This window comes from Syntrophus sp. (in: bacteria), assembly GCF_040768185.1.
GTDB classification, from domain to species: domain Bacteria; phylum Desulfobacterota; class Syntrophia; order Syntrophales; family Syntrophaceae; genus Syntrophus; species Syntrophus buswellii.
The window spans coordinates 115,344-172,772 of sequence record NZ_JAXGNC010000006.1; the positions used below are offsets into that span (position 1 = coordinate 115,344).

General features: G+C 56.1%; 51 protein-coding genes and 3 tRNA genes (2 of these 54 running past the window's edge). 11 read left to right on the forward strand and 43 right to left on the reverse strand.

Going from position 1 to position 57,429, the window contains the following annotated elements:
* From dapB to miaB, 14 genes are all read right to left on the reverse strand, one after another.
* Positions 1–372, reverse strand: the beginning of a protein-coding gene (gene dapB, locus AB3175_RS07985) for a 4-hydroxy-tetrahydrodipicolinate reductase (protein WP_367360414.1). The gene continues 435 nt to the left of window position 1, outside the view; 372 of the gene's 807 nt are visible here — the first part of the coding sequence; the start codon lies at positions 370–372; its stop codon lies off the left edge, out of view.
* Between the two features lie 81 nt (positions 373–453).
* A complete protein-coding gene (gene dapA / locus AB3175_RS07990; RefSeq protein ID WP_367360415.1) occupies positions 454–1,329 on the reverse strand; it encodes a 4-hydroxy-tetrahydrodipicolinate synthase in 876 nt (291 codons plus the stop codon).
* Between the two features lie 33 nt (positions 1,330–1,362).
* Positions 1,363–2,631: a diaminopimelate decarboxylase gene (gene lysA, locus AB3175_RS07995; RefSeq protein WP_367360416.1), complete on the reverse strand. Its 1,269-nt coding sequence runs from the start codon at positions 2,629–2,631 to the stop codon at positions 1,363–1,365.
* Positions 2,624–3,085, reverse strand: a complete 462-nt coding sequence (locus AB3175_RS08000; RefSeq protein ID WP_367360417.1) for a hypothetical protein — start codon at positions 3,083–3,085, stop codon at positions 2,624–2,626. Before AB3175_RS08000 ends, lysA begins: the two co-directional genes overlap by 8 nt.
* Before the next feature lie 38 nt (positions 3,086–3,123).
* Positions 3,124–4,542 carry an argininosuccinate lyase gene (gene argH / locus AB3175_RS08005; RefSeq protein ID WP_367360418.1) on the reverse strand — a complete coding sequence of 473 codons (1,419 nt, stop codon included), beginning with the start codon at positions 4,540–4,542 and terminating at the stop codon, positions 3,124–3,126.
* Positions 4,543–4,585: 43 nt separating this feature from the next.
* Positions 4,586–5,791: an argininosuccinate synthase gene (locus tag AB3175_RS08010; RefSeq protein WP_367360419.1), complete on the reverse strand. Its 1,206-nt coding sequence runs from the start codon at positions 5,789–5,791 to the stop codon at positions 4,586–4,588.
* Positions 5,792–5,806: 15 nt separating this feature from the next.
* Entirely contained in the window at positions 5,807–6,715 is a 909-nt protein-coding gene (gene argF, locus AB3175_RS08015; RefSeq protein ID WP_367360420.1) for an ornithine carbamoyltransferase, read from the reverse strand.
* Positions 6,712–7,905 (reverse strand): acetylornithine transaminase, encoded by a 1,194-nt coding sequence (locus AB3175_RS08020; protein ID WP_367360421.1) that lies wholly within the window; start codon positions 7,903–7,905, stop codon positions 6,712–6,714. The genes argF and AB3175_RS08020 overlap by 4 nt, the downstream gene beginning before the upstream one ends.
* Positions 7,906–7,973: 68 nt before the next feature.
* Positions 7,974–8,864 carry an acetylglutamate kinase gene (argB, locus tag AB3175_RS08025; protein ID WP_367360422.1) on the reverse strand — a complete coding sequence of 297 codons (891 nt, stop codon included), beginning with the start codon at positions 8,862–8,864 and terminating at the stop codon, positions 7,974–7,976.
* Between the two features lie 86 nt (positions 8,865–8,950).
* Positions 8,951–10,333: an ATP-dependent protease ATPase subunit HslU gene (gene hslU, locus AB3175_RS08030; RefSeq protein ID WP_367360423.1), complete on the reverse strand. Its 1,383-nt coding sequence runs from the start codon at positions 10,331–10,333 to the stop codon at positions 8,951–8,953.
* 24 nt (positions 10,334–10,357) lie between these two features.
* Positions 10,358–10,942, reverse strand: coding sequence for an ATP-dependent protease subunit HslV (hslV, locus tag AB3175_RS08035; RefSeq protein WP_367360468.1), 585 nt, complete (start codon positions 10,940–10,942; stop codon positions 10,358–10,360).
* A gap of 19 nt (positions 10,943–10,961) precedes the next feature.
* Entirely contained in the window at positions 10,962–11,891 is a 930-nt protein-coding gene (xerC, locus tag AB3175_RS08040) for a tyrosine recombinase XerC (RefSeq protein WP_367360424.1), read from the reverse strand.
* 51 nt (positions 11,892–11,942) lie between these two features.
* Entirely contained in the window at positions 11,943–12,443 is a 501-nt protein-coding gene (locus tag AB3175_RS08045; protein ID WP_367360425.1) for a bifunctional nuclease family protein, read from the reverse strand.
* Between the two features lie 14 nt (positions 12,444–12,457).
* Positions 12,458–13,777 carry a tRNA (N6-isopentenyl adenosine(37)-C2)-methylthiotransferase MiaB gene (gene miaB / locus AB3175_RS08050; protein WP_367360426.1) on the reverse strand — a complete coding sequence of 440 codons (1,320 nt, stop codon included), beginning with the start codon at positions 13,775–13,777 and terminating at the stop codon, positions 12,458–12,460.
* Positions 13,778–14,424: 647 nt separating this feature from the next.
* On the opposite strand from miaB, the gene AB3175_RS08055 reads away from it, so the two are divergent.
* Positions 14,425–15,858, forward strand: coding sequence for a tetrathionate reductase family octaheme c-type cytochrome (locus AB3175_RS08055; protein ID WP_367360427.1), 1,434 nt, complete (start codon positions 14,425–14,427; stop codon positions 15,856–15,858).
* 201 nt (positions 15,859–16,059) lie between these two features.
* On the opposite strand, the gene AB3175_RS08060 is transcribed toward AB3175_RS08055, so the two are convergent.
* Positions 16,060–16,136, reverse strand: a tRNA-Arg gene (locus tag AB3175_RS08060).
* A gap of 439 nt (positions 16,137–16,575) precedes the next feature.
* Between AB3175_RS08060 and AB3175_RS08065 the strand changes: the two genes are divergently transcribed.
* The 4 genes from AB3175_RS08065 (at position 16,576) to AB3175_RS08080 (ending at position 19,594) form a co-directional block, all read left to right on the forward strand.
* Entirely contained in the window at positions 16,576–18,138 is a 1,563-nt protein-coding gene (locus AB3175_RS08065) for a flavocytochrome c (RefSeq protein ID WP_367360428.1), read from the forward strand.
* Positions 18,139–18,204: 66 nt separating this feature from the next.
* A complete protein-coding gene (locus AB3175_RS08070) occupies positions 18,205–18,924 on the forward strand; it encodes a cytochrome c3 family protein (protein WP_367360429.1) in 720 nt (239 codons plus the stop codon).
* Positions 18,925–18,966: 42 nt separating this feature from the next.
* Positions 18,967–19,122, forward strand: a complete 156-nt coding sequence (locus tag AB3175_RS08075; protein WP_367360430.1) for a hypothetical protein — start codon at positions 18,967–18,969, stop codon at positions 19,120–19,122.
* A gap of 169 nt (positions 19,123–19,291) precedes the next feature.
* Positions 19,292–19,594, forward strand: a complete 303-nt coding sequence (locus AB3175_RS08080; protein ID WP_367360431.1) for a hypothetical protein — start codon at positions 19,292–19,294, stop codon at positions 19,592–19,594.
* Between the two features lie 269 nt (positions 19,595–19,863).
* Here AB3175_RS08080 and AB3175_RS08085 read toward each other — a convergent pair whose 3' ends face one another.
* From AB3175_RS08085 to AB3175_RS08100, 4 genes are all read right to left on the reverse strand, one after another.
* Positions 19,864–22,641, reverse strand: a complete 2,778-nt coding sequence (locus AB3175_RS08085; RefSeq protein WP_367360432.1) for a cytochrome c3 family protein — start codon at positions 22,639–22,641, stop codon at positions 19,864–19,866.
* A gap of 767 nt (positions 22,642–23,408) precedes the next feature.
* A tRNA-His gene (locus tag AB3175_RS08090) sits at positions 23,409–23,485 on the reverse strand.
* A 9-nt stretch (positions 23,486–23,494) separates the two neighbouring features.
* A tRNA-Arg gene (locus tag AB3175_RS08095) sits at positions 23,495–23,571 on the reverse strand.
* Between the two features lie 247 nt (positions 23,572–23,818).
* Positions 23,819–23,986, reverse strand: a complete 168-nt coding sequence (locus AB3175_RS08100) for a hypothetical protein (RefSeq protein ID WP_367360433.1) — start codon at positions 23,984–23,986, stop codon at positions 23,819–23,821.
* Here AB3175_RS08100 and dprA point away from each other — a divergent pair.
* Genes dprA through trmFO form a run of 3 tightly spaced genes read left to right on the forward strand, consistent with a single transcriptional unit; the run spans position 23,985 to position 28,794 of the window.
* Complete coding sequence (gene dprA, locus AB3175_RS08105; protein WP_367360434.1) at positions 23,985–25,169, forward strand: DNA-processing protein DprA; 1,185 nt, start codon at positions 23,985–23,987, stop codon at positions 25,167–25,169. The genes AB3175_RS08100 and dprA overlap by 2 nt on opposite strands.
* Positions 25,154–27,439 (forward strand): type I DNA topoisomerase, encoded by a 2,286-nt coding sequence (gene topA / locus AB3175_RS08110; protein ID WP_367360435.1) that lies wholly within the window; start codon positions 25,154–25,156, stop codon positions 27,437–27,439. The genes dprA and topA overlap by 16 nt, the downstream gene beginning before the upstream one ends.
* Positions 27,440–27,468: 29 nt before the next feature.
* Positions 27,469–28,794 (forward strand): methylenetetrahydrofolate--tRNA-(uracil(54)-C(5))-methyltransferase (FADH(2)-oxidizing) TrmFO, encoded by a 1,326-nt coding sequence (gene trmFO / locus AB3175_RS08115; RefSeq protein ID WP_367360436.1) that lies wholly within the window; start codon positions 27,469–27,471, stop codon positions 28,792–28,794.
* A gap of 21 nt (positions 28,795–28,815) precedes the next feature.
* Here trmFO and AB3175_RS08120 read toward each other — a convergent pair whose 3' ends face one another.
* The 3 genes from AB3175_RS08120 to AB3175_RS08130 form a co-directional block, all read right to left on the reverse strand.
* On the reverse strand, positions 28,816–29,643 hold the full coding sequence (locus AB3175_RS08120; protein WP_367360437.1) for a lytic transglycosylase domain-containing protein: 828 nt from the start codon (positions 29,641–29,643) through the stop codon (positions 28,816–28,818).
* A 22-nt stretch (positions 29,644–29,665) separates the two neighbouring features.
* Positions 29,666–31,114 carry an HD domain-containing phosphohydrolase gene (locus tag AB3175_RS08125; RefSeq protein WP_367360438.1) on the reverse strand — a complete coding sequence of 483 codons (1,449 nt, stop codon included), beginning with the start codon at positions 31,112–31,114 and terminating at the stop codon, positions 29,666–29,668.
* A gap of 122 nt (positions 31,115–31,236) precedes the next feature.
* Positions 31,237–31,446 carry a hypothetical protein gene (locus tag AB3175_RS08130; RefSeq protein ID WP_367360439.1) on the reverse strand — a complete coding sequence of 70 codons (210 nt, stop codon included), beginning with the start codon at positions 31,444–31,446 and terminating at the stop codon, positions 31,237–31,239.
* Positions 31,447–31,660: 214 nt separating this feature from the next.
* Between AB3175_RS08130 and AB3175_RS08135 the strand changes: the two genes are divergently transcribed.
* A complete protein-coding gene (locus tag AB3175_RS08135; RefSeq protein WP_367360440.1) occupies positions 31,661–32,419 on the forward strand; it encodes a tetratricopeptide repeat protein in 759 nt (252 codons plus the stop codon).
* Positions 32,420–32,463: 44 nt separating this feature from the next.
* On the opposite strand, the gene AB3175_RS08140 is transcribed toward AB3175_RS08135, so the two are convergent.
* From AB3175_RS08140 to trpE, 15 genes are all read right to left on the reverse strand, one after another.
* Entirely contained in the window at positions 32,464–33,258 is a 795-nt protein-coding gene (locus AB3175_RS08140; protein ID WP_367360441.1) for a prephenate dehydrogenase/arogenate dehydrogenase family protein, read from the reverse strand.
* 34 nt (positions 33,259–33,292) lie between these two features.
* Positions 33,293–34,360: a chorismate synthase gene (gene aroC / locus AB3175_RS08145; RefSeq protein ID WP_367360442.1), complete on the reverse strand. Its 1,068-nt coding sequence runs from the start codon at positions 34,358–34,360 to the stop codon at positions 33,293–33,295.
* Between the two features lie 92 nt (positions 34,361–34,452).
* The gene (locus tag AB3175_RS08150; RefSeq protein ID WP_367360443.1) at positions 34,453–35,013 is read right to left on the reverse strand and encodes a shikimate kinase; all 561 of its coding nucleotides are present in this window, start codon (positions 35,011–35,013) and stop codon (positions 34,453–34,455) included.
* Positions 35,003–36,286, reverse strand: coding sequence for a 3-phosphoshikimate 1-carboxyvinyltransferase (gene aroA, locus AB3175_RS08155; RefSeq protein ID WP_367360444.1), 1,284 nt, complete (start codon positions 36,284–36,286; stop codon positions 35,003–35,005). The genes AB3175_RS08150 and aroA overlap by 11 nt, the downstream gene beginning before the upstream one ends.
* A gap of 5 nt (positions 36,287–36,291) precedes the next feature.
* The gene (locus tag AB3175_RS08160; RefSeq protein ID WP_367360445.1) at positions 36,292–37,128 is read right to left on the reverse strand and encodes a shikimate dehydrogenase; all 837 of its coding nucleotides are present in this window, start codon (positions 37,126–37,128) and stop codon (positions 36,292–36,294) included.
* Positions 37,121–38,269: a type I 3-dehydroquinate dehydratase gene (locus AB3175_RS08165; RefSeq protein ID WP_367360446.1), complete on the reverse strand. Its 1,149-nt coding sequence runs from the start codon at positions 38,267–38,269 to the stop codon at positions 37,121–37,123. The genes AB3175_RS08160 and AB3175_RS08165 overlap by 8 nt, the downstream gene beginning before the upstream one ends.
* The gene (aroB, locus tag AB3175_RS08170; RefSeq protein ID WP_367360447.1) at positions 38,266–39,360 is read right to left on the reverse strand and encodes a 3-dehydroquinate synthase; all 1,095 of its coding nucleotides are present in this window, start codon (positions 39,358–39,360) and stop codon (positions 38,266–38,268) included. The genes AB3175_RS08165 and aroB overlap by 4 nt, the downstream gene beginning before the upstream one ends.
* The gene (aroF, locus tag AB3175_RS08175) at positions 39,357–40,385 is read right to left on the reverse strand and encodes a 3-deoxy-7-phosphoheptulonate synthase (protein ID WP_367360448.1); all 1,029 of its coding nucleotides are present in this window, start codon (positions 40,383–40,385) and stop codon (positions 39,357–39,359) included. The genes aroB and aroF overlap by 4 nt, the downstream gene beginning before the upstream one ends.
* Before the next feature lie 376 nt (positions 40,386–40,761).
* On the reverse strand, positions 40,762–41,577 hold the full coding sequence (gene trpA / locus AB3175_RS08180; RefSeq protein WP_367360449.1) for a tryptophan synthase subunit alpha: 816 nt from the start codon (positions 41,575–41,577) through the stop codon (positions 40,762–40,764).
* Entirely contained in the window at positions 41,574–42,782 is a 1,209-nt protein-coding gene (gene trpB, locus AB3175_RS08185; protein ID WP_367360450.1) for a tryptophan synthase subunit beta, read from the reverse strand. Before trpB ends, trpA begins: the two co-directional genes overlap by 4 nt.
* A 29-nt stretch (positions 42,783–42,811) precedes the next feature.
* On the reverse strand, positions 42,812–43,498 hold the full coding sequence (locus AB3175_RS08190; RefSeq protein ID WP_367360469.1) for a phosphoribosylanthranilate isomerase: 687 nt from the start codon (positions 43,496–43,498) through the stop codon (positions 42,812–42,814).
* Positions 43,498–44,292, reverse strand: coding sequence for an indole-3-glycerol phosphate synthase TrpC (gene trpC, locus AB3175_RS08195; RefSeq protein WP_367360451.1), 795 nt, complete (start codon positions 44,290–44,292; stop codon positions 43,498–43,500). The genes AB3175_RS08190 and trpC overlap by 1 nt, the downstream gene beginning before the upstream one ends.
* A gap of 33 nt (positions 44,293–44,325) precedes the next feature.
* Positions 44,326–45,336 carry an anthranilate phosphoribosyltransferase gene (trpD, locus tag AB3175_RS08200; protein ID WP_367360452.1) on the reverse strand — a complete coding sequence of 337 codons (1,011 nt, stop codon included), beginning with the start codon at positions 45,334–45,336 and terminating at the stop codon, positions 44,326–44,328.
* 71 nt (positions 45,337–45,407) lie between these two features.
* Positions 45,408–46,034, reverse strand: a complete 627-nt coding sequence (locus AB3175_RS08205) for an aminodeoxychorismate/anthranilate synthase component II (protein ID WP_367360453.1) — start codon at positions 46,032–46,034, stop codon at positions 45,408–45,410.
* A 35-nt stretch (positions 46,035–46,069) separates the two neighbouring features.
* Positions 46,070–47,581, reverse strand: a complete 1,512-nt coding sequence (gene trpE, locus AB3175_RS08210; protein WP_367360470.1) for an anthranilate synthase component I — start codon at positions 47,579–47,581, stop codon at positions 46,070–46,072.
* Positions 47,582–48,040: 459 nt separating this feature from the next.
* On the opposite strand from trpE, the gene AB3175_RS08215 reads away from it, so the two are divergent.
* Together AB3175_RS08215 and corA are read left to right on the forward strand one after the other, a co-directional pair.
* Positions 48,041–49,546 (forward strand): diadenylate cyclase, encoded by a 1,506-nt coding sequence (locus AB3175_RS08215; protein WP_367360454.1) that lies wholly within the window; start codon positions 48,041–48,043, stop codon positions 49,544–49,546.
* Positions 49,533–50,600 (forward strand): magnesium/cobalt transporter CorA, encoded by a 1,068-nt coding sequence (gene corA, locus AB3175_RS08220; protein WP_367360455.1) that lies wholly within the window; start codon positions 49,533–49,535, stop codon positions 50,598–50,600. The genes AB3175_RS08215 and corA overlap by 14 nt, the downstream gene beginning before the upstream one ends.
* A gap of 84 nt (positions 50,601–50,684) precedes the next feature.
* Here the strand turns inward: corA and AB3175_RS08225 are convergent, their stop codons facing one another.
* The 6 genes from AB3175_RS08225 to AB3175_RS08250 all read right to left on the reverse strand — a co-directional run.
* Positions 50,685–50,942 carry a hypothetical protein gene (locus AB3175_RS08225; protein ID WP_367360456.1) on the reverse strand — a complete coding sequence of 86 codons (258 nt, stop codon included), beginning with the start codon at positions 50,940–50,942 and terminating at the stop codon, positions 50,685–50,687.
* A gap of 22 nt (positions 50,943–50,964) precedes the next feature.
* Entirely contained in the window at positions 50,965–52,422 is a 1,458-nt protein-coding gene (locus tag AB3175_RS08230) for an aldehyde dehydrogenase family protein (protein ID WP_367360457.1), read from the reverse strand.
* 66 nt (positions 52,423–52,488) lie between these two features.
* On the reverse strand, positions 52,489–53,925 hold the full coding sequence (gatB, locus tag AB3175_RS08235; RefSeq protein ID WP_367360458.1) for an Asp-tRNA(Asn)/Glu-tRNA(Gln) amidotransferase subunit GatB: 1,437 nt from the start codon (positions 53,923–53,925) through the stop codon (positions 52,489–52,491).
* A 2-nt stretch (positions 53,926–53,927) separates the two neighbouring features.
* On the reverse strand, positions 53,928–55,127 hold the full coding sequence (locus AB3175_RS08240) for an amidase family protein (RefSeq protein WP_367360459.1): 1,200 nt from the start codon (positions 55,125–55,127) through the stop codon (positions 53,928–53,930).
* A 14-nt stretch (positions 55,128–55,141) separates the two neighbouring features.
* On the reverse strand, positions 55,142–57,259 hold the full coding sequence (aspS, locus tag AB3175_RS08245; protein ID WP_367360460.1) for an aspartate--tRNA ligase: 2,118 nt from the start codon (positions 57,257–57,259) through the stop codon (positions 55,142–55,144).
* Positions 57,260–57,402: 143 nt separating this feature from the next.
* Positions 57,403–57,429, reverse strand: partial view of an ATP-binding cassette domain-containing protein gene (locus AB3175_RS08250; RefSeq protein ID WP_367360461.1) — the 3' end only. Its footprint extends 1,416 nt past the window's final position; only the last 27 of its 1,443 coding nucleotides appear in the window; the start codon falls outside the window, past its right edge — the gene reads right to left on this strand; the stop codon is at positions 57,403–57,405.

Here is a 57,429-nt window from a genome sequence, read left to right on the forward strand (position 1 = left end):
GTTGGGGGCAAGGACACAGGGGACGTTCCCGGTTAAATCCCGGATTTCCTCCATCTCCTCCGGGGAAAAACCCGTGCTGCCTATGACCATGGGCTTCCCATGCTGTACGGCGAATCGGAGATTCTGCAGCGAGGCCGCGTGGCTCGTAAAGTCGATGGCGACATCCCCCCGGGATACGCAGTCGGAAAAATCGCTCTCGATAGCAACCCCCCGCTTTCCCAGTCCCAGGATTTCACTCACATCCCGCCCGATTGCAGGATGATCCCCTCTTTCAACGGCGGCCGCCAGATCGATCCCCTCCTCGGCCTCCATTAAACTGATTATCCGGCCTCCCATTCGTCCACCGGCACCGGTCACAACGGCTTTCACCATGGATTCCACTCCCTGCCATGCCGATTCCCGTCACGGGACAGAAATCGCGAATTTCATTAACGTATCCAACGGCTTGTGCTGCTAGGCAATGAGGCGGTAATGGCGCATGGCCTGCCTCAGCCTTTCCAGATTCCCCTCCGACATCCGGCACAGAGGAAGACGGACGTCAGCCGACATTTTTCCCATCATTGCCAATGCCGCTTTGACCGGGACCGGATTGGTCTCAAGGAACAGGGCATCAATCAGGGAAACCATCCGGTCGTGCAGCTCCCGGGCTTTTTTCAGGTCTCCGGCTTCAAAGGCGTCCACGAGCCCTGCCATATCCGCCGGGGCGACATTGGAAATCACGGAGATGACGCCCTTTCCTCCCAGCGTCAACAGGGGAAGCGTAAAGAAATCGTCTCCCGATAGAACGGAAAAGGTGCTGTCGCAGAGCTGAATCACTTCATTCATCTGCTTCAGAGAGCCCGAGGCTTCCTTGACCCCCACGATGTTGTCGATTTTCGCCAGCCGGGCCACGGTTTCCGGAAGAATGTTCACTCCTGTGCGGCTGGGAATGTTATAGGGGACGATGGGCATGGGGACGCTCTCAGCCAGGGTCTTATAATGCTGATACAACCCTTCCTGGCTCGGCCGGTTATAGTATGGTGCCACCACCAGTGCGCCGTCGGCGCCGGCCTCGTGGGCGTGCCGGGTCAATCTCATGGCCTCCGCCGTGCTGTTGGAGCCCGTTCCCGCAATGACAGGAACCCGCTTTTTCACGGCGTCAATGGTGATCTCGATAACCCGGTCATGCTCGGCATGAGAAAGTGTCGCCGATTCCCCGGTAGTTCCGCAGGGGACGATACCATCCGTTCCCGATTCGATCTGGAACTCGATCAGCTCCCTCAACGCTTGCTCATCAACTTCGCCATTCTTGAACGGCGTCACAATCGCAACAATCGCTCCTTTGAACATATTCCTCCTGTCCGCCTCCCTTTTTTTTCAGGATTACCCTGGCTGTTTGATCAGAAACGGCGGGATTTCCTCATGGGATATCAAATCGGCATAAGTCTCCCGCTTACGAATGATATGATACCGATCCTCCCGCACCATGATCTCCGGAATTCTCGGCCGCGAATTGTAATTGGAAGCCATGGTGAAACCGTAGGCTCCGGCGCTGAAAACAGCCAGCAGGTCGCCTCTCTCGAAAGAGGCTATTTTTCTCGCCTTGGCAAGATAATCTCCGGATTCGCAGATGGGACCGACCACATCGGCCACAATTTCCTTCCTGTTGTCCAAGGCAACCGGCCGGATTGCATGAAACGAGTTGTAGAGGCTCGGTCGGACGAGATCGTTCATCCCTGCGTCCACGATGATGAAGTTTTTATTGTCCGTACTTTTCGTGTAGAGGACTTTCGTGACGAGAATTCCCGCATTGCCGACAATGACTCTTCCCGGTTCGAAGATGAAGGTGCAATCCAGGTCCCGGGCGGCCGACAAAACCGCTTCCGCGTATTCCGAAGGGTGAGGAGGCGTCTCCGAATCGTAGGTAATGCCAAGCCCTCCCCCCAGGTCAATATAGCGGATGTCGAAACCCTCCTCTTTGAGTTGGCGCACCAGACCGGAAAGACGATCCAGGGCTTCGACAAACGGGGACAGGCGGGTCACCTGGGAACCGATATGGCAGCTCACTCCCTTGATATCGACATGCTTCAGAGAGTTCGCCAGGCGGTACGTCTCCAGAGAGCGTTCGATGTCGATCCCGAACTTGTTTTCCTTGAGTCCCGTTGAGATATGGGGATGGGTCTTTGGATCCACATCCGGATTGACCCTCAAAGCAATGCCCGCTCTGAGCCCGAGGCCCTGCGCGCATTGGTTGATCACCTCCAGTTCCTGCCAGGATTCCACGTTGAACATCAGGATGTTCGAGCGCAGGGCGTATTCAATCTCATCCACGCGCTTCCCTACCCCCGAATACACGACTTTCCCCGGATCTACTCCAGCCGAGAGAGCACGGAACAATTCCCCCCCTGAAACAATGTCCACTCCGCCCCCCTCATCGATGAACACCTTGAGGACGGCCAGGTTTGAATTGGCCTTCACGGCGAAACAGATCATGTGGGGCACGTCGGCAAACGCCTCTTTAAAGACGCGGAAATGATTCCTTAACGTCGCGTAGCTGTAGAGATAGAAGGGGGTGCCCACCTCTTCCGCAATCCGGGAAACCGGGACCTTCTCGCACATCAACTGCTGATTGTCATATAGAAAGTCATTCATGTTCTTTTAAATCACCCTGCTGCATCGTTTGCAATGCCACGCTCCCGGAAGGCTCGCTGCAGTATCCCAGGGCGTTGCATACCACAATCCGGTAAAAATAGCTGTTGTCAACCTTCACGTCGGTATCGGTCCATAAGTAGCGGCGTCCGGCTCCCTCGTATTTCAGCCCCGGGTCCCCGGGATTCAACTCCTGAATCACCACATAATTCCGCGGACAGCCCTCGCAGAGGTCTTCATCTGGGAACTGCTCGCTGCGCAGAATTTTGAAGCGTCCTTCGGGGATGTCCGCACTCCAGCGCAGCTCAATTCCCTGCCCACTCCTTTCCGCCCGCAGATCGGAAACGGCGGAAGGTACGACCATCCTCAGCGGAACAGGGTCGGCCTTTTTCCCGCAGCCCGGAATCCATCCGAGAATGGCCCCGGCCAGCAGAAGAACGGCAAGGAAACGCCCCATGGACGGCCTCCTTCCCGGCGAATGCATCGGAACAGGCGTCATGGCGCCTTCCTTCTTCCGGGACGAGAACGGCCCTGGGCCTCAATGCGCCGGATCTGCTCCCGAACCTGCATCCCTGCCGTCCCCCCATAACTTGTCCTGCTCTGCACCGAACTCCGGATGGATAGGCGATCGTACACATCCTCGCCGATCAGGGGGCAGAATCGTCCAAATTCCTCCATGGACAACGAGGCCAGATCCTTCTGAGAATCGACGCAGAAACGGACCAGCCTTCCGACGATTCCATGGGCCTCTCGAAAAGGGACGCCTTTCATGACGAGATACTCGGCCAGATCCGTCGCCGTCGAAAAGCCGCCCTGGGCTTCCTGAACCATCTTTTCCCGGTTGAAGTTCAGATGCCGTACCATTTCCGCCAGGATGTTCAGGCAGGCTTTGACCGTATCAACGGTATCGAAAAGGGGCTCCTTATCCTCCTGGAGATCCCGGTTGTAGGTCATCGGAAGCCCCTTCAACAGGGTCAGCAGAGCCACAAGATTGCCGTATATCCGGCCCGTCTTTCCCCTGATGAGCTCTGCCACGTCCGGGTTCTTTTTCTGGGGCATAATGCTGCTGCCCGTCGTGAAAGCATCGGAAATTTCCACAAAATGAAATTCCCCGGTGGACCAGAGAATGAGATCTTCGCAGAAACGGCTCAGATGCATCATGATCAACGAGGCGTCAAAAAGGAACTCCGCGATAAAATCCCTGTCGGAAACCGCATCCATGCTGTTGTGGGCTATTTCGGGAAACCTCAGCAGGCGGGCGACGTAGGCCCGGTCAATGGGAAGAGAGGTGCCTGCCAGGGCGGCAGCCCCAAGAGGCATCACATTGACCCGGCGATGGCAGTCCCGCAGACGCGACTCGTCACGGTCGAGCATTTCCCGGTAAGCCAGGAGATAATGGGAAAGAAGGACCGGCTGAGCCTTCTGCAGATGCGTATAACCGGGGAGGATCGTTTCCGCCTCCTCCCCGGCGAGATCAAGAATGACCGCCTTGAGGGATGCCACACCATCGAGGATCGCCATGATTTCGGCCCTGAGATAGAGCCTGACATCCAGTGCGACCTGATCGTTGCGGCTTCGGCCAGTATGAAGCTTTGCCCCTGCCTCTCCCGTTCGCCCAATCAGGGCTTTTTCAATCGCCATGTGAATGTCTTCGTCTTCAGGTGAAAATTCGAAAACACCCCCTTCGATCTCCCGCAGAATGTCCTTCAGGCCGGTCTCAATGGAACGGGCCTCGCCGCGGCTGACGATCCCCTGGCGGGCCAGCATCTTGGCATGTGCGATGCTGCCTTCGATATCATAGCGAAAAAGCCTGCGATCATAGGAGATCGAAGCCGTAAACGCCTCGACAAGCTCATGGGTCGGCTCCTGGAAACGCCCTCCCCAGGGCTTGCTCCGCTCCTTTTTATCCTTCATGGCCCCTACCCGATATTCCCATTTGCAGCGGAAGCCGGCCGCCTTATTTCTTCATTGCCGCAATGCGCAGCCTCAGGGCATTGAGGCGAATAAATCCCGTTGCGTCCATCTGATTGTAGACTTCATCCTTCTCGAAGGTGGCAAAGTCCTCACTGTACAGGGAATAGGGAGACTTTCGACCCACGACGATGCAGTTACCCTTATACAGCTTTATCCGGGCTGTTCCCGTTGCCTTTTTCTGTGTTTCATCGATCAGGGCCTGCAGGGCTTCCATCTCCGGGGCGAACCAGAATCCGTTGTAGGCCAGCTGGGCATACTTCGGGATCAGGGAATCCCTCAGGAGCATCACCTCCCTGTCCATGGTAATCGATTCCAGTGCCCGGTGGGCCGCCCAGAGCACCGTTCCCCCGGGTGTCTCGTAAACCCCCCGAGACTTCATGCCGACGAACCGGTTCTCTACCATATCGACGCGGCCGATCCCGTTCGCACCGGCAATTTCATTGAGCTTTTCCATCAGAGTCGCCGGACTCAGGCGCGTGCCGTCAAGCGCCACGGGATTGCCCTGCTCAAAATCAATCTCCACGTAGGTCGGCTTGTCCGGTGCGGCTTCGGGAGACACGGAGATGGTAAAGATGTCTTCCGGAGGCTCCGCCCATGGATCTTCCAGAATGGCCCCCTCATGGGAAATGTGGAGAAGATTCCGGTCGCTGCTGTACGGCTTTTCCCGGGTAAGCGGCAGGGGAATGCTGTGCTTCTCCGCATAATCGAACATATCCTCGCGGGATTTGAAGTGCCAGTTGGGATCCTTCCAGGCGGAGATGATCCGGATGTTGGGCTCCAGGGCCATGTAGGTCAACTCGAAGCGGACCTGATCGTTTCCTTTTCCTGTCGCCCCGTGACACACGGCATCGGCCCCCTCGGCCCGTGCGATCTCCACCTGGCGCTTGGCAATCAGAGGCCTGGCCAGAGATGTCCCCAGAAGATAGGTTCCCTCATAGATGGCATTGGCTCTCAGAGCGGGAAAAACAAAATCCCGGGCAAATTCTTCGCGAAGATCATCGATGTAGATCTTGCTCGCCCCGGTTTTAACCGCCTTCTCCCGGAGGCCTTCCAGCTCTTCCTTTTGACCCACATCCGCCGCGAAGGCAATGACTTCGCATCCATATGTTTCAATCAGCCATTGAACGATAACGGATGTATCCAACCCGCCGGAATAGGCGAGGACAACTTTTCTGATCCCGGTGTTCACTGTTTTTCTCCTTTCCTACATCAATAGTTCCATGATCGCTTTCTGAACATGCAGCCGGTTTTCGGCCTGATCGATAACAATCGACTGGGGACCGTCAATGACTTCCTCTGCTATTTCTTCTCCCCGATGGGCGGGAAGGCAATGCATCACGACGGCATCCTTCCCTGCCAGGGACAGCAGATCGCTGCTGATCTGATAGGACTGAAAGGCTTTGACGCGCTCCTCCTGCTCCTCCTCCTGTCCCATGCTGGCCCACACGTCCGTATAGAGTACGTCCGCGTTTCTGGCCGCTTCAGCCGGATCCCGGTGGAGAACGATCCCCTCCTGTGCCTCCCTGATCCCCCTGGCGAGAATGGATTCGTCCGGATCATAGCCTTCCGGGCAGGCCAGCGCCAGGTGAAAAGGGAGCCGCGCGGCGGCATTGATCCAGGAATTGGCGATGTTGTTCCCATCGCCGATGTAAGCGATTTTTTTCCCCTGGAAAGTTCCCTGCTTCTCCATGAGGGTAAAAAGGTCGCTCAGGATCTGACAGGGATGGAGAAGATCCGTCAGCCCGTTGATCACCGGAATGTCGGCGAAGGCGGCAAAGTCTTCCACCATCTGCTGGGAATAGGTCCGGATCATGATTCCGTCCAGATAACGGGACATGACCTGGGCCGTATCGCTCACCGGTTCGCCCCGGCCGAGCTGCGTATCGCGCGAGCTGAGAAACAGCGCCAGACCGCCGAGCTGGTAGATGCCGACTTCAAAGGACACCCTGGTCCGCGTCGACGATTTATCAAAGATCATCCCCAGCGTCTTACCCTTCAGGGGAGCGTAGGCGACCTTCTCTTTGTACAGCGACTTGAGATGGCGGGCTTTTTCAAAAATCTCTTTGAAGTCCTCAAGACCGAGATCATAAACGCTTAACAGATCCTTCTTCATGGCATCTCTCCCATCGCCCTGTCCAGAATGTCGACCGCCCGGTCGATGTCGGATTCCGATAGAATCAAAGGGGGAACGAAGCGCAGCACGTTTTCGTTCGTGCAGTTGATCAGCAACCCCTTTTCCATACAGGAACGGACAATGTCGCCCCCCTGTATCGTCAACTCCATTCCAAGGATCAATCCCCGTCCACGAATTTCCTTGACGAAGGAATATTTCCCCTTTAATTTTTTCAGGCCCTCACGAAAACAGGCTCCCTGCCGGCGGCAGTTCTCCAGAACACCCTGCCGCAGCATGGTATCCAGTACCGCAAGCCCCGCAGCCATGGCCAGGGGGTTTCCGCCGAACGTGGAGGCGTGAGTGCCCGGGACGAAGGCGGAAGCAACCTTTTCTGTCGCCAGAACCGCCCCGAGAGGAAAACCGTTGCCCATGGCCTTGGCCAGCGTCATGATATCGGGCTTCACCGAATCATGCTCATGGGCAAAGAGATAGCCGGTGCGCCCCATCCCGACCTGCACTTCGTCGAGGATCATCAAAATACCCTTCTCATCGCACAGCTCCCGGACCTGCCGCAGGTAGTCCTTATCGGGAACCCGGACTCCCCCTTCCCCCTGGATGGGCTCCAGGAGCACGCCGCAGGTCCGCTCCGTCAGGGCGTCCTCGAGGGCCGCCAGATCGTTGAAGGGAACGTACTTGAACCCCTCCGGCAGCGGCCCGAAACCGACCTGAAATTTATTCTGGCCCGTGGCGGCTATCGTGGCCAGGGTTCGACCATGGAAGGAATCCTTCATGGTGACCAGCTCACGACGTTCCGGCGCCATATGCTCAAAGGCATACCTGCGCGCCAGTTTGATTGCACCCTCATTGGCTTCGGCGCCGCTGTTGCAGAAAAACACCTTGTCCGCAAAGGAGTTTTCCACCAGCCGGCTGGCAAAGTGGATCTGGGGCTCAATATGGTAAAGGTTCGACACATGCATGAGGGTTTCTGCCTGCCGCTTGATGGCCGCGACGACCGCAGGGTGCGAATGTCCCAGGCTGCAGACGGCAATGCCGGCCACGAAATCAAGATATTCTTTTCCGTTGCTGTCCCAGACCCGGACTCCCTCCCCTCTGGTCAAAACCACGGGGAACCGCCGATAGGTCCCCATAAGCGTCTTTTCTGAAAGGGCAATCAGTTCTTCTGTCGTCATCTCTTTTCCATTTCTGCTGGCGCCCGTTTTTTTCCCTCGGGCGAAACACTCTCGGGACTTTTTCCGAATTAAACCACCAGCTCCGTTCCGATTCCCTTATCGGTAAACATTTCCAGGAGAATGGCATGCTTCTGCCTTCCATCAACGATGTGAGCCTTGCGTACGCCCTCCCGGAGGGCCTTCAGGCAACACTTGACCTTTGGAAACATCCCCCCGTCAATGGTGCCGTCTTCGATCATTCCAAGGGTTTCCTGGTTGGTCATCGTGTTGATCAGTTCTCCCTGCCTGTTCAGAACTCCCGGCACATCGGTCAGCAGAATGAGTTTTTCCGCCTTCAGGGCGGAAGCGACGGCGCCCGCCACGAGGTCCGCGTTGATGTTGAACGTCTCTCCGTTGTCACCGGCGCCCGTAGGGGCGATCACGGGGATGAACCCGTCACGGACCAGTACGTTGATCAAATCGACATTAATCTCCCTGACCTTTCCGACCAGGCCGATGTCGATGATCTCCGGCGGCGTGTCCTTGGCCTTCTCGTCGCTGAGGTAATACTTGACCGCCGAAATGAGATTGCCGTCCTTGCCGCTCAATCCCACGGCCTTTCCGCCCTCGCGGTTGATGAGGCCAACAATCTCCTTGTTGACCATGCCCACCAGAACCATTTCCACGATGTTCATCGTTTCCTCGTCGGTTACCCGCATCCCCTGAACGAACCTGGCGTCCTTCCCCAGTTTTTTCAGAAAGGCGCCGATCTGCGGACCGCCTCCATGGACGACGACCGGGTTGATCCCGATATATTTCATCATGAGGACATCCCTGGCGAAGGATTGCTTCAGCTCTTCATCCACCATGGCATGGCCGCCGTATTTGATCACGACGGTCCGGTTATAGAAACGTCGAATGTAGGGAAGGGCTTCAAGCAGAATCTCCGCCTTCTCCATGGGCTTTTCAATGCTGTTCATACCAACCTCATGACCTCGTAAAATCCGTCAACCGATTTCTGTTTCAGCCGCAGGAACCAGGGGTGCCCGTTCCTCCCGAAGGTTCGTTAAAGAATGTAACGGCTGAGATCTTCATCTTCAATGATGTCGCAAAGCTTGTCCTCTACGTATTGCGCATCAATGACCACTTCCTGTCCCGAGAGCTCCGGGGCGTCGAAGGAGATGTCCTCCAGCAGAATTTCCATGATGGTATAGAGTCTCCGTGCGCCGATATTTTCCGTTCGTTCATTGACCACTGCCGCGACATCGGCGATTTCGGCGATGGAATCCTCCTTGAAAACGAGCCGGACGCCTTCCGTGGCCAACATTTCCGTGTACTGCCTGAGAAGCGCGTTGTTGGGCTCCTGGAGGATGCGGATAAATTCCTCCTTCCCGAGGGAATCAAGCTCCACACGGATGGGGAAGCGCCCCTGAAGTTCAGGGATCAGATCCGAGGGCTTTGACGAGCTGAAGGCCCCCGCGGCAATGAAGAGGATATGGTCGGTTTTGACCATGCCGTAACGGCTGTTCACATTCGACCCCTCCACAATGGGCAGGAGATCGCGCTGCACCCCTTCCCGGGAAACATCCGGCCCGGAGGGCGTGTCGCTTCCCACGACTTTGTCGATTTCATCGAGAAAAATAATCCCCGACTGCTCCACTCGCTCAATCGCATTGCGGGTCACCTTGTCCATGTCGACCAGGCGCTGCGCCTCTTCCTCCTTCAGTATTTCCATGGCCTCGGAGACGTTTACCCGGCTGATCTTTTTCTTCTGCGGCAGGAAATTCCCAAACATTTCCTTCAAGTTGAGGCCAAGGTCCTCGATGCCCGACGCGGAGAAGACCTCAATCATCGGGCCGCTGCGCGATTCGGTCAATTCGAGATCCACGTGGCGGTTGTCGAGTTTGCCTTCATGGAGAAGACGCCTCAATTTTTCTCGCGTCGAATCATAGGTCTGGGGCTTATCGTTCTCCTCCGTCAACCGGGTGTGGTTCCCCATCATCTCTTCAACGTTCCGCTCGACCGGTTTTGGAGGGAGCAGGAGATCCAGGAGCCGTTCCTCGGCAATCTCAGCCGCCCTCGCGCCGACCTTTTCCTGCTCTTCCGCTTTGACCATGTTCACAGCCAGATCCACGAGATCCCGGATCATGGATTCAACGTCCCGGCCGACATATCCCACTTCCGTAAACTTCGATGCCTCCACCTTGAGGAAGGGGGAATTATCGATTTTGGCCAGCCTGCGGGCAATCTCCGTTTTTCCCACCCCCGTGGGTCCGATCATGATGATATTCTTGGGGGCGATTTCATCACGGAGCTCGTCGGGCACATTCTGCCGCCGCCAGCGGTTTCTCAAGGCAATGGCTACCGCGCGCTTGGCATCATCCTGACCAATGATGTGCTGATCCAGCTTTTCAACGATTTCCGCAGGTGTTAATGAATTTGATGACATGCAGCGTCTCCTTCCAGCAGCTTCTCAGCTCCGAGCCCTGGTCTTGCGAGCCTTCTTTCCTTCTCCTTCGTTATCCTCTTCGATCTCCAGCTCTTCCACCGTGATGCGGTCGTTTGTATAGATGCAGATTTCGGAAGCGATCTTAACCGCTTCCCGGGCAATATCCGTTGCCGGCAAGTCGGTATAACGGACCATGGCGCGGGCTGCAGCCAGGGCGTAGGGTCCCCCTGAACCGATCGCCATGACGTCATCGTCGGACTCGATAACGTCTCCATTTCCGGAGATGATGAGAAAATGCTCTTTGCTCACGGCGATCATCAGGGCTTCAAGATGGCGAAGCACCCGGTCCGTCCTCCAGTCCTTTGTGAGTTCCACCGCTGCCCGCAGCAGATTTCCGCTATACTGCTCCAGCTTGGAATCGAAACGGTCGAAAAGGGTGAAGGCGTCGGCCGTTGTTCCGGCAAATCCGACGATCACTTCATCATGATACAGCCTCCTCACCTTCCTGGCTCCGTGCTTCATGACCGTTATGTCCAGAGTGACCTGCCCGTCACCGGCCACAGTCACCTTGCCCTTGTGCCGAACCGCCAGTATGGTCGTTCCTCTCATTTTTCCCATCCTGTCTTCATCAACCTCCCCGGGCTTTTGGATGTGCCCTGTCATACACGGCCATCAGCTGATTTACACTGACCGCCGTGTATTTCTGCGTCGTCGAAAGACTTTCATGGCCCAGGAGCTCCTGGATCGACCGCAGATCCGCCCCCGCATCCATGAGGTGCGTGGCGAAACTGTGACGGAGCATGTGAGGGCTCACCCTTTTTTGAATGCCGCTCCGGGAGACATGCTTGCTCAAAATTCTGGCGACGCTTCGTGTCGACAATCGTCCGTTCCGGCGGTTGACAAATACGGGGACAGGCAATGGCCCCCCCCGGTCCTCCGCCGGCCTCTGCCCCTGCTTTTCCCCGAGGTAACTCTCAAGCGCCGCCTTGGCCGTCCCTCCCACGGGCACAATCCGCTCTTTCCTCCCCTTCCCGCGGATCTTGACAAGCCCTTGGGACAAATCAAGATCCTCCTCATTGATCCCCGCCAGCTCACTGAGGCGGATACCGCTGGAGTAGAAGAGCTCCAGGATGGCCTTATCCCGCAAGCCGAAGAGATCCCTGCTGAAGGGAAGATCCAGCAAGGCAAAGACTTCATCGACAGAAAGAACGGAGGGGATGTATTTCTCCCTCCGTGGGGATTGAATGGCCTCCAAGGGATTTTGACGGATCTCTCCGCAAGACACCAGAAATCTGAAAAATGCCCTCACGGACGCCAGTTTTCGAGCGATCGTCACCTTTTTGAGTTTGTTCCGGAAGAGACTCCCCAGAAAGGATCTCACCGTTAAATAATCCACCTGATCCCAGGAAGCGGCCGATGAGACCTGCGCCTCAGGGCAATTCTCCTGAAAATATCTTTTAAATTGCCTCACATCATCCAGGTAATTTCTCCGTGTGTGGGCCGAGAGGTTTCTCTCCAGGTCCATATAGCGATCAAACCCCTCGATCCGCTTATCCATTCTCAGCGCCTCACGGAGCGTTCCCGGATTTTCTCCCTGGAAAGAAAAACATTACATTTTATATTTGCCGAAATCGTCATTGGACAGATTTTCAAGAAACTCCTTCATCTTTTCCTGCTTGAGCTCATCCACATCACTGGCGTTCGGATCAAAGTCGATACTCCTCGCTTTTTCAATAACCTTGTCATGGACAAAAATAGGCGCGTTCACCCGCAGAGCCAGGGCAATGGCGTCACTGGGCCGCGAATCCACGGTATAGTCCTGGTTGTCCCTGGTGAGGATAATGCTCGCGTAAAAGGTATTGTTTCTGACATCATGTATTTCAACCCGGGTGACCACGGCTTCCAGGGTCGTCAGCACATCCCGCAGCAGGTCGTGAGTCATGGGGCGGGAAAATTTGATCTTCTCCAGTTCCGTCGCAATGGCGCTGGCTTCGAATATACCGATCCAGATGGGGATGGCCTTTTTTTCCTGAAAATCCTTCAGGATGACGATCGGGGTGTTTGTAATCGGATCAATCGTTAATCCGGATACTTTCATTTCAATTTGCACGAAGGTATCTCCTTTCAGAGCATTTCTCCCCGGAGGGAATGCAGATAAGCTTCTTTGATGCGCACAGGAACAATCGTTCCAACCAGATCCCCGTGACCAGTGAAATTTACGATTTTATTCGTACTTGTCCGTCCCATGACATCCGACCGGCAATTCTTGCTGAAGCCCTCCACCAGGACTTGTTCTATGTGCCCCTCCATCGCCTTGTTTTTCTCCAGTGTATGCAACTCCTGAAGGGACTGCAAGATCCGAAGCCGCTCCTTTTTAAGAGGCTCGCTGACTTTTCCTTCCATTTTCAAGGCTGCCGTTCCCTGCCGTTCCGAGTATTTGAACGAAAAAAGAGTATCAAATCTGATTTCTTCCATCATGTCAATTGTTTCTTGAAAATCCCCGTCCGTTTCACCGGGAAATCCTACGATCACATCCGAAGAAATGCTGATTTCCGGGCAGGATCTTCTCAACTTTTCCACTTTTTCGAGATAGTCGTTTTTCGTATACCGCCTGTTCATCAGGGAAAGGATGCGATCCGAGCCCGACTGGACAGGCAGATGAATGTGCTTGCACAGCTTGCCCAATTGAGAAAAGGCTTCAATAAGGGAATCCGAAATATCCTTGGGATGTGAGGTGGTAAAACGGATCCGTTTTATCCCTTCAATCTTTTCAATTTCGCTGAGCAGTTCGACAAAACCCGTCGCCCCTTTCGTCGACCTGCCGTAAGAGTTGACATTCTGCCCCAGGAGAGTGACTTCTTTCACGCCGGACCGGGCAAGACCGGCAATCTCCTCCAGGATATCTTCCAAGGGTCGGCTCTCCTCCCGCCCCCGCAGGTAAGGAACCACACAATAGGCGCAAAAGTTGTTGCACCCCTGCATAATCGTCACAAAGGCCGTCACCTTGCTCTTCCGAGGCGGGGTCAGGATTCCCAGGGACGGTGTTTTTTCGGAAAGCGACGTTTCCACGATCTTTTTTCCGGTTTTTTCTATTTCGGAGATGAATTCCGGAAGCCTGTGAATATTGTGTGTGCCAAAAACAAGATCGAGATCCGGTACTTTCAGCAAGAGCCGCTCGCCGAGCTGTTGAGCGACGCAGCCGCCCACCCCGATGATCAGGCTCGCCTTTTTTGTTTTCAGCCTCCGGTATCTTCCCAGTGTGCTCATGACCTTCTGGGCCGCTTTTTCCCGGATGCTGCAGGTGTTGAGAAGGATCAGATCCGCCTGGCCGACGTCATCCGTACAGACGTATCCTTCCTTTTCCATCAGCGCCGCCATCTGCTCAGAGTCGTGAACGTTCATCTGGCAGCCGATCGTGGAAATATAGAGATTCTTCTTATCCAATCGAACTTGTGATCCCGAATATTTATGAATATTTTTAATTACTAATATGCACCTTATGGTTAGTCAACACATTTTTATCTGCAAGGTGTTTCAGCCTCAGACCGTCTTCGAATCCGGACAGACGGGGATATGAAATTCCGCCGCTGGGGAACTTCAGGCTCGATTGACGGGATTCAGATCCGTCACAACGGCCTCTTTTTATACCCGATTGCAGGATGAACGATGTCCGGCTGATAACCCCATCGCCTTTACGCTCAGGAAAATCAGGCTTTCCAAACGCTCTCCAGAACACTCTTTTTGTGTTGACCCCCGAAAACAGAGGGGGCAAAATATAGGAACATCGTAAAATAAGCAAGAGGGAAAAGCGGCTCGAGTAAAACAAGAATTGGAAATTTTTTCACCGCATTTCCGGCCGTCGCGTCTCCAGGGTATACGTCCCGGCGGCCGATCTTCCAACCGAAATTCATCTTTATTTTCTAATACATAAACAGCATGAAGGCTGCTTCGCCCCCCTCTGCGATCCTGGAAGGGCGGTCCTGATTGTTACAGAGCTCACCGGGCAGACGTTATTTATCATTTGCATACACAGATATTTCCCTTATAATCTCTTCTATTACTACTATATATGGAAAGGAGGATGGCTTCGCATGAAGATTTTCGGAATCATTTCCACGGCCGTCGTGACGTTGCTGCTTGCCTTGTCGCCGGTCGCCGAGGCGGACCACAGCGCCCTCGTCGGTAAAGGGCCTTTCAAGAACGGCCCTGAGGTCACCAAGCGGTGCATAGAATGCCACGAGAAGGAAACCAGGGACTTTATGAAGACCGTTCATTGGACATGGTCCAAAGTTCAGTTCGACAAAAAAGGCAGAAAGGTCGACATCGGCAAGGTCAATGCCCTGAATAACTTCTGCGTGGGACTTCCCGGAAACTGGCCCCGCTGTACGAGCTGTCACGCCGGGTACGGCTTCAAGGATGCCGGTTTCGACTTTTCCAAGGCGGAAAATGTCGATTGCCTGGTCTGCCACGATACAACGGGCACGTACAAGAAATTCCCCACCAGTGCGGGCCATCCTGTTTATGAAGGGGAAAAGAAAGAATTTCCCAAGGGAAAGCTGTGGCTGCCCGTCGACCTCGTCAAGGTGGCCCATTCCGTCGGCCCCACCTCACGGGCCACGTGCGGCTCCTGCCATTTCTATGGAGGCGGGGGCGACCATGTAAAGCATGGTGATCTGGACACATCCCTGATCAATCCGACCCCGGAGATCGATATCCACATGGGTGGTGCGAAGAAAATGGAGTGCCAGGAATGCCACCAGGCCAAGGACCACCTCCTGAAGGGCGAAGCCGCCTCCGTTACCATCTCCCATGCCGCCCCCACCCACATCGACTGCAGTGATTGCCACACGGGCAGCGTTCATAAAAACGCCCTGGTCAACAAGCACACCGAGAGGGTGGCCTGCCAGAGCTGCCACATTCCGACGTTTGCCAAGTCCATGCCCACCAAGGTCTGGTGGGACTGGTCCACGGCGGGCCGCGAGGTTAAGCCTGAAGACGCCCCGAAGGACCAGTACGGCCAGAAGACCTATGACCGGATGAAGGGAGACTTCAAATGGGAAAAGGACGTCGTTCCCACCTACATGTGGTTTAACGGGACCTTTGATCGCTACCTGGCGGGAGAAAAGATCAACCCGGCCGAACCGGTCCGGCTCGCCACCCCGATAGGCAGCCGAAACGATCCCAAGGCAAGGATATACCCCTTCAAGATCATGAAAGGAAAGCAGCCCTACGACAGCGGGAACAACACGATCGCCTTTGTACAGGTCTTCGGTGCGCCGGACAGCAACGCCTACTGGGTGAAGTACGACTGGAACGCCGCCATCGCCTCCGGCATGAAGGCAGCCGGCCTGCCCTACAGCGGCAAGTACGGTTTCGTGGAAACCGACATGGCCTGGCCGGTCCATCACATGGTGGTACCCAAGGCGAAATCGCTCAAGTGCCTTGACTGCCATAGCGAGAAAGGCCGCCTTGACTGGAAGGCCCTGGGCTACAAGGGGGATCCGATGAATGCGAAAAACCGTTAGTCAGGAAGAATTGCCGGCATGGCGCATATCCATGAACGGAACAGTCCGCTTGCTCTTTAAAAATCAGCTTTTAGGGAGAAGATTTCAGCAGAGGGGAAAGGGCTGAAGTTTCGATGCTGAAGACACGATGACCTCTGAAAAGCATCGATTTTTCAGAGGTCACTTTTTGTTGGGTACGTGCTTTGCCGCAATGCGGAATTATGGCGCGCCCGGTAGGATTCGAACCTACGACCAACAGATTCGAAGTCTGCGACTCTATCCAGCTGAGCTACGGGCGCAAGCTTGTTGGTTACACATGTCTCTGTTCCGGGATGGGCGAGTCAGGACTTTTCCCATTCAGAGCCCATGTTTTGAGATCCTGTTGAACGTCAGGGGGTCCTGGCTTTGAACGGGCACCCGGAAACACAAGGGAACCGTATATATGAGGTTCTTGATGTTGTCAAGGATCAAAACGGGAAAGGATCTTCCTGAAAGGATGTATCCTTGACTTTTCATGGAATGAGGGGCCGAAGTAAGAGCCATGAGGTTGTCGGTGGCTTGTCAACCCGCTTGAACCCTGGTTAAAAGGTGAAGCCTTGAAAAGCTTATGAAAGCCCTGTTTCTGGTGGGAATAGAAATGGGGCTTTCTTGTAGCAGGGGATTCGTTGTACAGGGAAAATGGGGTTCTTTTTTGACATTGTGTAAATTCAATATCGTTTAACGAAAGGAGGTTACACTATGAAACCAGAAAAGGAAAGTATGGAAGGCAACGGCGTAAGCAGGCGATCGGTCCTCAAGGGGGCTGTCGCCATGGGCGCTGTGGCGGTGGGCGGCGGCCTGGCGCTCAACATGTCCGCACCCGATAGGGCAGAAGCGGCCGTCAAAAAGCTTCCCTCCAAATGGGATGAAACGTGGGATGTTGTCGTGATCGGTTCCGGCTTCGCTGGACTCGCAGCGGCGGCGGAAGCGGCCGGCGGAGGCGCCAAGGTCATCATCCTCGAAAAGATGCCGACTTACGGGGGGAATTCCATCATCAACGGCGGTGAGTACAATTCCTGGGACGACCAATTGCATTTAAGGGAAAAACTGCAGTTGGGAGAGGACAGCGTTGAACTGCACAAAAACGATACGTTGAAGGGTGGAGACTTCTACAGTTTTCCTGAACTGGTCGAGGTCTTCGTCAACGGGGCGACACCCGCCCTGAACTGGATGATTGAGGAGGGGGGATGCAAGCTCAGGAATATCCTGAACCGCACGGGCGGTCATTCCGCCTATCGAACCCACACCAACGTCGAGGGTGTCGGTCGGGGCTACACGGAACCCCTGAAAAAAATCGCTGAGAGCCGCGGCGCTAAAATCCGCCTCAACACAAAATTAACCTGGATTTGGAGAAGGGATGCCGATTCCCAGAGCCCCATCGAAGGCGTGGAGGTCGTAACGGGAAGAAAAACGGTTAACATCCGGATCGGCAAGGCGCTGATCATGGCTTCCGGCGGCTTTGGCAGAGACAAGAAGATGTTGAGAGAATACAATCCCGGCATTCTGGACGAGTACAACTGCACGAATCACCCCGGCGCAACAGGGGAAACCATCCGGATGGCCCAGGCCATCGGCGCTGATTCCCTTCAGCTTGCGTTCATTCAATTGTACCCCTATGCGGCACCCGACACGGGAATCCTCGATGTCCCCGCCATCTATCCCTTCCGGGGCCCTGGTTACGGCATTGTTTACGTGAACAAGCTCGGTAAGCGTTTCGTCAATGAAATGGAGCGCCGCGACGTTGTTTCCATGGCCCAGATCAAAACCAAGATGAAACCGACCTATTCTCTGTTCTGCGAGGCGATGATTCCAAAAATGGGAACAAAGGAAGAAGTGGAAAAGGGAATCGCCAAAGGCCGCTTCGTCAAAGCCGATACAATGACGGAGCTGGCTCAAAAGCTGGGAATTCCGGCAGACAGCCTGGGGGAAACCATCAGGAACCACAATCGGTACATGGCCGAAGGTAAAGACCCCGAATTCGGCCGCCAGTTCACGAAGGTGATGATTCCCCTGACGGAAGGCCCCTTCTATGCCGTAGCCCAATGGCCCGCTGTGCATCACACCATGGGGGGGCTCCGCATCAACAAGGATGCCCAGGTCATTGATATCTGGGGAAAGGTCATCCCCTGTTTTTATGCGGCAGGAGAAGTCACCGGCGGAGTGCACGGCGCGAACCGCCTGGGTGGAAATGCGATTCCCGATGCCATTGCCTTTGGACGGATGGCCGGTACCAATGCGGCAAAAGAGAAGAGGAGAACATGACCGGAAGGTAGGTGCGGTTATTTCATCATCCACTTTCCTTATTCTTCACATCAATGAAGGTGACGTATGAAAAAATTACTGTTTCCAGCGTTTTTGATTGCATCGCTGTTCTTCCTGCCCTATATCCTGGTGGGGGATTTGAGTGTCGAAGCGGCCAAACCTGAAGCGGTTTCCTGCAAGACCTGCCATGCCGATCTGGCCTCCGTTCTTCCCAAGGGACATCCGCCCGTCGCAGAAAACAGCCTGGCCTCCTGCATGCCCTGCCATCCGAGTGATTTCGAGGGGAGGGCGGAGAAGAATCTCTTTGCGACGCGGATGCACATGGCCCATCTTCCCCCCAGGGGATCTCTGGACTGCACGGCCTGCCATGAATGGATGCCGGGCAAAAGCTTTGGGCTCATCGGCCGGGAGGGATCCTGGGGAGCACCGGATGCGAAAGACATGGATTTTTTGCGGACCATATTCAAGTCCTGGGCAGGCTCCGGCTATATGGACCATCTGCATGCCGCGGCAGGGATCGGTTGTACCCAATGCCACGGCAAAGAATTGCCCAGAGCCGATGACACGGTAGAGAACGATCGCTGCCTTGTCTGTCATGGTCCCATGGACCAGCTTGCCCAGAAAACGGAGCCGAAGGAGTTTAAAGACCGCAATCCCCACAAGTCGCATCTGGGAGACATCGCCTGTACAGTCTGTCATAAAGGACATGCGGAATCCAAGGTCTATTGCCTGGAATGCCACAAATTTGACATGAAGATCATGGGGGCCGTTGAAGCCAAAAAATAAACGCAACAGGCTTCGGGTCTGACTTCTCGAAGGGGGGAAAAGGTGACGGTCGTTCCCTCCCCCCTTTTTTCCTTCGGCGGGGAATCCCCGGATCCCGACATTCCCCGCGTGTCGATGCCCCCGGGACGGAGCATCTCCCTCCAGGAGATCAGCGCTTCTCCAGGCGAGGGAGCCGTCGATGCTGAGTCACCTGGATGAACCTACTTGAAATGAAAGGAAAGGAAAGGCTATGAAGACGATCCCCTCGATGATTTGCTCCTTTTTTCTGATCCTCCTTCTGCTTCCAGACCCGGCGGTCGGCTCATCGGACTGGGTGGAATATGGAAGGTCCGATCAGGGGGACATTTACCTGTATCACCCGGCGACCATGAAACAAAAAACGAAGGATATCATGCAGGTGTGGGTCAAGGTGGTGTTCTCCGATAAAGGGAAAAAGCATTACGCTCAGTGGTTGAAAAATAAAGGTGAGCCGGTCGAAGGATATGAAAAGCTTTCTCACACGCTGTCCTTGATGGAAATCGACGCGAAATCCCCGAGATTCCGTATTTTATATGGCTCTGAATACGATATGGATGATAAAGAACTCTTCAGGGGATCTCGTGATGCCCCCTGGAAAGACATCCTTCCCCGTTCCACCCAGGAGCGTTTAAAAAACAATATCTTGAAATAAGAACGTTGCCCTTCCTCAACACAGGGCATTCCTCAACATCAGGACGGCGCTGCGATCCTTGCACAGAAGAACGGCGCCGTCTTTCTATATGGAAGCCCTGAAGGGCCGCCGTGTCATCCCCCTGCGGTCAAAAAAGGACAGAGCAGCCCTCCCGTCCAGCCGGCGGATTTTTGCGCACGACGGTGCGCTCCGGGCGCCTCCGCCGGCAGGCAGCCCCCCGGCAAGTGCACCACTGCAGACCCTTGGCGTACCTCTCTGATCCTCACCCATCACAACGTGAACACCGCCCAGAAAATGAGGACCGTCAAGAGCAGCCCAAGAAGAACGCTTGCGATTCCGAATATGCCGGCAAAGAGCTGGATGCCCGTTCCCGGCCCCTTGCAGGCAACCTCCTCCAGTCGGTTTTCCCGAAGGATCCGTTCGTATTCCTGCGGCCGCTCTCTCCTGAGCGCCTCCAGGGTGTAGCTTCCCGTGAAGATGTTCTTCTCCAGGGGAAATTTGTCCGGAATCAGGTGGTTATTGAAAAAGTGAATGGTGAAGATGAAGACCGACGCCAGGAACGCCTCTTCTGAATGAGCCAGCGATACGATGTTGATCATCCAGCCCGGCATGACATAGGAGGAAAGCTCCGGTATCCACATGATAATGCCGGAAAGCCCGATGAGGAACATCCCCCAGAAAACAGCCATGAAATCGAATTTTTCCCAGTACGTCCAACGATCGAACTGTGGCTTTTCGCCCCGGTTGAAGAACCATTTGAACATCCCCCCGATATCCTGGACGTCTTTGAGGCGCGGGAAAAGAGAATCCGGGCCGAAGAGCCTTCCTAACCAGCCCTCGAACCTGAAGCCGGGAAACAGGAATTTAAGGGACAACCAGCAGGTATAGAGGAAGAGCAGCCACATGACGACCGCGCTGACACGGTGCACGGTGCCTGCGTTCTCCACGCCTCCCAGGAGGCCGACCAAGGTCCTGGCCCATGCGGCATCGGGATACTTCAACGGAAATCCTGAAATCACGACACCGAAGAAGGAAAGGATCAGCACAATGTGCATCAAGCGATCCCGCGGTGAAAAACGCCTGACGTACTGGCGGCCCAGATCGCCGGGCACGGCCGTCTCGACGTTCAGACCTTCCTTGATACGACAGCTCTGCTCCACATAGACCTTACGGCACCAGAGAAGAGAATGAACCCAGAAGAAGGCAAAGACCGATACCAACAGGCCGATCATGAATTTCTCCGTCAGGTAAAGGGAAAGAAACTTCTCGGGATTCCCGGGGTCCGGGTGCGGTACATAAGAAACGAATCTGGGGTGAAAATCAGAATGGCACTTTCCGCACGTCCCGACCAGCACCCGGGGATGCAGGGCAGAATCGGGATGGTCGGCCGGAAGAATGTTGTGCCCCGTATGACAGTCCTGGCAGCCCGCCACTTTTTCATAGTTTCCCAGCTGTCTCGCTTTTCCATGATACGTCTCTCCATAGCCGCTCACCGCATGGGGAAATGCCCCATACTTGCCGGCAATGCCTCCCTCACGGTGACACGAAACGCACAGGTTCGTATAGTGTTCTCTCTTATCGGCCAGGCCTTCCGCCGTCGCCGGAAAGACGGGAACGTCATGAACGCCGTGACAGTCGCCGCAGGAAGCGGCCTCCTTACTTCCGGCAAGAAGCCGGGCCCCATGACCCTTTGTCAGGTATGTGCTCTGGTCATGGCACTTCGTGCAGGTCTGCATTGCCGCAGCTTCGTCCTTCCCCGCCGATGCGGATTCTGAAGGATGGATGTCGGTATGGCAATCGAGACAGGTGAGTTTGGCCTTCACGGCATGGGCGCTCTTGGAATATAAGCCGTCCGTGTCCCGATGACAGACGGCGCAGGAAATCGACTTTGGGGGTTCCTTTCCGGACATGTGCCGATTCAGATCCTGGATGCCCTGATGACAGGCGGCACAGCCCAGTACCCCATGGGATGTGGAGGCAAAATGCTCCTTGAACTTGGAGTCCGAATGGCAGGAGGTGCAAGCGGCAAGCGACAAGGGGGGCGGCGCTTCGACTTTGGCCTTCACAATCATTTTCCCGGGTGCTTCCTTGGGATGGATTCCCGAATGGCACTGTACGCAGGAAAATTTTTTGACCGTCGCATGGAATCCCGTTTTCGAGATATCCCCGTGGCACGATGCGCAGGAGGCCGTTTTGACGGGTTCAGTCCTTTTCATGTGCTTGGCGATATCTGTTACACCCTTGTGGCAGGCGGCGCAGCTGAGCTTCCCATGCTTTGTCTGGGAAAAATACTGGCGATATTCCGGTTTGGAATGGCAGGTGATACAGCTCGGACCTGCAGCCTCCTTTGCCGTTGCGGCTTTTTCCGAAGAAGAGGGTGGTCGTGCGGCGGTCTTCGGGCTTTTGCCGTCTGCGGCCGGAGCTTTTTCCGTCGCGGTTTTGCCTCGATTTTCCGCCGCCTTGCCCGCATCGGGCTTTGGGGCAAAGCTCAGGGGGAGCAGCGGCGATGGAGTTACATTGCCGAATTGGTGGCAGTTGGAGCACATGAACTCGGATTTTTTGTGCTGGAAATGGCAGAGAAGACAGTCCACGTCAGTGCCTAAATGCGAGTTGTGAGGGTTCGGCAGCGAAGGCCCTCTGGCCGGCGCCTTTGCAAGCCCCTCCCTGCTGTGACACTTGATGCAAACCTCTTGACCGATTTTTCCGTAAGGGGTTTTCGGGCCGTGGCATTGTTCGCAGGAAATGCCTGAAAGCATGTGGACATGGCTTGTCGGCATCTTGGATTTAATGGAAACCTTGTCCCTTGCATGACATGGCATGCAGCCCTTTAGCGTCATGCTCCTTGTGTCCATGTGGGTCCCGGGAAGGACTTTTTCCCCGCCATGGCAGGCCTGGCAGTCTCCGGGCGGAACATTGGACAGGCGCTTCGGCATCCCGGAAGCGGCGCCAGAAAGGGCGAAGAAACAAAAAACACCGATAAAGGACAGGATGGTAAGAGAAAGAAAGGGCTTGATACTTCCTGACAGAGACTTCCGTTGTGTTTTCATGGATGGCATCTCCGAGGTAATGAGGAAGCGGTTCAACTTTGTTCCTGCCTGGGGTTACCCGCTTCAGGCCAGGATATGAAAAATCTTCGATACGGCCTCATGGACCGTTGACGGGAGCAGCAGGGGCGTCCCATCCCGTATCCTTCGGTTGCAGCTTTTTTCACTGCATCGTTTCCAGTGATGCACCCGAAGGCAACACAGTCTGCCATGGCCACCGTTTCTTTAGAGGCTTCGATTCCCGCGTTTGCCACGCCCGTGAGCATCCGTCGCCGGACCACTGCTGTTTTCTTTGCGGGATGGGCGCTCTTTTCATTGCCAGAAGAGATCCTCCAGGAAGATTTTCCCTGTCAGAGGGTTCGTCAGGAATATCCGGCCGCACGGATCCTTATGGAACTATAAAAGCACGAATTTTCCATGTCAAGCGTATTCTGGCCGGTTCTATCCTGAAAGAAAGGTCGCAACTCCTGTAACTGCAGGCATGAAGAGAGCTTTTTCCTGCGGGAGATACACGTTTTCATCGTCCGGGGCGCTGCGTTGCTCTTTTTCCCCGGATAAAATTCAGAAAGAGCGCCACAGACAGAATCGAGTCCCGCACGGAAGATCCCCTGTGTACGAAATCTGATGGTCTGGAGACCTGGAGAACAGTCAGTGCAGGGCTGCACACGTTATGGGGATTATAACAATTGACAGGGGAGTCAGAGTGCGAGAAAAGCCCTTTTCAAGGGGCTTCTCTTCATCTTGACAGGTTGGAATTCTGAATTTGTATATGGGGTGAGTGAAGGGACTTGAACCCTCAACCTCCGGGGCCACAACCCGGCACTCTGACCATTTGAGCTACACCCACCACACAATATGGTACGCCAGCAGGGATTCGAACCCGGGACCTACGGATTAGAAGTCCGTTGCTCTATCCAGCTGAGCTACTGGCGCATGAAGACATGCGATCCATCAATCAGGGAGGTGAGTATCTAAACTGCTTTTCCTGTTTTGTCAAGGCCGAATATATCATAGTTTTATATATTTAATTTCATATCATTTCTTTTCCCCGATCCGCTGGCCGCACCGGCGGCCTGTCCGATGTATCCCGGAGCGGAAGCAGGATGCATTGCCTCGTCTTCTTGCTAAAAAGACTTGACACCATGCTATTATTCTATAAAGTACAAAGCCTTTTATCCGCTCATTCGATGGCGCACGGATATTGCACCGGCATGATCATGGATCCGCAGAGTTCAGCAGCATTCGCTCTGTTCAACTCCTGTTCCGGCGGCACTCCGCTTTCCGATCCATGAAGTGATTCTTTTGCCTTGACCACATGAATCTGGATGTTCGGAAGAACTTTAGTCATGGAGAACAATGAGCTCTTATATTGGCTGGCCTTGAGATCCGCAAGCGGCATCGGGAACGTTACATTTAAGTCCCTTCTTGGATTCTTTCCATCCCCCTACCACGTCTTTCAGGCCACCTATCCGGAACTCCTGAGGATTCCGGGTATCGGCCCCAAAACGGCATCAGCGATCAAAGGGTTTCATCAGTGGCAGAAGCTTGAAAATGAGTTGAAAGAGCTGAATAAATTTCATATCCATCTGGTGACTTTACATGACAGAGAGTATCCGGGTATTCTGAAGAACATTTTTGATTATCCCCCCCTCCTCTATGTCAAAGGAACACTGGAAGAGGGTGATCTGAATATTGCCATGGTCGGATCACGGATGGCAAGCACCTATGGTGTCTATACGACGGAAAGGCTCGCCAGGGAGCTGGCCATGAATGGAATGACCATCGTCAGCGGAATGGCCAGGGGCATTGATTCTGCAGCCCACAGAGGAGCGCTTGCCGGCAGGGGCAGAACGATCGCGGTTCTGGGCTGCGGTCTGGATGTAATTTATCCTCCTGAAAACAAGGATCTTTATAAGAATATTTCGGAAAACGGCGCGGTGATCTCCGAATACGCCCCGGGCACACCACCCAACGCCCCGAATTTTCCCATGCGCAACCGGATCATCAGCGGCCTGTCCCTGGGTGTTGTGGTCGTTGAAGCGAACGAGCGCAGCGGCTCTCTGATCACGGCGCGCATCGCCATGGAGCAGGGACGTGAGGTTTTTGCGGTTCCGGGAAGCATCGATTTTCACGGATCGCGTGGAAGCCACAGGCTGATAAAGGAGGGGGCGAAATTGATCGAGAATGTCGATGACGTTCTGGAAGAAATTCTGCCCCAGATAAGGCGAACACGAAGGGAGCTCCTCCCGGGCGAGAAAAAGGGGAGCACGGATCTTCGGGAAATGAGGCAGCCGGACCAGGAGACTTCCGTTTCCCATCCTTCATCAGAGCGTTCATTCAGCGAACATGAAACAATGATTTTGAATCTCCTGGCATCCGGAACCGTTGACATTGACACGATCATCGCTAAATCAGGACTCAGTGTCAATGAAACGATGAATTGCCTTTTAAATCTGGAACTGTACGATGCCATTCTGCAGTTGCCAGGAAAGCTTTATAAACGTAAGGAGACTCCATGCCCGATTCCCTGATCATCGTCGAATCGCCGACGAAGGTAAAAACCATCAAAAAATATCTCGGAGCGGATTATGATGTCCTGGCTTCGAAAGGGCACATCAAGGATCTGCCCAAAAAGACGCTCGGGATTGATCCGCAAAACGAGTTTCAGCCCACTTACAGCATCCTCGATGACAAGAAAAAGGTCATCGCCGATTTAAAAAAGGCGGCGAAACATGCGAGCCGGATTTATCTTGCCCCTGATCCCGATCGTGAAGGCGAGGCAATCGCCTGGCACATCGCGGAGGAGTTAAAGACCAAGAACAAGGAAGTGTATCGTGTTTTGTTCAATGATCTCACAAAAAACACCGTTCTGGACGCACTAAGCCACCCGGGAGAGCTGGATTTCAACAAATACGAAGCTCAGCAGACAAGACGCATTCTAGACAGGCTGGTCGGCTATCAGATCAGTCCGATTCTGTGGGAAAAGGTAAAAAGGGGGCTCAGCGCTGGGCGTGTCCAGTCCGTCGCCGTCCGGATGATCTGTGATCGCGAAGAGGAAATCAAGGGATTCAACCCCGAAGAGTACTGGAACATCTCCGTGCAGCTCAAAGGCGAGAACCCTCCTCCCTTCGAAGCCAAACTGGTCAAGATCAACGGCAGGAAGGCCAAAATCGCCAATTCGGCGCAGGCCGAGGGCATCGTAACGCTCTTGTCCGCTCCGATTTCTGCGGGAGGCGACCCGTCTTCACCTCCCCGGTTTGTCGTCAGCAAGCTGGAGAAGAAAGAAGTCAAGAAGGCCTCCCTGCCTCCCTTCACGACGAGCAAGCTGCAGCAGGAAGCATCCCGGTTGCTTCGCTTTTCGGCCAAAAAAACCATGATGACGGCCCAGAAGCTTTATGAGGGGATTGAGCTGGGAGAAGAGGGGCCCGTGGGACTGATCACCTACATGAGGACGGATTCCGTTCGGATCGCCGACGATGCCCTCCAGGAGGTCCGCTCTTATATCCGGGAAAATTATGCCCCTGCTTTTCTGCCTTCAAAAGCACATGCCTATAAAAATAAAGGAAAGACCCAGGATGCCCACGAAGCGATCCGGCCGGCCTCGCTGAATTACAAGCCTCAGGATGTCAAAAAATTTCTGACGCCCGATCAATTTCGCCTATACTCCCTGATCTGGAATCGCTTCGTCGCAAGTCAAATGAACCCGGCCCTTTACGATCAGACAACGATCCATGTATCGGCCGATCCCTATCTCTTCCGCTCCCAGGGGGCGATTCTGAAATTCGCCGGTTACACCATCGTGTACACCGAGGGAAAGGAGGAGAAGGAGCAACCCGAGGACGCGGAAGCGGAAGGCATTCTTCCCGATGTCAAGGAAGGGGAACAGCTTACCCTTTTGAAGGTCAAGTCCGACCAGAAATTTACTCAACCTCCGCCGCGGTTTTCCGAAGCCTCACTGGTCCGTGAGCTTGAAGAAAAAGGCATCGGGCGGCCCAGCACCTATGCGAACATTCTGAGCACCATTCAGGACCGGAATTACGCAAGGCTGGAACAGGGAAAGTTTCACCCCACCGAACTGGGAATGATCGTCACGGAACTCCTCGTCAAGAACTTTCCCAAGGTGCTGGATATTTCTTTTACGGCTTCAATGGAAAACCAGCTCGACCTGATCGAAGAGGGAAAACAGAAGCGTCTCGATACCCTGCAGGAATTTTACGCCCCTTTTGAGGAGGATCTGAGCAAAGCCAAGATCGAAATGAGGAACATCAAGCGGGAGGAGACGCCGACGGATCTGATCTGCGACAAATGCTCGAGCCCCATGGTCATCAAATGGGGAAGAAACGGCAAATTCCTTGCCTGTTCAAACTACCCCGAGTGCAGGAACACCATGAACATTCCCCAGGGCGACGGCACCGAAAAAAGGAGCCCCGGGGGGGAGATGACAGAGACCCTCTGTCCGCAATGCGGCAAGAACATGTTGATCAAATTCGGCCGATTCGGCCGTTTTCTGGGATGCTCCGGCTATCCTGACTGCAAAGTTACCATGCCGATCAGCCTCGGGGTCAAATGCCCACAGGAAGGCTGCAACGGCGAGATCATCGAAAAGCGGACCAAGAAGGGACGAAGTTTCTTCGGATGTTCCAACTATCCCGACTGCACGTTTGCCCTGTGGGACAGGCCCGTGCCCGAATCCTGCCCCCGATGCCATTCCCCCTTTCTGGTTGAAAAGTACTCCCGCAACGAGGGAACCTACAAAGCCTGTCCCAACAAGGAGTGCGGATACACGGACAAGGACCAGTAATTTCAGTGGGCATTTTTAAAAAGAAGGACATGCACGAAGAGGACCCCGTCACCATTATCGGCGCAGGTCTAGCGGGATGTGAAGCGGCTTGGCAGCTCCTCAACCGGGGGCATTCTGTTGTCCTTTATGAGATGAAGCCGGAAAAATTTTCTCCGGCCCACCGGTCCGGGTCTCTCGCAGAGCTCGTCTGCAGCAATTCGCTCCGCTCCAACGTGTCGGATCATGCAGCAGGTCTTCTGAAGGAAGAAATGCGCAGGATGGACTCGCTGATCATGAAGGCGGCGGATGAAACCTCCGTTCCCGCCGGAAAGGCATTGGCTGTTGATCGCCATGCCTTCTCCCGCGTTATTGAAAACCGCCTCAACAGCTTTACCAACCTGACGATCATCCGCAAAGAAATGATCGAAGTCCCTTCCGAAGGCATTGTGATCATCGCCACGGGGCCGTTGACTTCCGATGGCCTGTCTCATGAGATCGCCAGGCTCACGGACAGCTCCTATCTCTATTTTTACGATGCGATTTCGCCGATCATTGAAGGAGATTCCATCGATCTCGAAAAGGTTTTCAGAGCTTCTCGATATGACTCCACAGGACAGGGTGACTACCTGAACTGCCCCATGGAAAAAGAGGAATACGAAAACTTCTGGCGGGAACTGATGGGCGCACAGACCGTACCCCTTCGGCATTTCGAGGATCCGAAGTATTTTGACGGCTGCCTTCCCATCGAGGTGATTGCCTCTAGAGGCATATCCACGCTGGTCTTCGGCCCCATGAAACCGGTGGGAATTCTCAACCCGAAAACAGGGAAAATCCCCTATGCCGTGATACAGCTCCGCCAGGAAAATCGGGAGGCGACCCTTTTCAACATCGTCGGGTTTCAGACCAAGCTGACCTGGCCGGAACAGCGCCGGATATTCCGGAAGATCCCCGGCCTTGAAGAGGCGGAGTTTGCGAGATACGGGAGCATTCACAGAAACACCTTTATCAATGCTCCGGCACTGTTGGAACCTACCCTTCAATTAAAAAAGAATGAGCACATCTTCTTCGCCGGGCAGATCTCCGGCGTTGAAGGATATATCGAATCCACGGCCATGGGACTGATCGCCGGATTGAGCGCGTCCGCATTTCATCGCGGCAAGGCCTTCCCTCCGCCGCCGCCGGTCACCGCCATGGGTGCGCTTGTCAACCACATCACGTCCGCAGAGAGCCGGAATTTCCAGCCGATGAACATCAATTGGGGATTATTTCCAGCCCTGCCTCAGAAATTGAAAAAAAGAGAGCGCGGCGCCTGCCACGCCCTCCGCGCCCTGACATCGCTGGATCGGTGGAAATCGGAGACGTTGCGTGAGCTCTGAAGGTGGGTTTCGCAGTCTGATTTACACTTCCGTTGCCCTGGAGTAGTTCGCCGTGACCCGGGCCACGTAATTCCGGGTTTCCGGTGGCATCTTCCCGGGGTTTTTCTCGACGTTTCCCATTCCCCAGTTATAGGCGGCAAGGGCGAGTTTCACATTGCCCTGATAACGGTCCAGAAGCCCCTTGAGGTATCGCGTACCGCCCATGATGTTTTCTTCGGGATTGTAGTAATCTTTCACCCCGAGTTCCCTCGCCGTTGCCGGCATTAACTGCATCAGTCCCATGGCCCCCTTGGGTGAGGTACTGTCCGCCTTGAAATTGCTTTCCACCTTGATGACACTTTTTATCAACTCAGCATCCACTCCATAGGTTTCGGAAGCCTTCCGGATGAGGGTATCGTAGTGGCCGTTCGAAGAGGGTGTGTCAGGCTTTTGTTCCTTTGATACGGGAATTGACGTTTCTTCGCTCCCCTCCGGTTCCGGAACATAACCGGAAAGCACGCAGCGCACCTCCTCGAAGATCTGGGCCGCCCCTTCGGTCTCTGTTTCCCCTGACAAAATCCTTAACAGATGACCGTTCATTCTGAGTTCAATACGCTTCAGCAGCAATTCAATCGCCGCCTTGGAGGACGGTGGCGAATCTTCTGAAACGGGCTGAGCGGCCGACGAGGAACGTGCGGCCTCGTCAAGCATCCCGCGGAACAAAGTACCGGAATCCTCACCGTTTTGGTCCTGGCTGCCGGCCTGCTCTTTTTGAAGATTCCGCAGAAGGGCCTGATTCCGTTGCGCGATCTCCATCATGGAATACGGTGTTGTCATAAACTGGATCGATGCCTCGTTTCGAAGTTTCATGTTGGAATGGATTCATCAATGCTTACAGGCTTTGCAAAAAGCATTCAACAAGAGTGCCGTCAAACTGCTTTCCACTGTTCTTCTTGAGTTCCTGAATCGCGCGATCCACGGACATGGACTTTCGATAAGGCCGATTGCTGGTCATTGCGTCAAATGAATCGGCAATGGCCAGCAATCGGGACAAAAGCGGAATTTTGTCTCCTGAGAGCCCGTGAGGATACCCCTTGCCGTCGTACCGCTCGTGATGGTGCAGAATGATTTCCCTTTCCCGGTCCAGAAGCATGACCGACTTCAGGATGCTTTCCCCGATCCCCGGATGGCTTTGAATGACTTTATATTCATACTCGGTAAGCCGGTCAGGCTTCAGGAGGATTCTGTCCGGTATGGCAATCTTGCCGATATCGTGCAGCATGCCCGCAATCCGGACACTTTCAACCTCCTCATTGGAACGCCCCATATGCTTTGCCATGGTGATGACTTTATCCATGACCCGGTAGGAGTGCTCCTCCGTATAGGAGTCGCGAACCTGTATCGAAGCCACAAGGGATTTAAACGTGTCGATGAGATTGCGATAGAGACTTTCGTACAACACCTTGTTTTCAACATTCAGGGACGCCCTTTTGGTCAAAGTCTGGATATAATCCAGTTCCCTCTTTGAGAAGGCGATCCCCCGTTCCTTTTTCCGGATCGTCAGTACCCCGAAAACCTGGTTTCTGATCATTAAAGGCGCACAGATCACGGAGGGAAATGCCTCAGAACATTCGTCCGAGGTGATGATCATGGCTTCGCGGCTGTGGGCCGCCTTCTCCAGCGCACCTTCGATCTGCGGGAAGATTTTTGTGCTGTAAGTCTCAGAATTTATCCCCTTGATGATGTGGGGATGAAACCGGCGCTCCTCGACATCATAGAGCAGCAGCTCGCAATCCCTGCCCCCGACGACCTTCATGGCCAGTTCAACGACATCTTCAAAGATATAGTCATTGTCACCGAAGGAGTTTTCGATAGTGTCGTAAATGTAGTTTCGAAGCGATAAATCCTCGCAATGACCCTGCAGCCGGCGGGTTCTGGAATTCCTTTCCAGTTCCTGGGCGGACAAAGCCTCCCTCTGCCGCAGGGATACATCGACTTTAAAGAGCAGCTCATCGATACGAAACGGCTTCCGGATGAAGTCAACGGCACCTTTTTTCATCGCGGAAACAGAGGTTTCGATCTCCGGATAGGCGGTCATCATGATCGTGAGGACCGTAGGCTGAACCTCCTGAATGCTCTCCAGCAAATCAAGCCCGCCCATGATCGGCATCATCACATCGCTGATAACGATGTCATAGGTCTTTTGCCGGAGAAGATTCAGAGCCTCCAACCCGTTTTCCGCCTCGCTGACTTCATAATGCCCCTCTGTCTCCAACGCTTCTCGAATTAAATCTCTAATGTGGGGATAATCATCAACAACGAGAATTTTTTTCTGGTTCATGAAGGTATTTTGCATTTCAACGGCACTGTCCATATCTCCAGGGAGGATTTCTGTCGTCTCGTCAATCGGTTGGTTGCTGCGCACGTTGAGTCCATTTCAAAGGGCTGTGATCTTCTGGACCATTACGCACTTTTTACAATGATATCGCGGATGTTATAAGAGATTTTTTCAAAGGTGATCGCTTTGTTTTCAGGCGAGGGAGAGATTGTTACGCAGTCACGATAGTGTGAACCGGCATCGGCGGCACCATGATTTCTGTTTTCTACTTTCGTTCGGACGTGCTTATTGTAAGCCTTAATGACGCTGTCAACTTGATAAACGGATACCGGCATAATACAACCTCTTGCTTTTGATTTCCTGTTGACCCATCTATTGAATCGGTAGAAACAAGAAAATCTTTAGGGACATTTCCATTTTGAATTTCATGATATTTTTTCCTCGGAACGGAGACTTTTTTTATTTCTGGAATTTTTCTTGCAATTCTCTATACATAAATATTCACAGCCGTGTTGTTGAGGCATCACAAAACACCTCCGGGGAATTCAAATGAAAAATACCATCAACAGGGAAGAAGTGGGGCGAATCGAAAAAAAATTGAACGAGGCCAGGGTTCTGCTGCAGCAGAACAAACTGCATTCTTCACTGGTCAAATTCAAGGAGTCTCTGGAAACGCTGCTCAGGACAAAAATGCTGCCCTCAGATTCAAAGGATCTGAACGATAAGTTCAATCATTTTCAGGCACTCATATCAAATACCCCGGCTTTTACAGAGATGTACGGTGCCGTGGCGTTCCGTGACAACGACGCCGCAACGACTCTGGAATTCGTCAAGCAGCTGCTGATCATCAAGGATGAGGAAATAAAGGGGTATATGGAAGAGCAGGCCGGCGGATCGAACGAAAACCATCACGAGACAGATCCTTCCGACGAGCCTGAAGAATCCAGAATCGAGAATCTTGCAAAAGAAGCAAAAAGCTTCATCGACAGCGATGATTATGAGACCGCAAAAGACATCATCGGCGGCAACGATGAAATCCTCTGGTGGCTTCTCCAATGTTACAACACGTCAGGCATTGAACACCGTCGGCAGGGGCGTTATCGGGACGCTCTTCACGACTTCAAGAAAGCCCTCGCCCTTCAATCCGACGATGAAGGATTGTATTACAACATTGCCCGGATCCATATTGAACTGAAGGATTGGAAAGAAGCCCTGGACGCCATTCAGGAGGCCTTGAAAATTAATCCCGAATTCCAGGAAGGAAAGCTTCTGGAATCATTCCTTAAAAGGACAGCCCCTCCGGCCTAGGCGCCGTCCTTGATCCCGATCTTGTATCTCCCGGAGATCTTTTTTCAGGACGGATTTCTTTTGACCATTTCCGGGAAGCGGCTCCCTGCCGTTTCAAGTCGCTTCTGGAGGGTCCGGGCATCGCGTTTCTCAATGAGATTCTTCAATTCCTTCATGGTTTGTTCATAGGAGTCCAGAATGGCGGGCAGATAGGGATTCCGGGTGAGGATTTCCGAATACATGCGGGCATTGTGACTGAACACTTCTTTGATAATCCTGATTTTCTCCTCAAATATCGGTGTCATGTAGGGCTTCAGGGTTTCGATATCCGTCTCCATCGCATTCATGGCAAGGCCGAAGGTCATGGTGTTGAAATGGTTCAATCCCTGGATGATGCTCATGAACCGATCATGCTCCTCCGGAGATGTCTCTACAATCCTCGCTCCATTGTCCTTCAAAAGCGTGCGCAGCCAGGCAAGCCATCTCCCGCTTCCGGACCGGGCCGGGCAGATCACGAAGGAATATCCCTCCAGTGAAGGAACTTCCGGGCCGAAGAGGGGATGGCATCCGATCACATCGCATTCGGCGCAGCGCAGCATGTCCTTTACAGGCTCCGCCTTGAGGGAGGTGATATCCATCAGCAGGGCATCTTTTGCCATGAGCGGTCCGATCTGTTCGATCACCTCCGTCGTAACACCCACGGGCACGCTCACGATCACAACGGAACACCGTTTGCCCATCTCGGCCAGGATCGTTCCTTCATTTCTTCCCGCGATCAAGACCGAATAACCCAGGCTTTTGAAAAATTTCTCAAACCACCTGCCCATGTCCCCTTTGCCGCCAATAATACCAATATCCATGTATCCTGCCCGCCTTTCGTTCACTTTATCCCGGTCACGGCGTCACCGCCTTCTGCCGCAGCAGATGGTCCGCCAGAACGATCTGCACCATGGCCTCACACACGGGAACGATTCGCGGGATCACGCAGACATCGTGTCGACCACCGATTGAGAGCGTCGTCGGATGGCCCTCCGCGTCAATCGTCTGCTGTGACCTGGAAATGGACGGAATGGGCTTGCAGGCCACCCGCATCACGATTTCTTCTCCGCTGGTAATCCCGGCCAGAATCCCGCCGGAGGTGTTGGACAGGAATCCGCCGGGACTCAGGGGATCGTTGCTCTCCGATCCCAGCATGTCCGCCACGGAAAACCCTGCTCCGATTTCCACTCCTTTGACGGTTCCGATGCTCATGAGGGCACTGGCCAGGTCAGCATCCATCTTGTCGAAAACCGGCTCTCCCAGCCCTGCCGGACAGCCCCGCACCACGATTTCGACGATTCCTCCCAGGGTATCCCCCTGCTGCCGGATCTCAGCCAGCCGATCCAGCATTCTGGCTGCAGCTTCCGGATCAGGGCAGTACAGGGAATTTTCAAGGGATTCCCTGCGGATCCTCCCCGGGCTGCCCCGGGAGATACAAATGCCCCCCAGGGCCACCGTATAGGCCAGGACCTGGATCCCCGCGGCTTCCGTCACCAGCGAAGCCACAGCCCCGGCCGCCACGCGGGCCGCCGTTTCCCGTCCAGAGGCCCTTCCTCCCCCGCGATGGTCCCGGAGTCCGTACTTTCTGTAGTACGTGTAATCTCCATGCCCGGGTCGAAAAACGGACCGCAGGTGCTCATAGGCTCCGCTGTCCGCATCGCGATTTCGAATGAGGAGCGCAATCGGCGTCCCCGTGGTTTTTCCCTCAAAGACGCCGGAGAGGATTTCCACGCGATCCGCCTCCTGCCGGGGGGAGGCAAAACGTTGCCCGCCCGGTTTTCTTCTGTCGAGGACGGCCTGGATCTGCCCTTGGGAGAGCGAAAGCCCCGGCGGGCAGCCATCGATAACGGCGCCGAGAGCCGCTCCATGAGATTCCCCCCAGGTGGTTATCCGAAAGACCCTTCCAATGGTGTTCCCTGACATCGCTGCCTTCCCTTCTCCTCTGCCTGTGGCCCTCTGGGCTGTTCATCCCCGGACCGGTCAGCCATTTCCAGGATCCGAGGCGGAACGCTCATTCACTCCCCGAAGGAGAAATGTCTGAGAATGCGATCCGCGACCTCCCCCGGCGACACATTGGCGGTGTCGATGACCAGATCGGCCAGAGAGCGATAGATAGGCATTCTCTGCGCCAGACTCTCCTTCGTTTCCTCTATCATGGACTCCATCGATTGTTCAGCGGATTCCGTCCCGGAAAAAGACGGCCGCTTTTCAAGGCTGGCCGGATCCTGCAGAATCCGCCGGACAAGGATCCCTTCCCGGGCCGTCAGCAAAACGATCCAACCCATGGATTTAAGCAATCGCGCATTGTCCGGATCCAGGACTGCGCCGCCCCCCGTGGCTACGACACAGCGGTGCATGGTACGAAGGGAACGAAGGGCGGCTTTTTCGCGCTCCCGGAAATACGTCCAGCCCTCCTGCTCCACCATGTCCCGGATGGATCGCCCTTCACGCGCTTCAACCAGGACATCGGTGTCGTAAAAAGGACGGTTCAGCCGCCGGGCCAGTTCCCGGCCCACAGAGGTTTTGCCGGTTCCGCGGTATCCGATCAGGATGATGGTTCGGTCATCACGGGTCATTCTTTCCCCCTCCAGGCGCGCCCTGTGACAGCTTCTGCAACTCGTTCCAGAATCCGGGAAAGGATTTGCCGACACAGTCCTGGTCCGCAATCCTGATTCCCGGAACGGCCAGGCCGGCGACGGCAAAGCTCATGGCGATCCGGTGGTCGTTGTAAGTCTCGATGTCCCCTCCACAGGGACGCCCGCCGTTGATGATCAGGCCATCCGGTGTTTCCCTCGCTGAAATGCCGATTTTATGCAGCTCTGCTGCAAGGGCCGCCAGGCGGTTGCTTTCTTTGATGCGCAGGTGGGCCGATTCCGTGATGACGGAGCGACCAGGCCGGAACGCCGCCAGGACGGCCAGCGAAGGGACCATGTCGGGAATGTCTCCCATGGGGAACTCCATATCACCGCCGTGGAGCTGACCGCAGGCGACTTCTACGTCCCCGTCCCTCCATGCCACGGTGCATCCCAGGTCTTCGAGAATCTTCAAAAAGCGTGCGTCTCCCTGCAGGCTCGCAGCCGTAAGGTGCGGCACCCGGACCCGGGCCAGCCCCAGGGCCGCGGCCAGAAAGAAGTATGAGGCGCTGGAATAATCCCCTTCGATGGTGAAGGAGCGGGCCCGATAGGCTTGGCCTGACGGGACGCAGAAGGTGTTGGCGGCTGGCTTTTCAACGGCAACGCCAAACTGCTCCATCACCTGGAGCGTCATGGCGATGTAAGGTTCTGAGACCGTCCGGCCGGCAAGCTGAATCCCGACATTGCGTGCAGCGTAGGGAGAGCTGAGGAGCAGCGAGGATACATACTGGCTGCTGTCCAGATCCTCAAATACGACTTGCCCGCCCGGAAGTCCGCACGATTGGATAAGAACCGGGGGGCATCCCGGATTTTCCGGCGTTTCGACGGACACCCCCATGGAGCGCAAAACCCGAAGAAGCGGCTCAACGGGCCTCTCGCGAAGACGGGGCGAGCCATCCAGGACAAAGCGGCCCTCTCCCAGGCAGACCAGGGAGGTCAGAAACCGCAGCGCCGTCCCGTTGTTTCCTACGAAGATCCTCTCGGGCGGAACGGAAATTTTTCCCCCTGTCCCGCCAATCCGGAGTTCACCCTCCTCCACCTCAATCTCAGCGCCAAGAAGCTCCAGGGCTTTGATGAGATACAAGGTATCGTCGGCCAGCAGGGCATTGCGCAGCCGGGATGGTCCTTTCGCGAGAGCAGCGGCAATCAACGCGCGCTGGGTGATGCTCTTTGAACCGGGGACCTCAAGGGTTACCTCCCGGTCGGATCGGCCCATGGGGATCATACCTGCTTCCCTTCCCTTCTTTCCAACTCCTGCTTCACAACCTGCCGCATCCGGTCCACAGGGGGCTCCAGCCCGGTCCACAGCCGGAACTGCGCCGCACCCTGTTCCACAAACATATCCATCCCCGACAGAACGGCGCAGCCCGCCTCTTCCGCTTCGCGGAGAAGCCGCGTTTTCATGGGATTATAAATCACGTCGGCGACAAGGCGGAAGCGGCGGAGCGCGGCGGCGGGTACGGGTGAAAAATCGATCTCCGGGACCATTCCGACCGGTGTCGCATTGATCAGGATATCGCCTGCTAGGTCCCCTATTTCCGCCAGAGGATAAAAAGGGCAGCCGAACTCCTCGGCAAGCCCCCTCCCCTGCTTCTCCGTCCGATTGACCACCACCGGGACCCCGCCCTCGGCAAGCAGGCCGTACAGGGCAGCCCGTGCCGTTCCTCCGGCTCCGAGAACAACGATCCGCTTTCCGAAAAGATCCGTCACCTTTCGCAGGGCCCGAAGCAGCCCCTCCCAATCGGTGTTTGTGCCCTGCAGGCGCCCCTCTCGATGGATCACCGTGTTCACGGCTCCGATACGACGGGCCTGATCATCGAGATCGTCGAGAAAGGCCATGACATCCCTTTTGAAAGGAATGGTTACGCTGGCCCCCCGGTATCCCTCCCGTCTCAGTTTTTCCACGGCCTGCTTCAGGTCGGACACGTCCCAAGCCTCATAACGGCCGGCAAGGCGCAGGAGTTTCAGGGCGGCCGAATGCATGAGGGGCGAAAGACTATGGCCTATCGGATGGCCGATGAGGGCAAGGAGAATGGGGCTGCGGAATTGATCAGTCATTGGATTCGACATCCCCGGTGCCGCGTTCTGAAAAGGGCTCCATGCCCCTTCCCCCTGGGCTCCGTTCCCCCCTTTCCTCTTCCGGTGACCTCACCGTCCCGGAAAGGCCGCCGGATGCCTTTCGGCCCAGGAGTTCAAGGATACGGAACAGTTCTGCGGCAGTCAATTGTCCCGGCGCTGTGGCGGTTTCTTCCCCCAGCGACGCGAAGGTAAAATGCGCCCCCAGCATGGGGGCCATGATCCGGCTGATTTTTCCCTGGTCCCCCATGGAAAAGGCGACGATCTCCTGCCCTTTACCCAGGGACCACGGAATGAGCCGCAGAATCCGCAGGTTATCGGTCATCGTCCTGGCAAAGGTCACGATCTTGATGACGCGGGCACCCGCCTCCCGACAGGACTTCCAGAGGTCCTCCAGGGCCGCGTCAGAGGGAGTCTCCTGAAAATTGTGGCAGGAAACGATGAGCTGCGTCCGCCCCAGGTAATCCGCGATGAGCTCTTTCAACGAATCCCTCAAGGCAGCTTGTGTGCCGAGTTCAAGATCCACATAATCGGCACCCAGCAGGATGGCCTTTTTCAGAACGGAGACCCGTTCCTCTTCGTTCTCATCTTTTTCTGCAGACGGCCGGCGGCCGCTTTCTTCCGGCTTTCTGCAGGTCACCACAATTTTTACGGGAAAGGGATTCTTCCGGATTTCCCTGATCAACTCAGGCAGACGATCCCCGTTGATCAGGTCCATCCTCAGCTCCAGCAAATCCGCCATCGGTGCAGCGTCACGAATCTGCCGGGCCGCCTTGTCCATTCCGGGGCCCACAATGGGAATGCAGACCCTGATCCGGCCCCGCCCCTCCCGCTCGTGGGGGCGGAGCGCCGCGGTCAGGGTATTCTGCAGATAGCGGGAAGCGGCGACCACATGGCCGAAGATGGCTGACAGAATGGAGGCCGGCATGGGGCCTTTATTGTACTGCACAAGGCGGCCGTATACCTGCTCCTCCTGAACGGGGTCGTATATTTCCATTCCCAGATCGGCTTTTTTCCTGCCGATTTCAAGGGCCAACGCGGCCCTTTCATTAAGCAGCTCGACAATCCGGGTGTCCGCACTCTGAATGGATTTTCTCAGTTCGTCCAGTGATTTCCCGCTCATGCCGCCATTTCCTCAAGGATCTTCTCCGGCAGGGAAAGCCCCACGTCCTTACTCATAAAGGGTATGCCGATTTTTTTCAACAGTATAAAGGGCAGTTCATTTCCCTCCTTCTTCTTGTCCATGGCGAGACGCCCCAAAACTTCCGGTCCGGCAACGTCTGACGGAATCCGGACGGGCAGGCCGAGGTCCCGGATCAGGGCTTCGATCCGCTCCCTCTCCTCCGGCGGAAGAAAGCCGCAACAGGCGGAAATCCGTGAGGCGGCTGTCATTCCCAGGGCAACCGCCTTTCCGTGAGGCAGGGTGAACTTAGAAGCGGCTTCCAGGGCATGCCCCAGGGTGTGGCCGAAGTTCAGAATTCTCCGGAATCCCGATTCCTGTTCATCAATCTCCACAACACCCTTTTTGATCCGGCAGGACCGTTCGATGACCGGCTCCAGGATCTCCAGGCTCCTTGCACGCAGGGCGCGAACTTCCCGCTCTAGCTGCTCAAAGAATCCCGGTTCGTCGATGAGTCCGTATTTGACAATCTCCGCCAATCCGTTGAGATATTCCTCATCGGAAAGGGTTTCCAGAAATTTGAGATCAGTAAATATCCGCTTCGGCTGATAGAAGGTCCCCAGGAGGTTTTTTCCCTGCGGGAGATTCACCGCCGTCTTTCCGCCGATGCTGCTGTCCACCTGGGCCATGAGCGTCGTTGGAATCTGGATGAAGGGAACGGAGCGCATATAGATGGAAGCGACGAACCCCGTCAGATCCCCAACGACACCGCCGCCCAGCGCGATGAGCATCGAATGGCGGTCCGCACCCATCTCAAGTAGCCTGGCTGTCAGTCCCAGGACGGTCTCCATGGTTTTTGAACCCTCGCCGGCGGGAAATTCCAGCAGTTCCACGGGGAGCCCCAATTCTTTGAGCTTTTCAAGAAAGGTCCTTCCGTAGAGTTGCGACACATTGGAATCGGTCACGATGACATACCGGTTCGCCGGATGGTCTTTCGCGATGAGAAGACCCATCCGATCCTGGAAATCATAGCCGATGCAGATTTCATGGGACTCGGAGAGACGCTTGTCGAGATTGATCTTGATCCGGTTCATACCAGCACCTTCGCTGTCGCACTCATGACATATTCCATCCTCCTGAGTTCATCCATCAGCTCGTAAAACGTTTCGGGTTTCAGGGACTGCGCCCCGTCGCAGAAGGCCTTTTCGGGCTGAGGGTGCATCTCCACAATCAGGCCGTCGGCGCCGACGGCCAGGGCCGCCCGGCTCAGGGGAAGGACGTATTTCCAGTGGCCCGTTGCGTGACTGGGATCGATGATGACGGGCAGGTGGGTCAGCTCCTTCAGTACAGGCACGGCACTGATGTCAAGGGTATTGCGGGTTGCCGTTTCGAAGGTCCGGATGCCGCGCTCACAAAGGATCACCTGGTCGTTTCCCGCCGACAGGATGTACTCCGCCGACATGAGAAGCTCCTCGATGGTGGTCATCATTCCCCTCTTCAGGAGAACGGGGACCCGTGAACGGCCGATTTTCTTCAGCAGGGCAAAGTTCTGGACATTGCGGGCCCCCACCTGGAGAATGTCGGTGTAGGATTCAACAAGGTCCAGATCCTCGGGATTGACGATCTCCGTCACCACAGGAAGGCCGGTTTTTTCCCGGGCCTTTGCCAGCAGCTTCAGGCCATCCTCCTCCAACCCCTGAAAGCTGTAGGGGGAGGTTCTCGGCTTGAAGGCGCCGCCGCGCAGAATGGAAGCCCCGGCCTTTTTGACAATGTAGGCGCTTTCGAGCAACTGCTGTTCGCTTTCCACGGAGCAGGGACCGGCCATGACGGTAAAGCTTCCGCCGCCAATGCTCACATTTCCCACCTGGACGACCGTATCCTCCTCTTTCGCCTCCCGGCTGCTCAGCTTGTAGGGCTTGCGGATGGGAACGACCTTGTCCACTCCGGACAGTGCCGCCAGGTACTTGAGCTCCTCACCTCCCCGCTCTCCCCCGATGGCCTTGACGACGGTCTGTTCCGTTCCTCGAGAGGGATAAGCCCTGTAGCCGATGGATTCAACCCAGTCCACGACATGATCAATCTGACGTTCCGTTGCGTTTCTTTTCATGACGATAATCATGAGATTCTTCTCCTTTGCCGGCCTTCCCAATTTACACCGGGGAAGGCACCAACAGAAATGGCCATGGTGTCTGCTGCCACCATGGCCATAAAAGAAGAAAGCCATGGGCGGCGCTTCCTGATCTGCCCATGGCTTGGTGTTTTTATTCGTTAGTTCAACCCACCCGAGACAATGGACAGATCTCCATATAAAAATACCAATAATAATAGCTAAAGTAATTGGATTTCATCGTGCTTTGTCTTCCGTCCATTTCCGTTTTCTCTTCCTTCCTCTCCAAATCCTCTTCATCGGAAAAAGAGGTGCAGAAAGGCAATCCCGTACACGTTACCGATACAACCAAACACCTGCGGGATCAAAACACAAAGCAGGCATTCTGTCAAGAAGAATATCCTTCCTGCCTCATGGCCCCTTTGATTGTCCGGGCCAGGGCCGACACCCGGGGCACGAGGTCGGGGCTGTGGGCAAATTCGGCAATGAGGCGCACAAAAGCGCTGCCGATGACGATCCCGTCCGCCAGGGGGCCAAAGGCCCCTGCCTGCTCCGGCGTGGAGATGCCGAATCCAACGACCAGGGGCAGATCCGTACAGGCGCGAATCCGGGCAATGTCCCGCGTCACGCTTTCCATGTCCGGCCGTGCCGTTCCCGTTACCCCGGTGATGGAGATGTAATAGAGAAATCCCCGCCCCTGGCGGGCGATCAGGCCGATCCGCTCCGCCGAAGTGGTCGGCGCAATCAGGGAAATGAAATCCATCCCCCTGGAATCGGTTTCCCGGCGGAGCTCACCGGCTTCTTCCGGGGGAAGATCGACCACGAGCAGGCCATCAACGCCGGCCGCCTTCGCCCTGTCCGCGAAACGCTCGATCCCGTATGCATAAACGGGATTGTAATAGCCGAAGAGAACCACCGGCGGCAGATCTTCCGTTTTCCTGAGGTCTTCGATCATGTCGAGAATGTTCTCCAGCGTCGTTCCCTTTTTCAAGGCCCGCTGGGCCGCCTCCTGAATGACGGGACCGTCCGCGGTGGGGTCGGAAAAGGGGACCCCGATTTCAAGGATGTCGACTCCGGCCTCTTTCAATCCGATCATGATTTCCCGGGTTTTTTCCAGGTCGGGATCTCCGGCCGTCACATAGGCAACCAGGGCCTTTTCTCCCCTCTCTTTGAGCTTTTGAAACACCTGTCCAATTCGGCTCATTCCTCGACCGCACCTCCTTTCTCCATCCGTCTGGCAATTTCTTCCGCGTCCTTGTCCCCCCGGCCGGAGAGATTCACCACGACAACGTGATCCCGGTTCAGCGTGGGAACGAGCTTCATCGCATAAGCGACGGCATGGGCGCTCTCCATGGCGGGGATGATCCCTTCATAGCGGGAAAGGGCATGAAAGGCCTCCACGGCCTCCTCGTCCGTCACCGTGACATAGGAGGCCCGGCCGATTTCGGAAAAGTAGCTGTGCTCCGGGCCGACGCCGGGATAATCCAGCCCGGCGGCGATGGAGTAGGCGTCCCGGATCTGGCCGTGATCATCCTGAAGCAGAAAGGTGCGGTTCCCGTGGAGCACCCCCACGCGGCCGCCGCTGATGCTCGCGGAATGGAGGGTTGAATCCATCCCCTTGCCCGCGGCCTCGACGCCGTACATGGCCACGCCCTCATTGTGGCGGAAGGGATAAAAGAGCCCCATGGCATTGCTCCCCCCCCCGACGCAGGCGATGAGGATATCGGGCAGACGTCCCTCCTTTTTCAGGATCTGGCGCTTGGCCTCGCGCCCGATCACGCTTTGAAAATCCCGGACCATCATGGGATAGGGATGAGGCCCTGCCGTCGTCCCTATCACGTAAAAGGTGTCCCTGACGGCGGATACCCAGTAGCGCATGGCCTCGTTCATGGCGTCCTTGAGGGTTGCTGTTCCCGAAGAGACGGGGATCACCTCGGCGCCGAGGATCTTCATGCGAAAGACATTGGGCGCCTGCCTCCGTATGTCCTCCTTCCCCATGAAAATTTTGCATTCCATGCCAAACAGCGCCGCCACCGTTGCCGTGGCGACCCCATGCTGACCCGCTCCCGTTTCCGCAATGACCTTTCTTTTGCCCAGCCGACGGGCCAGCAGCGCCTGTCCCAGGGTGTTGTTGATCTTATGTGAACCGGTGTGGTTCAGGTCCTCCCTCTTCAGATAGACCTTCGCTCCGCCCAGGACTTCCGTAAGCCGCTCCGCAAAGTACAGAGGCGTGGCTCTTCCTGAATAATCCTCTAAATAGCGTGCAAATTCCCTTCGAAAGCTTATGTCCCGCCGCGCCTGACGGTAGGCGGCCTCCAGTTCGATCAGGGCCGGCATGAGGGTCTCGGCGGCGTAGCGGCCCCCGAACACTCCGAAATGCCCCCGTTTATCCGGTAACGCACCCTTCATTTTATTCACCTTTCCGTTCTTACAGTATCTCAGTCCCGCGCGCGGGAAAAGATCCGGTAATTTCCCCGCTCATCTCCCGCCGGGCGTTTCTCTTCCCCTGCCGCCGAAGTCCGTAGGACCTCTCCGATCACGGCCCGGATTTTATCCGGATCCTTGATTCCGGGGGAGGATTCCACTCCGCTGTTGACATCCACGGCATGGGGAACAACCCTTCGAATCGCTTCCCCGATGTTCCCGGGGTTCAAGCCGCCGGAAAGGATCAGGGGAAAGCGCTTCCGGATTCGTACCGCCAGCTCCCAGTTGGAAAGCCGCCCCGTTCCCCCGTAGAGGGCCCCTTCCCGCCTGTCCAGGAGAAGCGCCCGGCAGGGCCAGGTTTCAAGGGAGGGCAGGTCCTCTTCGCTCTCCGGAGAAACGGCCCGGATCAGTACCGAGGAAGGAAACTGCCGGCAATAGTCCGGACTCTCATCCCCGTGAAGCTGAAGAAGATCCAGGCCGCAGAAAGCCCGTATTTCCTTCACCCTCTCCACGGGTTCATCGACGAACACCCCCACGCGGATCACCTCGGGCGGCAGCCGGCGAATCAGTTCTCTCGCCTTTTCGGGAGAGACATAGCGGGGGCTCCGGGGATAAAAGATGAATCCCAGGGCGTTCGCGCCGTTCTCCGCCGCGGCGAGGGCATCGCCCAGGCGGGTCATTCCGCAGATCTTGATCTCCATCACGGCGCCACACCCTCGTTTCCAAGGAGCTCCCGCAACTTCTTCCCGATATCGGGGGCCGTCATCAGGGTCTCCCCGATCAGAAAGGCGCCAATGCCGGCAGCCATCAACCGCTCAATATCCTCCCGGGAGCGGATTCCGCTTTCCGTTACGGCGATCCGGTCCCGCGGGATGAAGCCGATCAGCTCCAGGCTGGTATTCAGATCGGTCACAAAGGTCTTGAGGTCCCGGTTATTGATCCCGACAATGTCCGCACCGGCCGCCAGGGCGCGCTCCAGCTCCCCCCGGTCGTGAACCTCTACCAGGGCCGCCATCCCCAGCGCGCTTGCCAGATCCAGATACTCCTGCAGCTGGTTCTCCCCAAGCATGGCGACAATCAGGAGAATTGCGTCGGCCCCGAGCATTCTGGATTCATAGATCTGCCAAGCATCCAGGATAAAGTCTTTCCGCAGGAGTGGCAGAGCCACGACGCGCCGGATGATGTTCAGATTAAGCTTTTCACCCCCGAAGAAGGTCCGGTCCGTCAGAACCGAGATGGCCGCCGCCCCGTTTTGCTCGTAGCTCTCCGCAATCAGGGCGGGGTCGAGGTCCTTCCTCAGCGGCCCCTTTGAGGGAGAACGGAATTTCACCTCGGCAATGACGGCACATTCCCGGCCGGCCAGGGCGCCTTTGAAATCCCTGCACGAAGGAACATCCTTCACCATTTTCCGAAGTTCGTCAACAGGAAGGGTCATTTTGAGCTGATTGACATCCCTTCGCTTCTCTTCAAAAATCTGATCCAATATCGTCGCCATGCCTTCACCTGAGTTTTTTAAACGATATCTCGGCTAGCTGTTGCTCAATTCGATGAGTTCCTGGAGTTTCTTCGCGGCTTTTCCACTGTCGATGCAGTCGGCGGCAACGGCAAGGCCTTCCGGGATTGTTCCGGCCTTTTCTCCGGCCATGATGGCCAGCGCGGCGTTGAGGAGAACGATGCTCCGGCAGGCCCCCTCCTTTCCTGTCAGCACATCCCTCGTAATCCTGGCATTGGCGGATGCATCGCCGCCGGCAATATCCTCCAGGCTGAACGTCCGTCCGAAGAAATCCATCGGATCAATATTGTACGTCGAGATCAGCCCATCCTTCAGCTGGGACACCCTCGTCGGCCCCGTGACCGTTGCCTCATCGAGGCCATCGGAACCGTGAACGACGAAGGCCCGCCGCGCCCCCAGATTTTTCAGAACGCCGGCAAACATTTCCGTCAGTTTTGCATCATAGACGCCGATGAGCTGGGCATTGGCTCCGGCCGGATTCGTAAGGGGGCCCAGCATGTTGAAAATCGTGCGTATTCCGATTTCCCGGCGGGGTCCGATGGCATACTTCATGGCGCCATGGAGTTTTGGGGCAAAGAGAAAACCGATCCCCAACTGCTGGACGCACTCTTCCACGATCTCCACGCCGGCACTGATGTTGACCCCCAGGGCCTCCAGCACGTCGGCGCTGCCGCAGGCGCTGGATACGGCCCGGTTTCCGTGCTTGGCCACGGTGATCCCGGCTGCGGCCACGACAAAGGCCGCCGTGGTGGAGATGTTGAAGGTGTTCATCCCGTCGCCGCCCGTACCGCAGGTATCCACAATGACCTGCGCCCGGGCGTCGATGCGGGTTGCCTTCTGCCGCATGCTCCGTGCGGCCCCCGTCACTTCGTCCACGGTTTCCCCCTTCATCCGCAGGGCCGTCATGAAGGATCCGATCTGAGCTTCCGTCGCCCCCCCCTCCATGATTTCGTTCATCGTTGACGTCATCTCCGATTCGCTGAGATTGACGCCTTCAACCACCTTTGCAATGGACTCTCTGATCATAGAAAAACTCCTCCCTTTTTTTTAAGGTATTTGATCGTTATGTTCTTCTCCCGGCATCCGACCCAAGTCCCTCAGGCGCAGAGAGCTGAAGGCCTCAGGACTTCGGAGCGCTGCGCCTCCTGCCTGCCTGAGGCGATGAGCTTCAGGAAATTTCTCAAAATGCGCTTGCCGTTGGGGGTAAGGATCGATTCAGGATGGAACTGTATCCCCTCCACGGGATATTCCCGATGCCGGATGCCCATGATTTCGCCGCCTTCCGTTTCTGCTGTCACTTGGAGACAATCCGGAAGGGACCCCCTTTCCAGGATCAGGGAATGATACCGTCCCGCCGGAAAGGGGTTTGGAAGCCCCTTGAAGAGGGTCTGACCGTCATGAACGATCTCCGAGGTTTTGCCGTGCATGATCCGGCCGGCCCGGACCACCTCGGCACCGAAGGCGTATCCAATCGACTGGTGGCCGAGGCAGACCCCCATGATGGGAATCTCCCGATAAAAGGCCCGGATCACATCCGCCGTTACCCCCGCGTCTTTCGGAGCGCCCGGCCCCGGCGACAGGAAAATGGCCGCCGGTTCCATTTTTTCAATGCTCTCCAGGGAAATCCGATCGTTCCGATAGACCTCCACGTCCTCGCCCAGCTGCCTCAGATACTGAACCAGATTAAACGTAAAGGAATCATAATTGTCGATCATCAGAATCATGGCATGACCTCTTCTTCTCTTTTTTTTATTATCTATTAGGTTATGATGTCCGACGGGCTCTGGCGGATTTCAAATCCCGACAGGACCAGCTCCACGGCCTGGCGCATGCCGGCCGCCTTGTTGACTGTCTCCTGATATTCCGTCCGGGGATCGGAATCGGCGACAATGCCGGCTCCCGCCTGGATATGCATCTTTCCCTCCTTCAACAGGATGGTGCGGATGGTAATGCAGAGATCCATGTTTCCGGAAAAGCTGAAATAGCCGACGGCTCCGCCATAGGGCCCCCTCCGGACCGGCTCCAGTTCCGCAATGATCTCCATGGCCCGGATCTTGGGAGCCCCGGTCAGGGTGCCGGCGGGAAAGACGGCCTTCAGTACGTCAAAGGCATCGAGGCCCTCTTCCAACTGAGCCTGGAGAGAAGAAACGATGTGCATGACGTGCGAGTAGCGCTCAATCACCATCAATTGGGTGATCTGAACACTTCCGGTCCGGGCGATCCGCCCCAGGTCGTTCCTCCCCAGATCCACGAGCATGACATGTTCGGCCCTTTCCTTGGGATCTTCCAGCAGCTCATCGGCCAGCCGCCGGTCGTCCTGTTCCGTCGCCCCCCTTGGCCTGGTTCCGGCAATGGGCTTGAGCTCAACAATCCCCTCTTCCAGGCGGACCATGACCTCGGGGGATGATCCGATCAGAACCGTATCGCCCAGCTTCAGGAAAAAGAGATAGGGAGAGGGATTGGTAAAGCGGAGAGCCCGGTATAGATCCACCGGATCAGGATGGATTTCACTGGTTAACCGATGAGATAGAACAACCTGGATGATATCGCCGGCCCGGATGTATTCCTTTGCCCGCTCCACGCTGTCCCGGAAAGCCTCCGGCGTCATGTTCGAACTGAAATCGGCGGATGAGGCAGCCGGGATCGATGACCCCGCCGGTACAGCCGGCTCCTGCAGCAGCTCCACCATGGCATCGATTTTCCGGGTGGCCTCCAGGTAAAGTGACGACAGGCTCTGTTCGCCATCGATATGGACGCAGGCCACCACCTTGATCGTATGGCGGACGCGGTCAAAGAGGATCAGCGTGTCCGTCACGAGGAATACGGCCTCTTCCGTCTGCAGATCATTCTCCCCGGCACAGGGAAGCTGCTCGAAGTAATTCACCATCTCATATCCAAGAAACCCGACGGCGCCTCCGTAAAACCGCGGCAACCCCTCCACGGAAACCGGGGAATAGCGTCGGAGAATCTCCTTGAGGAACCTGAGCGGATCGCCCTGATGGGCATGGCGGGAGGTTTCCCCCTTTTCCTCGATGACCACTTCATCCCCTGAAATCCGGAAAACCAGGCGGGGATCCGCTCCGAGAAAGGTGTACCGTCCCCACTTCTCGCCTCCCTCCACGCTCTCCAGCAGAAAGGCATAAGCGGAATCCCGCAGCTTCATGAATACGGAAACGGGCGTTTCCACATCCGCCAGAATTTCCCTGTAAAGCGGCACCAGGTTCCCCTGTTTTGCAAGTTCTTCAAATGTTTTATAATTCGGTGCATACATGATCTGCTTTTTCTCCCGGAAAATAAAAAAGGCCGTGAAATCCTTCACGGCCTTTTTCCCTGACTTGTCGTACAAAATAAAAGCCGCGGAGGTCTCTGGGAGCGTCTCCACGGCTTCAGTTTTTATGTCTTAACGTCTTACCGGCGGACAACCCCCTGTTCTGAGGCCTGCCACCACCAGTTCATAGCGTATCGATTCGAATTCATCTTGTTCAACCCTTTCGGAAATCCTTCAATTCCTAAATGTCGTTGCTTTGTATCAGGAATGCTGAACTTTTGTCAAGGACAATTTTCTCTGTTCCCTAAAATTCCCCTTTGGTCATTCCTGCAGGCCTGCTGAAGAATTCTTTCGATAATTCAGTATGTTCTTGACACGATCCGGAAGCTTTTCATATAAAGAAACCTCCTAAAGAATGCACCTGGAAGTTTGCCGGACTCTCGGAACGAAAAGAAGGTTACTATGCTGTCTCGCATCTGGTCGATGCTCAAAAGTATTCAGATTCAGGATGTCCTTGACATCGCGATCATCGCCATCATGATCTCTGCGTTGCTGGTCTGGTTCAAGGATCGGGCGTCGCGATTCGTCCTCTTAGGTATCGGTGTCCTCGGCGTCATCTACATGCTGGCCCGCCTTTTCCAGCTCTACCTCACCACGCTCGTTCTCCAGGGGTTTTTTGCCAGCCTGCTCTTCGTCCTTGTCGTCATCTTCCAGGAAGACCTGCGCCGTTTCTTCGAACGTCTTGCCCTCTGGGGACGCTTTAAAATCAATCTTCGAGAAAAAGCCGGCGCGACGTCACCGGCGGAGGTCATCGCCTATACCGCAGACAATCTCGCCCGCCAGCGCATCGGCGCCCTGATCGTCATCGCCGGCAAGGATCCCCTGGACAGGCATCTCACCGGGGGCGTCCGCCTGGATGGCCTGCTCAGCGAAACACTCCTCGACAGCATTTTTGACCCTCATTCCAGGGGGCATGACGGAGCGGTTGTGATTCGCGACAATCGCGTCGAACAGTTCGGCTGCCATCTCCCCCTGACAAGCAACATCCACCCCAAGCGCCGCTACGGACTGCGACACACGGCCGCCATCGGCCTGTCTGAACGTTCCGATGCCCTTTGCGTCGTCGTTTCAGAGGAACGGGGCGTCGTGTCCGTTGCCCGGAGAGAGAAATTAACCGGGGTTGACAATGCGGCGGAGCTGAGAAACATTCTCGAAAATTTCTACGCTCAAAACGCACCCGCCCGGCCCCATCACCCGTTCCTGGCCTGGCTGAAGAAGAACCCCAAGGAAAAAGCCGTTGCCTTCGCGCTTGCCTTTATTTTCTGGCTTTCCTTCGGTTACCAAAGGGATTCGGTCCGAAGGGATTATTCCGTACCCATCGAGTATGTCAATCTCGCGCCCGACCGCATCCTGGAAGGCTCCCGCACAACCGAAGCCATGGTTTCCCTGACGGGATCTTCCCAGACGTTCCGGCTCCTGAGCCCGAACAAGCTTCGGGTTTCAATTGATCTTGATAACATCGAAACCGGCCGACACGACATACCCCTGACCGGGAGCATGGTCACCCTGCCGATCGGCCTGACGGTCAACAACATCAAGCCGGAGCACATAGCGATAACGGTATCACGGGTTGTTGAGGCCGATGTGCCCATCGAGGCCGTCATCAACTCACCCCCTCCCGGCTGGACGCTCCAGCGGACGCTGATCTCCCCACCCTTCGTCAGGATCCTCTTTCCCGACAGGCTGCGGTCCAAGCGGCTTCGAATCAAGACGGAGCCGATCCAGGTCCAGCCTACGGCAGATTTGCAGATCTTCGACGCCAAACTTGTTTTGCCGGCGGATGTTCACATGGAAGACGGCAAAACGCCCAAAGTGACGGTCACGGTAAGACTGACCAGGAACGTTTCGGACTCCTCCTCACATTCCCGGGAACCTTCTCAAGCGGAACTGGAACATGACTCGAACTAAAAAATCCCGCTCGGCCAAAGTCGGCCTGCCACCGGGCTCTCTCGTTCAGGTCGGGGAAAAGCTCACAGACATGTTCAATATATTCCTGGTCTATTATGACGAAGAATCCCTTCAGGAAATGGAGATCCGCAAGATAGCCGGTTGTTCAACCTTCCTCAGAAAAACCGGCGTAACCTGGATCCATGTTCAGGGCATGCCGGAAATCCCCGTTCTGGAAGAACTCGGCCTGCACTTCGGCCTCCATCCCCTCACCCTGGAGGACATTCTGAATACGGACCAGCGGCCGAAGACGGAAGATTACGGGGACTACCTCTTTATTGTGCTGAAGATGTTTTACAATGCCGGCTCCAGCAGGGAGGGCCTCCAGTCGGAGCAGATCAGCATCCTGTTCGGCTCCAATTTCGTCCTTTCCTTCGAGGAAAAAGAAACCGACACCTTTGAAGCGATCCGGGAACGACTCCGCAGCGTCAACGGACGGCTGAGAAAGAGCGCCGCAGATTACCTGGCCCACGCCCTCGTAGACGCCGTGGTGGATCACTACTTCCTGATCCTCGAACATATGGGCGAGAGAATCGAACAGTTGGAAGAAGAACTGGTAACAACCCCTTCGGCGGGATTCCTCAATGCCCTTCAGGGATTAAAGAAGGAAATGATCCTTCTGAGAAAATCCCTCTGGCCCCTGCGGGAAATGATCACCAGCCTGGAGCGCTCCGAATCTCCCCTCATCAGCAAGTCCTCCATGCTTTATTTCCGGGACATTTATGATCACACCATCCACATCATCGACACCCTGGAAACCTACCGGGACATGCTGTCCGGTATTCTGGACATTTATCTGTCCAGCATCAGCAACCGGATGAACGAAATTATGAAGGTCCTGACCGTCATCGCGACGCTCTTTATGCCTCTGACCTTCATTGCAGGAATTTACGGGATGAACTTCAAGTATATGCCCGAGTTGGAGTGGCGCTGGGGCTACGCCATGGTCTGGGTTTTTCTGCTGGCCACTGCGGCAGGAATGCTGCTGTATTTCCGCAAAAGGAACTGGTGGTAGGGGGCGGAACAGTGAGCAGGGCTATCGGGGAAAAGGCGCCCCCCCACGGGTGGGGGGACGCAGCGGATCGGCGTCCATCGGGTATCAGGATTCAAAAACCATCTTCTGGACCTGCAGTCCCGGGACCGCCCTCAGATTCTTTTCGAGATCATTACAGGCGCCTTCATCCCCGAAAAGTTCAAGAAGAAGCAGTCCGGAGGTTGAACACGTCTTTTCGTCCACTTCATGGAGACCGAGTCTTGTCTTGATGCTGCATCCATATTCGGTGAGCACTTTCTGAACCTGCTGTGCGTTCGCAACGCGGTTTGTAACGAGAATCCCGATTACGGTTCTGTTTGCCATGACTATCCTCCTCAATAAAAAATTACGCCTTTCCGACGCTTACACCTTCTCGACGGAAGCCGATCAGGGCCTTGGGCTCGAGAAACGCCTCGAAGCCGAAGTCGCCGCATTCGCGGCCGTTTCCCGACCGCTTGAAACCGCCGAAGGGCGCCGCCAGATCCATGAGGTCCAGCCCCGAGCCGTTGAGGGTGACCTGTCCGGCGGGAATGCGGTCGGCAAGGACGCGCAGCTCATCCATATCCCCTCCCTGGATGTAGGCGGCCAATCCGTACTCCGTGTCACTGGCCAGTTCAATGGCCTGCTCGACCGTGTCGTACCCCTGGATGACCAGCACCGGCCCGAAGATCTCCTCGCGCACGATGGTCATGTCCGGTGATGTGTCGGCAAAAACCGTCGGCTTCACATAATAACCCCTGTCGAACCCTTTGACCCGTCCCGGCCCGCCCGCCACGACGGTCGCCCCTTCGGCAATGCCTTTCTCGATGTACGCCTGGATCCGCTCATACTGATTTCCATTGACCACCGGCCCCATGAAGGCCCTGCTGTCCGGCGGGCCGGGCTGAAGCTTCTCCACCGCCTCCCTGGCGGCCTCTTTCACCTCTTCCATGCGGTCATTCGGCACGATCATGCGAGACGGGGCCGAGCAGGTCTGGCCGGCATTGAACATCAGCCCCCTCACACCACGCTCCACGGCGCCGGGAAAATCCGCAGACGGCAGGAGAATGTTCGGGCTCTTGCCGCCGAGCTCCTGATGGACCCGTTTCACGGTGTCGGCTGCGTTGCGCGCCACGTCGACGCCGGCCCGGGTCGATCCGGTGATGGAGACCATATCGATGCCGGGATGACTGGAGAGAGCCGTACCGACTGTTGGACCATCGCCGTAAATCATGTTGAACACGCCGGGGGGGACCCCGGCATTGTGCAGCAGCTCGGCGATAACCTGAGCGGAGAAGGGCGAATATTCCGACGGCTTCAATATGACGGAACAGCCCGTTGCAAGCGCCGGAAGCACCTTTGTCATAACCGTCACGGCAGGCCAGTTCCACGGGGTGATCAGGCCGCAGACACCGATCGGGGTCAGTCGCACCAGGGTGGTGCCCCGCAGCCTGTCGAATTCAAAGGTCCTGAGCGTCTCCACGGCGATCCGGGCATGGTGTAGAGCCCCGGCGATGTGCGCCTGCCGTGAGACCCATTTCAACGCACCCATCTCCTCGCTGACGGCCTCGCATAATTCGTCATAACGCTGCTGAATGCCGTCAACGATCCGCTCCAGCAGGGCCAGCCTCTCCTCCCGCGGCGTACGGGAATAGCTCACAAACGCCTTGCGGGCCGCAGAAACGGCGCGATCGACATCTTCTTTCTCCCCGAGACGAATTCGGCCGGCAATCTCTTCTGTTGCAGGGTTGACGACGTCGAAGGTGCCGTGTCCGCTCGGCTCAACCCACCGGCCGGCCACGTAAAACGTGAGGTGATTTCTCATGGATCTGCTCCTTTGCCGGAATATTCCGCCGCGGCCGAAGGGTCCGTCACGATGGGGACCTGCCGCCTATGAGGCGGCACCCAGTTTTTTGGCAAGCAACTCCCGTATGATCTTCGGATTGGCCTTCCCGCCGGAGGCCTGCATCACCCGGCCGATGAGAAATCCCATGGCTTTGCCCTGTCCGCGCCGGAAATCGGCAACAGCCTCCGCCTGTTCCTCCAGCACCCCGTCGATCATGGCGTCCAAGGCGTTTGGATCGGATACCTGCCGGAATCCAAGGGCCCCCACGATTTCTTCCGGCGCTTCATCGCCGTCGAAGAGGCGGACAAGCACCTCCCGTGCGGCGTTGGCGTTGATTTCATCCCTGGAGAGCATGTTGAGCAGCGCGGCAAAGCGGGCCGGCGTCACCGGCGTACCGGCCAGCTCCTGACACCGCTCTCTGACGGCGGGCGCCAGCTGCGTAGTCAGCCAGTGCATGGCCGTGCGCGGCGCGATTCCTTGATCGATCAACGCGTCGAAGTAGTTTGAAACCTCCGGGTCCGAACTCATGAAGGTCGCCTCTTCTCCGGTGAGGCCGTACTGCGCAACAAAACGCTCGGCCCGCTCGGCAGGCATTTCCGGAAGACGCGAACGCATCGCTTCGATCCATTCCCCTGACAGTTCAATGACCGGCACCGTGGGGTCCGGAACGCAGGGGCCCTCAAACTTCCCCCGCATCGCAAGGGTGACTTTCTTTTCCGGATCCCAGAGGCGGGTGTGGAGGGTCACCGCCTCTCCCGCCTGCACGGCCGCACTCTGGCGGCTGATCTCGTAGGCGATGGCATCGCCCACGTGGCGGATGGAATTCATATTTTTCACTTCCACCTTGGTGTTCATCTGGCCCGTCCCCCGGGGACGGATGGAAATGTTCGCATCGACGCGCATCGTGCCGTTTTCCATGCTGCACTCGGAAGACCCGATATAACGGACCCGTGTGCGCAGCGCCTTGAGGAATTCCATCGCCTGATGGGGCGTATGAAAGTCCGGTTCCGTGACGATCTCGACCAGGGGCGCGCCGGCGCGGTTGAAATCCACCAGGCTGATGGGAGACCGCCCTTCCATTTCATGGACCAGCTTGGCGACATCCTCCTCCATGTGGATATGATGAATGCGAAGTTTGCTGGGTTTGCCTTCTTCGTCCGTGATGGTGACGGTTCCGCCGCGCGAAAGGGGAAGATGCGCCTGGGAGAGCTGGTAGCCCTTGGGAAGATCCGGATAGTAGTACACCTTCTGGTCAAAGGCGCTTCTGGGCTGAAGATCCGCCCCAAGCCCCAGGCACAGAAGAGAAGCCTTTTCAACGGCCTCACGGCTCAGACGGGGAACGGCACCGGGAAGCCACAGGCAGGTGGGGCAGATATTGGTGTTGGGTTCGTCGCCGGGGCGGTTGGGGCAGTCGCAGAACAATTTCGTTGCGCAATTGAGTTCAACATGAATTTCCAATCCGATGACCGCTTCAAATTCCATTGCTAGTTACCTCCCTTGCCCATGGTCAGAAGATGCCCGCCCAGGTCGAGGAGACGCGCGTCGCTGAGCCTCGGGGCAACCAGTTGAACCCCCGGCTGATCTTCGCCCGTGGCCGATGGAAGGTACAACACGGGCTGACCGGTTACATTGGCGAAAGCCGTCAGGGAAAACCGGGCGTAGAGGTCGGTTATCGACGCCGGGTCACCGGATGAGGCGCCGCTCACAGCCGGCAGGACCAGGAAGTCCACCTGCGACAGAATTCCAGCCATCTCCTTGACCAGACGGGCGCGGATGCGGCAGGCGTTTTCATAGGCGTCGTAGCGCTCAAACTGGAAAAAGGCGCCCTGAAACAGATAGCTCTTCACCAGCGGTCCAAAGGCCGCGCCGCGTGAGAGGAGATACATCTCGTTCCAGTTTCTGGCCCCCGGGATGCGCTGACCGTAACGGACCGAGTCGTAGCGCCCGGCACAGGAAGAGGCTTCCACGGAACCGACGATGTTATGGACAAGCGAAAACAGGGGAAATTCCGGCAGGGAGATCTCCCGTATGGCAAAGCCCGCCCGATTCAGATCTTCCACGGAGGCGCTGAAGGCGTCCTTATGCCCGCCGTTCAATTCGCCCTGAGCTTCGGCAAGAACGCCGACGGTCGTCGTCTGCGGGTCCACCGGCCGGGGGGAAAAATCCGGGATCTCCTCTCCGGGAAGGGAAAAATCCCTGTCGTCCGGTCCGGCCACGGCCTTGAGAATCTCCCGAAGAGTCTCCAGGCTTCCGGAAAGGAGCCCGCAGCATTCCATGGACGGGATCAAACCGACCACACCGAAGCGGGACACCAGGCCGTAGCTCGGTTTGAAACCGCAGCAGGCTGCGCGCGAAGCGGCCAGGCGGCTCTCTCCCGTCAGGTCTAACACAAGCTCGGCATCGGCTTCCCTACGGGAAATTGCCTCGCCGGCCCTGCTTCCCTCCAGGCCGAAGCCGAATTCGCTCATGCGCGTTGACCCGCACAACGAGGCCCCGGCCTGACGGAGCCGCTGCACAAGGGTTGCGTCCTCCAGCGCCGTAAAATTGGCAAGGGCCTTTGAACCTGCGTCTGTCGGCCAGGATGCCACGGAAATGTTCGGCTGAATCGCAATGTTCACCCCCTGTAACGGACCGCCCCCGGAAAGGCTGTTTTCAGGACTGCGATAGAAAAATATTGAATCCATTCAAATGTCTCCCCTTATTCCAGAATGCTGGCCACCTTGAAGTAATTCCCCTTGACCGCCGGCGCGCTCTTGAGCAGCTGGTCCCGGGAAAGAGCGGATTGCCCTTCGACGGTTCCCGGCCGCATACGGTTGGCTGCGGGGGCGACGGTCGCCATCGGCTCCTCAGCCCCCGCCTTGTCAGCGGCAAGCGACGCCAGCTCGTCGGCCTGAGACAGGACCTTCTCCAACTGCGGACGCTCCTCCGCGGCAATGCCGATTCGCGAGACCCAGGACAGGTGATCGATCCTGTTTTCCCCTTCGGCTGTTCCCGGCAGAACATCCCGGCCTCCGAGATTCAGAAGCCCCAGTTCAGCCAGCTGTTCATTCTTGACCGCAGAAGGTGCACCGGTCAGAGGGCAGACGGCACGGCGGTTTTTAGGAAAGGCGATCACTTCGCGGATGGACGGGGTTTGCAGAATCATCGACACGGTGCGGTCCATGCCCAGCGCCAGGCCGCCGTGGGGAGGCGGACCGAAATCGAAGGCCCGCAGGAAAAAGCCGAATTTTTCCCTGGTCTCTTCTTCACTCAGCCCAAGGGCGGCAAAGATCTTTTTCTGCAGGCTGCGGTCGCTGATGCGGATGCTGCCGCCGCCGAGCTCCTCGCCGTTCATGACGAGGTCATAGGCCCGTGAACGCAGCTTCAACAGCTCCTCAACATTTTTCGGATCGAAATCGGTGCACTCCGGAGCGGTGAAGGGATGGTGGCTCGAGGTGACGCCCCCTTCCCCGTCCTCCTCAAACAGGGGGAACTCTGTAATCCAGACCGGAGAGAAGCTGCCGGCGGGGATGATCCCCAGCCGATTCGCCAGGTGCAGGCGCAGTTGGCCGAGTACGGATGTCACAACGCGGTAGGAGGGGTCGGCAATCATGATCAGAACGTCCCCGTCTTCAACGTCAAATCTCCTGCGCAACGCCTCCAGCTCGTCGGTGCTGAAAAACTGGACAATATTGGACTCAAGCTTACCCCCTTCGGCGCGCATCCAGGTCATGCCCTTGGCGCCGAAGGACGGCACGATCTCCCTGGCATACTCGTTCTGCAGGACATTCTTGCTGAGCCTTTCGGACTGGCCCTTGATGTTGATGCCCTTGATGCAGCCGCCACGCTGCAGAATCTGGCGGAAGATCGAATAATTCGTTGAGGAAAAAAGATCCGTCACATCAACAAACCGAAGGCCGAAGCGCAGGTCGGGCCGGTCGGATCCCGTTGAGTCCATCGCTTGAGCATAGGTCATGCGGGCGAAGGGTCGGGCCAGGGCGATACCGCCGACGGCGAACATCCGGACGGTCAGCTCTTCGATCAGATCATAGAGAAATTCCTCATCGATGAAAGAGGCTTCGATGTCCAGCTGGGTGAATTCCGGCTGCCGGTTGGGGCGGAGGTCTTCATCGCGGAAGCAGCGCGCCAGCTGAAAGTAGCGCTCCATGCCGCCGATCATGAGGAGTTGCTTGAAGAGCTGCGGCGACTGGGGCAGCGCGTAAAAATTCTTCGGATGGATGCGGCTCGGCACCAGGTAGTCACGGGCGCCTTCGGGCGTGCTCATGGTCAGCACCGGCGTCTCAATTTCCAGGAACCCCCGCGAATCGAGAAATTCCCGGACGCATTGAAAGATGCGGTGCCTTGCAACCAGGTTGTCCCGCATCGAAGGGCGGCGGATATCCAGGTACCGGTACTGGAGGCGCAGATCCTCGGCCACGCTTTCCGCACCCGCTGACTGGGCGCCCGCCACCATGGCCTTTTCGGAAACGGCAAAGGGCGGCGCATCCGACTCCGACAGCACGGTCAATTCCGTGACCAGCACTTCGAGATTTCCCGTTTCGATATGGGGATTTTCCGTCCCTTCAAGCCTCTTTCTCACCTCGCCGCTGACGGTGATGCAGTATTCGGAACGCAGCGCCGCCGCACCCCGGCAGACGTCGCTGAGCGCGACTTCCGGGCTGAACACGATCTGCACAATGCCGCTCCGGTCACGAAGGTGGATAAAAATCAACCCCCCGTGATCCCGGGATGCATCCACCCATCCGGCAAGAAGCACCCTGCGGCCCACATCCTCCAGGGTCAGCTGCCCGCAAAAGACGCGCTGGGAATAAAACATGAGAAAAGTCCTTTCTTATTCAACGATTAAGGTACGGAAGCACGAATGTGTACCGTGAAGGATATCAAAACTGATCCGATGTTTCAACATTTTAGCGAGGAAGGCCGGTCGCGATCGCCCCTTTTCCCCTTCGCGCCACCCGTTCAACGCTTTCCACCAAGATCGAGGAC

What these genes read in the sequence shown, in the direction of transcription:
- dapA (WP_367360415.1), bottom strand. Translation starts at nt 1,329, where the DNA reads ATGTTCAAAGGAGCGATTGTTGCGATTGTGACGCCGTTCAAGAATGGC.
- lysA (WP_367360416.1), bottom strand. Translation starts at nt 2,631, where the DNA reads ATGAATGACTTTCTATATGACAATCAGCAGTTGATGTGCGAGAAGGTC.
- AB3175_RS08000 (WP_367360417.1), bottom strand. Translation starts at nt 3,085, where the DNA reads ATGGGGCGTTTCCTTGCCGTTCTTCTGCTGGCCGGGGCCATTCTCGGA.
- argH (WP_367360418.1), bottom strand. Translation starts at nt 4,542, where the DNA reads ATGAAGGATAAAAAGGAGCGGAGCAAGCCCTGGGGAGGGCGTTTCCAG.
- argF (WP_367360420.1), bottom strand. Translation starts at nt 6,715, where the DNA reads ATGAAGAAGGATCTGTTAAGCGTTTATGATCTCGGTCTTGAGGACTTC.
- AB3175_RS08020 (WP_367360421.1), bottom strand. Translation starts at nt 7,905, where the DNA reads ATGACGACAGAAGAACTGATTGCCCTTTCAGAAAAGACGCTTATGGGG.
- argB (WP_367360422.1), bottom strand. Translation starts at nt 8,864, where the DNA reads ATGAACAGCATTGAAAAGCCCATGGAGAAGGCGGAGATTCTGCTTGAA.
- hslU (WP_367360423.1), bottom strand. Translation starts at nt 10,333, where the DNA reads ATGTCATCAAATTCATTAACACCTGCGGAAATCGTTGAAAAGCTGGAT.
- hslV (WP_367360468.1), bottom strand. Translation starts at nt 10,942, where the DNA reads ATGAGAGGAACGACCATACTGGCGGTTCGGCACAAGGGCAAGGTGACT.
- xerC (WP_367360424.1), bottom strand. Translation starts at nt 11,891, where the DNA reads ATGGATAAGCGGATCGAGGGGTTTGATCGCTATATGGACCTGGAGAGA.
- AB3175_RS08055 (WP_367360427.1), top strand. Translation starts at nt 14,425, where the DNA reads ATGAAGATTTTCGGAATCATTTCCACGGCCGTCGTGACGTTGCTGCTT.
- AB3175_RS08065 (WP_367360428.1), top strand. Translation starts at nt 16,576, where the DNA reads ATGAAACCAGAAAAGGAAAGTATGGAAGGCAACGGCGTAAGCAGGCGA.
- AB3175_RS08070 (WP_367360429.1), top strand. Translation starts at nt 18,205, where the DNA reads ATGAAAAAATTACTGTTTCCAGCGTTTTTGATTGCATCGCTGTTCTTC.
- AB3175_RS08080 (WP_367360431.1), top strand. Translation starts at nt 19,292, where the DNA reads ATGAAACAAAAAACGAAGGATATCATGCAGGTGTGGGTCAAGGTGGTG.
- AB3175_RS08085 (WP_367360432.1), bottom strand. Translation starts at nt 22,641, where the DNA reads ATGAAAACACAACGGAAGTCTCTGTCAGGAAGTATCAAGCCCTTTCTT.
- dprA (WP_367360434.1), top strand. Translation starts at nt 23,985, where the DNA reads ATGGAGAACAATGAGCTCTTATATTGGCTGGCCTTGAGATCCGCAAGC.
- AB3175_RS08100 (WP_367360433.1), bottom strand. Translation starts at nt 23,986, where the DNA reads ATGACTAAAGTTCTTCCGAACATCCAGATTCATGTGGTCAAGGCAAAA.
- topA (WP_367360435.1), top strand. Translation starts at nt 25,154, where the DNA reads ATGCCCGATTCCCTGATCATCGTCGAATCGCCGACGAAGGTAAAAACC.
- trmFO (WP_367360436.1), top strand. Translation starts at nt 27,469, where the DNA reads ATGCACGAAGAGGACCCCGTCACCATTATCGGCGCAGGTCTAGCGGGA.
- AB3175_RS08120 (WP_367360437.1), bottom strand. Translation starts at nt 29,643, where the DNA reads ATGAAACTTCGAAACGAGGCATCGATCCAGTTTATGACAACACCGTAT.
- AB3175_RS08125 (WP_367360438.1), bottom strand. Translation starts at nt 31,114, where the DNA reads ATGAACCAGAAAAAAATTCTCGTTGTTGATGATTATCCCCACATTAGA.
- AB3175_RS08130 (WP_367360439.1), bottom strand. Translation starts at nt 31,446, where the DNA reads ATGCCGGTATCCGTTTATCAAGTTGACAGCGTCATTAAGGCTTACAAT.
- AB3175_RS08135 (WP_367360440.1), top strand. Translation starts at nt 31,661, where the DNA reads ATGAAAAATACCATCAACAGGGAAGAAGTGGGGCGAATCGAAAAAAAA.
- AB3175_RS08140 (WP_367360441.1), bottom strand. Translation starts at nt 33,258, where the DNA reads ATGGATATTGGTATTATTGGCGGCAAAGGGGACATGGGCAGGTGGTTT.
- aroC (WP_367360442.1), bottom strand. Translation starts at nt 34,360, where the DNA reads ATGTCAGGGAACACCATTGGAAGGGTCTTTCGGATAACCACCTGGGGG.
- AB3175_RS08150 (WP_367360443.1), bottom strand. Translation starts at nt 35,013, where the DNA reads ATGACCCGTGATGACCGAACCATCATCCTGATCGGATACCGCGGAACC.
- aroA (WP_367360444.1), bottom strand. Translation starts at nt 36,286, where the DNA reads ATGGGCCGATCCGACCGGGAGGTAACCCTTGAGGTCCCCGGTTCAAAG.
- AB3175_RS08160 (WP_367360445.1), bottom strand. Translation starts at nt 37,128, where the DNA reads ATGACTGATCAATTCCGCAGCCCCATTCTCCTTGCCCTCATCGGCCAT.
- AB3175_RS08165 (WP_367360446.1), bottom strand. Translation starts at nt 38,269, where the DNA reads ATGAGCGGGAAATCACTGGACGAACTGAGAAAATCCATTCAGAGTGCG.
- aroB (WP_367360447.1), bottom strand. Translation starts at nt 39,360, where the DNA reads ATGAACCGGATCAAGATCAATCTCGACAAGCGTCTCTCCGAGTCCCAT.
- aroF (WP_367360448.1), bottom strand. Translation starts at nt 40,385, where the DNA reads ATGATTATCGTCATGAAAAGAAACGCAACGGAACGTCAGATTGATCAT.
- trpA (WP_367360449.1), bottom strand. Translation starts at nt 41,577, where the DNA reads ATGAGCCGAATTGGACAGGTGTTTCAAAAGCTCAAAGAGAGGGGAGAA.
- trpB (WP_367360450.1), bottom strand. Translation starts at nt 42,782, where the DNA reads ATGAAGGGTGCGTTACCGGATAAACGGGGGCATTTCGGAGTGTTCGGG.
- AB3175_RS08190 (WP_367360469.1), bottom strand. Translation starts at nt 43,498, where the DNA reads ATGGAGATCAAGATCTGCGGAATGACCCGCCTGGGCGATGCCCTCGCC.
- trpC (WP_367360451.1), bottom strand. Translation starts at nt 44,292, where the DNA reads ATGGCGACGATATTGGATCAGATTTTTGAAGAGAAGCGAAGGGATGTC.
- trpD (WP_367360452.1), bottom strand. Translation starts at nt 45,336, where the DNA reads ATGATCAGAGAGTCCATTGCAAAGGTGGTTGAAGGCGTCAATCTCAGC.
- AB3175_RS08205 (WP_367360453.1), bottom strand. Translation starts at nt 46,034, where the DNA reads ATGATTCTGATGATCGACAATTATGATTCCTTTACGTTTAATCTGGTT.
- trpE (WP_367360470.1), bottom strand. Translation starts at nt 47,581, where the DNA reads ATGTATGCACCGAATTATAAAACATTTGAAGAACTTGCAAAACAGGGG.
- AB3175_RS08215 (WP_367360454.1), top strand. Translation starts at nt 48,041, where the DNA reads ATGCTGTCTCGCATCTGGTCGATGCTCAAAAGTATTCAGATTCAGGAT.
- corA (WP_367360455.1), top strand. Translation starts at nt 49,533, where the DNA reads ATGACTCGAACTAAAAAATCCCGCTCGGCCAAAGTCGGCCTGCCACCG.
- AB3175_RS08225 (WP_367360456.1), bottom strand. Translation starts at nt 50,942, where the DNA reads ATGGCAAACAGAACCGTAATCGGGATTCTCGTTACAAACCGCGTTGCG.
- AB3175_RS08230 (WP_367360457.1), bottom strand. Translation starts at nt 52,422, where the DNA reads ATGAGAAATCACCTCACGTTTTACGTGGCCGGCCGGTGGGTTGAGCCG.
- gatB (WP_367360458.1), bottom strand. Translation starts at nt 53,925, where the DNA reads ATGGAATTTGAAGCGGTCATCGGATTGGAAATTCATGTTGAACTCAAT.
- AB3175_RS08240 (WP_367360459.1), bottom strand. Translation starts at nt 55,127, where the DNA reads ATGGATTCAATATTTTTCTATCGCAGTCCTGAAAACAGCCTTTCCGGG.
- aspS (WP_367360460.1), bottom strand. Translation starts at nt 57,259, where the DNA reads ATGTTTTATTCCCAGCGCGTCTTTTGCGGGCAGCTGACCCTGGAGGAT.